The organism is Dactylosporangium maewongense (genome assembly GCF_039531485.1).
In the GTDB taxonomy this organism is placed as follows: Bacteria; Actinomycetota; Actinomycetes; order Mycobacteriales; family Micromonosporaceae; genus Dactylosporangium; species Dactylosporangium maewongense.
Genome location: NZ_BAAAQD010000003.1, coordinates 125,562 through 183,232 on the forward strand (window position 1 = coordinate 125,562; position 57,671 = coordinate 183,232).

Below are 57,671 nucleotides of genomic sequence, written 5' to 3' on the forward strand. Positions count from 1 at the left end.
GCGAACGCCGCGACGGTCCTGAAGGGGCACGGGTGAAGCGAAGCTCCCCCGCTGCGGTCCGATCCCAAGCATGCCCAGCACGCGCCCGCGACCCGAGACACCACACGCGACCAGCGAACGCCGCGACGGTCCTGAAGGGGCACGGGTGAAGCGAAGCTCCCCCGCTGCGGTCCGATCCCAAGCATGCCCAGCACGCGCCCGCGACCCGAGACACCACACGCGACCAGCGAACGCCGCGACGGTCTTGAGGGGGCGAGGGTGGAGCGAAGCTCCCCCGATGGGGAGCACCGGCGCAGCCGGTGCGCGGGGAATCCGGAACCGCCAACGGCGAACGCCCCCTGCGTGAGCAGGGGGCGTTCGGCGGTGGAGGTGCCGGGAATCGAACCCGGGTCCTTCGTTGCTTTGCTAGGGCTTCTCCGAGCGCAGCTCGCTGTGTCTCTACTCGGCCCTACCGATCACGCGAGCGAGTCGGTATGACGGGTCCAGTCGCGATTGATCTCGCCGCACGAGCCCCGCGACAGGACTCGGTTGGCCAGCCTTCTAGCTGATGCCGGTGATCGGGTCGAAGGCGAACCCGGACCGACAGATCTCTACCCTTGCTTAGGCAGCGAGAGCGAGATCGGAGCGCTTGTAATTGGCGCTTATACTTTTCCGACGACTGATTCGCGAGACAACGTCGGCTTCCTCGGCTCGCTTCCCCTAGCGCGGCGCACAAAGTCGAAACCAGTCACCCCCGCGCGGGTGGTGTTGGCTGCCGCTCCCACAAGCGACTGATCTAGAGTAACGCCTTCCGTCCAGCTTTTCATCCCGATACCTGGGTGCACGGACGGCCGTCGATGGTGCAGGTGAGCGGGGCGTTGCGGACGCCGAGGCCTTCGACCTCGAAGCGGAGGGTGGCGGTGCCGCCGGGGCGGACGGTCCGGGTGCTGTCGACCGGGGTGAAGATCGCCTTGAGGCCGGCGCGGGTCATGACGGCGCCGTCGACGTTGCGGACGGTGAGGTCGAGCAGGGGCAGGACGACGGCGACCGTCCAGTCGGTGCTGGCGGCCGGGCCGGGGTTGGTGACGGTGACGGTCACCCGGTAGGACGTCAGCGTGAGGTCCTCGGTGCGGCTGCTCGCGGTGAGCTGCGGACCGGACGCGGCCACCACGCTGGGCGCGGCCGTGGCCGACGGCGGCGCGGTCGCCGCGGCGGAGCTCGCCGCGACCAGGGCGGGGCGCGGGGACCGCTCGGCCGGCGTGCCCGGGAGCGTGGCCTGCACGGGCCCCTCGACGCCGCCGCCGGTGCGCGGCGGCTTGGCCGGGTGCGGCGCGGTGGCCTTGCCGACGAGCAGGGCGATCATCGCGAGCAGCAGCAGGATCGCGGCCGCCGCCGCCACGGCCTGGCTGCGACGGTCGGCGGACCAGTCCCGAGCGGCCGCGACGCGTCGTACGCGCGACATGATGGCGTTTGCGGCAGATGTACCGACGGAGCCCAGCCGACGCACGCCTGCCGCGATGCCTGATGGCCGCGCGGACCGGTGACTGGGTGCGGCGGCGGGCGGCGCGGCGGGCGGGGCGGTGGCCGGGGTGACGGTCGGGGCGACGACGGGCACGGCCGCGACCCCGGTCGCCCGGGCGCCGAGGACCGCGGCGGCGAAGCCCGGCATGGTGGTCGTCGGGCGCGGGCCGGCGGTGGAGCGGGTGTGCGAGCTGAGCCCGGGCGCGGAGCGGCTCGGCGCGTTGGGCTGGCGCGGCAGCCGGTTGAACGGCCCGCCGTCGTTGCGCCGCACGGCCGGCGGAGCGTCGACGGCGGTGACCGGGGCGGACGGCTGGGCGTGCTTCTTCAGGGTCGCCGCGAGCGGTCCCTCGAACAGCTGCTGGTACGTCCTGCGCAGCACCCTGCGCCGCATCGTCCCCTGCGGGCCGAGGAACCCGCTCTGGGTCATCGTGAGCCGGGTGTGTCCGCCGGCCAGCTCGTCGAGGGTCAGCGCGACGACGGTGTGCAGGTTCTCCCCCGACCAGCGCATGACCAGGCGGTGCGCCGTCTCGGTGGTGACGATCTCGCCCTCGATCGGGTCCTCGAGGCCGGCGAGGGCGGTCGCCTGGAACGTGAACGTGCCGTCGTCGCGGACCATGAACCGGGTCGTGGGCAGCCAGTCGGTGACGAGGTGGGCCTCGGTGAGCGCACGCCACACCGCGGACGGTGGGTGCTCGAGGTCGACATCGACCCGAATCTCGGTCACGCACGGACTATATGGCTTGCACGCATTGCTCGCTCGCCTGACGAGCACTACTCAGCCAGGCGAGACGATTTACTCGGTTCTGCCCTTGTTGCGGCTGCCCATGACGCGAGAGATCTCCCGCTCGGCGTCACGTTTCGCCAGCGACTGGCGCTTGTCGTAGGACTTCTTACCCCGGGCGAGGCCGATCTCCACCTTGGCCCAACCGTCGGCGAAGTACACCGAGAGCGGCACCAGCGTGAGGCCGCTCTCGCGGACCTTGTTGCCGATGCGGCCGATCTCCTGCCGCTTCAGCAGCAACTTCCGGACGCGACGGGGAGGGTGGTTCGTCCAGGTGCCCATCGTGTATTCGGGGATGTGCATCGCATGGAGGAACACCTCGCCGTCGGAGATCTGCCCGAACGCGTCGACGAGCGAGCAGCGCCCGGCGCGCAGCGACTTGACCTCGGTGCCGGTGAGCACGACGCCGGCCTCGATCGTCTCGAGGATCTCGTAGTCGTGGCGCGCCTTCCGGTTGGACGCGACGACCTTGCGTCCCTTTTCGCGCGGCATCGACCCCTCCACAAATCTTGATAGGAGTATCAGCGTATCGCGCGCGGCAAGAAGGTTTCGGTCAGCAGAGACAGCCCGGCAGCCAGTTCAGCGGCTGGATGGGGCTGCCGTTGAGGCGGACCTCGAAGTGCAGGTGGTTGCCGGTCGACGCGCCGGTGGTGCCGACCCGGCCGATGAGCTCGCCGCGGTGCACGGTCTGGCCGACGTGGACGAGGATCTGTGACTGGTGGCCGTAGCAGGTTGCCAGCCCCTTGCCCTGGTAGAGGCCGTGGGAGATGCAGGTGTAGTTGCCGTTGCCGCCCGCCCATCCGGCCCTGACCACCTTGCCGTCGGCGGCCGCGACGATCGGCTGGCCGCCGCCGGCGGCGACGTCGATACCGGCGTGCAGCTGGTACACCTTGTAGACCGGGTCGAAGCGCATGCCGTAGTTGCTGGACTTCCAGCCGTGCACGGGCATCAGGAAGAAGGCGCCGGTCTTCGGCGGGATCGCGGTGGTGAGCGGCGCGCCGCCGGTGCCGGTCTTGCCGGTCTTGCCGGCCGCCTTGGCCGCCTTCGCCGCGGCCGCCGCCTCCGCCGCCGCGGCGGCCCGCAGCTCGCCGGCGACGCGGTCGCTGTCGACCTTGAGCTGCTGGTAGCGGGCGAGGACCGCGGTGCGTTCGGAGTTGGCGACGGCCTCGGCCTGCGCGCTCTTGTCGATGAGGGCCCGGACGTCGGCGGCGGCCTGCTCGGCGCCGGCCTGCGCGGTCCTGCTGTCCTGCAGCGCCTGGCGGGTCTGCTCGGCCGCCCGGCGGGCCTTGTCGCGGGCCAGCTCGGCGACGGCGGAGCGCTGCTTGGCCGACATCCTGGCGCGGGTCAGGTCGTCCAGCGCCCGCTGGCTCTCGGCGGCGACACGGTCGAGGTAGGAGATGCGCAGCGCCAGGTCGTTCGGCGAGCCGGACTCGATGATCGAGTTGAACATGGCGAAGCCGCTGCCCTTGTACGTGGCGGCGACGAACACGGACACGTCGGCGCGACCCTGCTCGACCTCGGCCTTGGCGGCGTCGTAGTCGTCGTCGGCCGAGTCGAGTACGGCCTCGGCCGCGTCCCGGTCGCGCTCCGCCTGGCGGGCGGCGGCGTCGGCGGCGATGACCCGGCCCTTGGCATCCTCGAGGGCGTCCTCGGCGCCGGGCAGCGCTGCGGTCGCGGCGGCGTGGTCGGTCGCCGCCTGCTGGGCCCGCTCGGTGGCCGCCTCGAGGGTCGCCTGCGTCTCCTGGATCTGGCGGTCGATGCGGGCCTTGTCGTCGCGGGCGTCTGCGTGCCCGGCCGTGCCGCTGCCCAGCAGCACGACGAAAGCCCCGACGGCGCAGAAGATCCTGATCCGATTCACGTAACCCTCCAGTACCACTTGAGGGTTACCGTACGCAGCGAAAGACCCATAAGTCCGGAATTTTGGCGAAATGCACCTATCGTGGTGCACTTCGGATATACGACGAGGGGTGGGCCGGAAACCGGCCCACCCCTCGTGGAAACAGCCCGCGGGTCAGACCCGCACGTAGAACCGCAGCGTGATCCAGGCGGTGACCGCGCTGACCAGGCCGCCGGCGCCGGCGAGGACCGGCAGCATCACCCAGATGCTGCTCCAGTCGATCGGCAGCAGGACGTTGGCCAGGGCCTTGAGCGACCCGTCGATGAAGAAGAACTTCGCGGCCACCAGGCCGCCGAAGGCCAGCAAGGCGCCGATCAGGCCAGCGAAGACCGCCTCCAGGACGAAGGGCAGCTGGATGAACCAGTTGGACGCGCCGACGAGCTTCATGACCGCGACCTCACGGCGTTTGCTGTAGGCGGCCACCTGGATGGTGTTGGCCACCAGGAGCAACGCCGCGGCGCCCTGGATGATGGCGACGGTCAAGGCGAGTGTCTGCAACGCGCCGAGCAGCTCGAAGACCTTCTTCAGCAGCTCCTGCTGGTCGACGATGTCGCTGACGCCAGGCTGGGAGATGAACTCCTCCTGGAGCTGCTTGACCGTCTTCGGGTCCTTGAGCTTGACGCGGTACGACTCCGGGAGCGAGTCCTCCTTGGTGGCGTTCACCAGGTCGGGCGCGTCACGGAACTGCGTCTTGAAGCGTGCGTACGCCTCCGACTTGCTCTCGTGCGTCACCTGCTTGACGAGCGCGTTGCTCTCCAACGCGCTCTTCAGGCTGGTCCGCTGATCGTCGGTGACGTCGTTCTTCAGGAAGATGGACACCTCTACCCGCTGGTAGAAGAAGTCCTCCATCTTGTTGACCTGGAAGAACAGCAGCAGGCTCGCGCCCAGCATGGTCAGCGACACCGTCATCGTGATGATCATCGCGATGGTCATGGTGACGTTTCGCCAAAGTCCGGTCAGGACCTCGGACAGGATGTACTTCATGCGCATCGGGTGGGGTTCCTTCCCAGCGGACCCGGCAACGTCAAGGGGTGGCTACGACGAGATCTGGCGATCGTCAGCCGTACACACCGCGCGACTGGTCCCGCACGATCCGGCCGCTCTCGATCTCGACGACCCGGCGGCGCATCTGGTTCACGATGTTGGAGTCGTGGGTGACCATGACCACCGTGGTCCCGGTCCGGTTGATCCGGTCGAGCAGACGCATGATCTCGATCGACGTGTCCGGGTCCAGGTTTCCGGTCGGCTCGTCGGCGAGCAGGATCAGCGGCCGGTTGACGAACGCGCGCGCCACGGCGACGCGCTGCTGCTCACCACCGGACAGCTCATGGGGGTAACGGTGCTCCTTGCCGCCGAGACCGACGAGCTCCAGCACCTCGGGGACGACGCGGCGGGCAACGCCCTTCGACTTGCCGATGACCTCGAGCGCGAAGGCGACGTTCTCGTAGGCGGTGCGGTTGGGCAGGAGACGGAAGTCCTGGAACACGCAGCCGATCTGCCGGCGGAACGCCGGGATGCGCCACGAGCGCATCGAGGTCACGTCGCGCTCGTTGACGACGACCTTGCCCTTGTTGGGCGTGACCTCATGCAGCAGCAGCTTGATGATCGTGGACTTGCCTGAGCCGGAAGGTCCGATGAAGAAGACGAACTCGCCCTTCTCGATGTTGACGGAAACATCGTCGAGTGAGGGGCGGGACGCCTTCGGATACGTCTTCGTCACGTGGTCAAGCCGAATCACGGGACGTGAGTCTACGCGGTGTGACATCCACGCCAAGTACGCGAAGTGCGTCGCGTGCCGTTTGCCCTAAATGCGAACCCAAAGAGCTGACCCCAACCGCAGGGAGACACGGGATTCCAGCCGCAAGTGTGACGTACACCTCACTTGCGGCCTTGATCGCCTAATTACCGAAGGTGATCGCCGCACTCCAATGCGATGATCACACCCCCGGGGGTCACCCGAACGGGGGTTACGCCGGATTGAGCTCCCGCTGCTTGCGCCACCGGATGCCCGCGTCGATGAAGGCGTCCAGGTCGCCGTCGAAGACCGCGGTGGGGTTACCGGTCTCGTGCTCCGTCCTGAGGTCCTTCACCATCTGGTACGGGTGCAGCACGTACGAGCGCATCTGGTCGCCCCACGAGCCCTGGACGTCGCCGCGGAGCTCGTTCATCTTCGCGGTCTCCTCGGCCCGCTTCACGGCGAGGAGCTTGGCCTTCAGCACGCCCATGGCGGTCGCCTTGTTCTGGATCTGGGACCGCTCGTTCTGGCACGAGACGACGATGCCGGTCGGCAGGTGGGTGAGGCGCACCGCGGAGTCGGTCGTGTTGACGCCCTGGCCGCCGGGGCCGCTCGAGCGGTACACGTCGACGCGCAGCTCGTCGTCGGGGATCTCCACGTCGTCGGTCTGCTCGACGACCGGCACGACCTCCAGCGCGGCGAACGACGTCTGCCGGCGGCCCTGGTTGTCGAACGGGCTGATCCGCACGAGCCGGTGCGTGCCCGACTCGACCGACAGCGTCCCGTAGGCATACGGGGCCTTCACCGCGAACGTGGCCGACTTGATCCCGGCCTCCTCCGCATACGAGGTGTCGTAGACGTCGGTGTTGTAGCCGTGCCGCTCCGCCCAGCGCAGGTACATGCGCAGGAGCATGTCGGCGAAGTCCGCGGCGTCGACGCCACCGGCGCCGGCGCGGATCGTGACGAGCGCCTCGCGGGCGTCGTACTCACCCGAGAGCAGGGTGCGCACCTCGAGCTCCTCGATCGACTTGGTCAGCGCCGTGATCTCGTCGGCGACCTCGCCGAGCGACCCCGCGTCGTCCTCGGCCTGGGAGAGCTCCAGGAGGACGATGGCGTCGTCGAGCTTGGCCCGCAGCCGCTCCAGCTTGCCGATCTCGCCCTGCACGTAGGACAGGCGGGACGTCACCTTCTGCGCGGCCGCCTGGTCGTCCCACAGGTTGGGCACGGCCGCCGCTTCTTCGAGCTCCGCCTTCTCCTTGCGGAGCCGGTTGAGGTCGAGGACGGCCTCGATGTTGCGCAGGGTGCCATCAAGGTGCTTGAGCGATTCGGCGTGGTCGAGAGCGGTCACCCTCAAAGACTACGCCGGACCGGCGGGCGCTAACGGGCGGGCGCTATTTGGTCGGGGCGCTCTTGAGCCACGTGAGGGCGGCCTTGTGATAGCCGACCGCGAAGTCCAGCGACGCGGCGAAGAACTCGTCGCCGGACTTCTTCGCCTCTTTGGCCATTTCCCGGGCCTCGGTCAGCGCCGCATTGTGGTATTCCAACGCGTGCGCATACACCTGCTGCAGTTGCGCGCCCGTCTGCTGCACGCCGAAGGCGACACGCAATGCGACAGGATTGCGCAGCGCCTCCCGGCCGGCGGGCTCCGACAGCCAGCGGGTGAATGCCCGCTTGCCGGCGGGAGTGATCGCATAAGGCTGGCTCGAACGCGCGCCGGGCTTGCCGAGCCTGACATAACCAGCGGCGGCGAGCGCGGGGAGCTCGCGGTAGACCTGGCTGCGGGTCATCGACCAGTAGGCGCCGAGGCGTCGCTGGGCGGCGGCCATCAGCTGCCCACCGGTCATCGGCCCCTCGTGCAGCAGACCGAGCAGGGCCGCCGCCGTCGCGTTGACTCCAGATTCCGCCATGAACCCTACGCTGTCATCTTTCTCCGGCTCAGTCCAGGATTTCGACAAATCCACTGTCGACTGTCGCGTCGCGACTGTCGAGTTAGGACGGAAACTTCGGCGGCGAAGGAAAGGACGGCATCGTCGGGAACGGCGGCAGCGGATCACCGATGCCCGGCAGGCTCCGCCCCGGCGACGGCACCGCCGTCGGACGCTTCGTGGGCGTTTTCCCGCCACCGCCCCCGTTGTCTTCGCCGCCCGGTGCGGTGGATTCCTCGACCGGCGGCGCGCTGGACGGCTCCGGGGACGTCGCCGCCGAGGGGGCGGGCGAGTCGCTGGGGACGACCGTGGGCGTGGTGCCGTTCACCCGCGTGGGCTGCCGCCCGCCGCCGTCGAACGCGCCGCTCATGAGCACGGCGCCGACGCCGAGCAGGATGAGCAGCAGCACCGCCCCGCCGACGCCCGCGAGGACCCGGCGGTCGGACCGGCGCTCGCCGGCGGGCGGCGCGGCGGCATCGGACGCGTCGTCGGGGGCACGCAGCCAGGTCAGCGCGCCGGAGTCGGAGTCGGCGGCGGCCGGCGGCGCGTCCGCGGCGGATGCCAGGACGTCGGTCGGCGGCTCGGCGGCATCCTCGAGATCCACCGGGTCCATCGGCGAGGGGTGCACCGGCGCGTCGGGCTTGACGAGCGAGGGGCCGGGGATGGGGCCGGTGGGCCGGTCGGGCAGCACGGGCCAGGCCGCGGGCACGACGACGTCGGTGGACCGCTCCCCCTCGGCGGTGGCGGCCGCCTCGGCGGAGGCCTCCCGCTGCTGGGGAACCGCGGGCGTGAGCACCACGGTGAACGCGTCCGGGTTGGGGCCCTCCTCGACCGGCGGCGCGGCGGGCTCATCCCCGCCGGGCGTGTCGCCGCCCCAGAGCGGGACGTCCGTCACCAGCTCGGGTCCGGCATTCCCGGTATCGACCGGTTCGTCGGAATCCTCAGACTGTTCGGTCTCAGCCTGTACCGCGGCATCCTCGGCGACGACGTCGGCAGCGGCCTCCGCGGGCGTGGCGGATTCGGCCGGCACGGCGAGGGCCTGCTGCAGCGCCGCGAGGGCTCCGCCGGGAGCGCTCTGCGCCGGCTTGGCGAGCACCACGGCCTCCGCCTCAGCAGCGGACACGACGACCTCGGTGGGCGGTTCCGCCTCAGGAGCAGACGCAATCACCTCGGTGGGCGGTTCCGCATCGGAAGGGGACGCGACGACCTCGGCCGGGGGTTCCGCGCCGGAAACGGATGCGATGACCTGGGTGGGCGGTTCCACCTCGGAAACGGGCGCGATGACCTCAGTGGGTGGTTCCACGTCGGAAGCGGGCGCGATGACCTCAGTGGGCGGTTCCACGTCGGAAGCGGGCGCGATGACCTCGGTGGGCGGTTCCGCCTCGGGGGCGAGTGCGATGACCTCGGTCTGAGGCTCCGGCTCCGAGGCCGGCGGGGCGGCGTCCGCCGGCGGCTCCTCCGGCGGGGAAGCCGGCGGCTGGGAAGCCGGCACCTCAGCAGCCGGCAGCTGGGACGGCACGGTGGGCAGCTCGGCGACGTCCTGGCGGACCGCCGCGGCGAACGCGCCCGCCCCGCGCGCCTGCGTGGGCAGCTCGGAGAGCGGCAGCCCGTTCGGCTCCGTCGGCAGGTCCTTGATCGGCACGGCCACCATGAGCGCCGCCGAGGCCGCGGCCGGTGAGGTCGGGGCGGTCGGCAGCGGCACCCAGTCGACCCGGCGGACCGGGGCGGACACGGGCGCGGTCTGCTCGGCGGAGCGGGCCCAGAAGGTGACCGCCTCGGCGGGCAGCCGCGGCAGCGGCTCGAAGCCGTCCAGCGCACCCTCGGCGACCCTGAGCCGGCCCATGATCGAGGCGGCCGCCGGACGCATGCGCGGGTCGAGCTCCATGCAGCCCTCGATGATCGGCCACAGCGCGGCCGGCATCCCGGGCGGCGGCACGGGCACGCAGTCCGCGTGGCGGCGCAGGACGTCGTTGGGGGATCCGCCGCGGTACGGGCTCCGGCCGCAGATCAGCTCGAAGAGCACGACCCCGAGCGCGTAGACGTCGGAGGCGGGGCTGGGCAGGCCGCCCGCGACGACCTCGGGCGCCACGTACTCGGGCGTGGCGTGGGTCGGCCCGGCGGGCTGGTCGAGGCGGCGGGCGACGCCGAAGTCGGCGAGGCGCACCGGGCCTCCGTCGAGCGGGACGAGCAGGTTGCCGGGCTTGACGTCGCCGTGGACGATGCCGGCGGCGTGGACGTACGCGAGCGCGTCGGCGACCTGGGCGACGACCTCGGCCGCGGCGGCGGGCGGCAACGGGCCGTCGGCGCGCAGCCGGCGCCGCAGGTCGGGCCCGCCCACGAGCTCCATCGCGATGGCCAGCAGGCCCTTGCCGGTGATCAGGTTGTGGACCCGGATGACGGACGGGTGGTCGAGGCCGGCGAGCAGCTCGGCCTCGCCGAGGAACCCGTCGACGAGCTCGGGCACCTCGGCGGCCTCGGCGCGCATGATCTTGACCGCGACCCATTGGCCGGTCTGCTCGTCGTACGCCCGCCAGACCGCGCCGATGGCGCCGCGGGCGACCTCGGTCTCCAGCCGGTACCGGTCGCCGAGCATGGTCTTCGTCTTCATTGCGGACCCCTCCCCATCACCTAGGACGGTAGGCCCACATCGATGCGGCTGGACGGCCCGGGTGGGCCGGTTGGCACAAAGAAAGGAGTAGACAGACTACATATGCGAGCGCAGCTCCCACAGCGCCGGTGCTACAGGTGCGAGCGCAGCTCCCCAGCGCCGGTGCTACAGGTGCGAGCGCAGCTCCCACAGCTCCGGGTAGAAGCGCAGCTCGACCCGGGAGCGCAGGTAGGCGCCGCCGGCGCTGCCGCCGGTGCCGGCCTTGGTGCCGATCTGCCGCTCGGCCATGAGGACGTGCCGCGCCCGCCACATGCCCCACGCCTGGTCGTGCGCGACCATCGTCTCGGCGAGGTCCCAGAACGGGCCGTGGTGCTCCCGGTCGCGGGAGATCGTGAGCAGCGACGCGATCCGGTCCTCCTTGGTGGCGACGGCGAAGCCCGCCTTCTCCAGGGTGGTGAGGAATGCCTCCCAGAGGCTCGGCTCCTCCAGGCGCCGGTTGAGCCGCGCCTGCTCGGCGTCGGACAGGCCGCGGAAGCGCTGCAGATACGTCGGATCCTTCAACCCGGAGAGGAACTCGATCTCCCGGAACTGCGCCGACTGGAACCCCGAGGCCGGGGACAGCTTGTTGCGGAAGCGCAGGAAGTCCTGCGGGGTCATCGTGTCGATCACGTCCACCTGCCCGACCAGCACCCGCTGGATCGACAGGCAGCGCTCCAGGCGCACCCTCGGCAGATAGGTCTCGCCGGCGAGGAGGCGGTCGCGGGCGTCGGTGAGCTCGTGGAGGATGAGCTTGAACCACAGCTCGTACACCTGGTGGATGGTGATGAAGAGGAGCTCGTCGTGCGCGGCGGGGTCCGACTCGGGGACCTGCGCGTCGAGCAGACCTGTCAGTTGCAGGTAGTCACCGTACGTGAGGCGGCCGCCCTGCTCCCCGAAATGCGCGTCCTGCCAGTTGCCGGCGACGTTGCCGGGCGATGGGTTGGTCACCTCCCAAACCTATAAGGTCACCAGTCGTGACGAGAGTTGCACTGGTCGGCTGGCTGGGTCGGTTGGCGGCGGACGAGCTGGGCGCGGTGCTGCGCCGCCGTCCCGACGCGCTCGGGGCGCCGCCGCCGGAGGACCTGGTGCAGCTGGCCGCGCGGCTGACCGCCCGGACCGGCGTCGACGAGGTGGTGGCGCGGCTGCCACTGCCGGCCGTGCAGGTGCTGGAGGCGCTGGGCGGCGGACCGGATCCGGTGCCGCTGCCGGAGCTGGCGGACCGGCTCGGCGTCGCCGCCGACGACCCGGCGCTCGACGCGACCCTGCAGGTGCTGCTCCAGCGGGCGCTGGTGTGGCCGTCGGAGGACGACACCGCGCTGTTCACCACGGCGCAGCTGCCCGCCCCTTCCGGGCATGACGCGTTCGAGCCGGTGCCGCCGGCGCCGTCGCTGCGGCCCGCCGACCGGACCGAGGTGCGCGACGCGGCGGTACAGGCGGCGACACTGCTGCTGGAGCGGCTTCCGGTGCTCCTCGACGCGGCGGCGGCGCGCCCACTGAGCCGGCAGCGCTCCGGCGAGGTCGCGGTGCGGGAGCGGCGCCGGCTCGCGTTCACGACCGGCCTCGACGAGCCGACGGTGGCGCTGCTGGCGGACCTCGCGGTCGCGGCGCGGCTGCTGGGGCCCGACGGGGTGCGCTTCGTGCCGACGCTCGCCTACGACGAGTGGGCCGACCGGGCGGCCGCGGACCGGCTCGCCAGGCTGCTGACGCAGTGGTGGTCGGGCGAGCCGCTGCGGCAGGTCGTCGTGCGGGCGCTGCACGAGCTGCCCCCGGACACGGCCGTCGCCGACGTGGAGTCGTTGGCGCCGCTCGTACGGTGGACCGCGCCGCTGCAGACGAGGGCCCTGGACGACCTCGGGTCCGTGGTGGCCGGCATCGTCGACGAGGCCACCCTGCTGGGCGTGTGCGCGGCCGGGGCGCTGAGCCCGCTCGGCCGGGCGCTCGCCGACGGGCGGGGCGTCGCGGAGGTCGCGGCGCGGCTGCTGCCCGCGGGGCCGCCGGCGGACACCCTGCACGTGCGCGGGGTCGGCAGCGTGATCGTCAGCGAGGACACCGACCTGCTGGACTCGCTGGTCGCCGACGGCACGCTGGCGGCGCTGAAGCTGCGCCGGGTCGCGCCGACCGTCGCCGGGTCGGCGCTGTCACCCGTGGACACCCTCGCGGCGCTGCGGGCCGCCGGCTACCGTCCGGCCCGCGACGCCGGCCCGGGGCCGGTCCGGCTGCACCGCGCGCGGGTCGACCACGCGCGCCGCCCACCCGCGCGGGCCACCGTGGACCCGGGCGAGCTGGCGGCGCGGTTGCTCGTGCCGACGCAGCGGACGCCCGATCCGTTGGAGCTGATCCGGCAGCGGGCGCCGCAGCTGCGCGCCGACCAGGCCCAGCTCCTCGCGACCGCGGTGGAGGACGGCTCGCCGGTGTGGATCCGCTACGTCGACGCGCAGGGCCGCGCCTCCGAGCGGGTCATCGACAACGCGCACCTGTCCGGCTCCACCATCGACGCGTGGTGCCGGCTGCGCCGCGACGACCGTGCCTTCACCCTGGACAAGATCGTCGCGGTCGCACCAGCGCGGGTCTAGCCCATGTGCGGGTAGCGGTGGTCGGTCGGCGGCACGAACGTCTCCTTGATCGTCCGCGGCGACGTCCAGCGCAGCAGGTTGTGCCACGATCCGGCCTTGTCGTTGGTGCCGGAGGCGCGCCCGCCGCCGAACGGCTGCTGCCCGACGACCGCGCCGGTCGGCTTGTCGTTGACGTAGAAGTTGCCGGCGGCGAAGCGCAGCGCGTGCGTCGCCCGCTCGACGGCCTGCCGGTCGGTGGCGAAGATCGAGCCGGTGAGCGCGTAGGGCGCGACCGACTCGGCCTGCGTGACGACGGCGTCGTAGTCGGCGTCGGGGTAGACGTGCACGCCGAGGATCGGGCCGAAGTACTCGGTCGTGAAGACCTCGTGCGTGGGGTCCGTGGACTCGACGACCGTCGGCCGGACGAAGAAGCCCTCGCTGTCGTCGGTCGTGCCGCCTGCGACGACGGTGCACGACGGCGAGTTCTTGATCCGGTCGAGCGCCTGGGCGTGCCGGTCGAACGCCCGCCGGTCGATGACGGCGCCGCCGAAGTTGCTGAAGTCGGTGACGTCGCCGTAGGTCAGCTCGTCGGCGGTGCCGGTGAGCTGGTCCTTGATCTTCGCCCAGATGCTGGCCGGGACATACGCGCGGGACGCCGCCGAGCACTTCTGGCCCTGGTACTCGAACGCGCCGCGGATCAGCGCCGTCGTCAGCGCGGCCGGGTCGGCGGACGGGTGGGCGATCACGAAGTCCTTGCCGCCGGTCTCGCCGACGATCCGCGGGTAGGAGCGGTACTCCCGCTCGGCGACGGTCCGGTTGAGGGTGCGGAACACGGCGGTCGAGCCGGTGAAGTGGATGCCGGCCAGGTCGCGGTCGGCGAGGGCGACCTCGGACGTGGCGAGCCCGTCGCCGGTCACCAGGTTGATCACGCCGGCGGGCAGGCCGGCGGCCTCGAACAGCCGCATCGTCAGGTGCGCCGCCAGCTGCTGCGTCGGCGACGGCTTCCACACGACGGTGTTGCCCATGAGCGCGGGCGCGGACGGCAGGTTGCCGGCGATCGCGGTGAAGTTGAACGGGGTGATCGCGTAGACGAACCCCTCCAGGGGCCGGTGGTCGAACCTGTTCCACACCCCGGGCGACGACTTCGGCTGCTCGGCGAGGATCTGCTGGGCGAAGTGGACGTTGAACCGCAGGAAGTCGATCAGCTCGCAGGCCGCGTCGATCTCGGCCTGGATCGCGGTCTTGCTCTGCCCGAGCATGGTCGCGGCGTTGAGCGTGTCGCGCCACGGGCCGGCGAGCAGGTCGGCGGCGCGCAGGAACACCGCGGCCCGCTCGCTGAACGGCAGGTCGCGCCAGCCGGCCGCGGCCCGCTTCGCCGCCTCGACGGCGTCGGCGGCGTCGGCGGTCGTCGCGTTGTGGGTGACGCCGAGCACGTGCCGGTGGTTGTGGGGCTGCACGACGTCGATCGGCTCGCCCGACGCCATGCGCTCCTTGCCGTCGATCGTCATCGTCAGCTCGAACCGCTCGCCCGCCAGGTCGGCCAGGCGGCGCTGCAGGCTCTCGCGCTCCGCCGACCCCGGCGCATAGCCGCGGACCGGCTCGTTGGTCGGGTCAGGCACGGCGAACAGGCCATCCATCACGGGACTCCAGATCTCTACTCGGCAACGTCGGCGAGGTTTCCTCTCATCTTCCCACGGTCCCCTGAACCGTCGTTCGGGTCGCTTCCGCGTACGCTGCTAGCTCGTGGCAACAAAGGTCGTCTCGTCTCAGGTGGAACGCCGGCCCTACACGGTGGTCGTCGTCGCGCTCTTGCTGCTCGCGCTGACTCTCTGGTCGACCTACAGCGTCATCGCCAACGCCGCGAGTGAGTTCCTCGTCACCACCCTGGCCGCCCTGGTGCTGCCGAGCATCCTGCTCGCCACGGCCCTCGCCGGTGGCGCGGCCGGGGTGCTGGCCGTCGGCCTGCTGCCGTGGCGCCGGCTGTTCGCGGGCGCCGCCGGCGGTCTGGTCGTGGGGCTGCTCGCGACGGGCGGGATGCTGCTGGCGTACCACCATGGGCCGGCCGTGCCGTACGTCGCGGCGGTCGTGGCCGTGACGGGCGCGCTCGGCGGCGCGGCGGCCGCCTTCCGCTTCCTGGAGGCGGTCACGGCCGGGATCGCCGGCGGCGTGGCGGCCACCGCGCTGGGACTGGTCGTCGCCTACTTCCAGAACGACCTCGTCGACCTCTTCGGCAACCAGGAGACCGTCGGCACGATGGCCGAGGCCGCGTCCCGCCTGCAGCTGACCACGTCGATCCTCAGCGGCGTGCTGGCCGGTGTGGTCGCGTTCATCGCCCTGCGGCGCACCGGTGCCGCCCTGCCCTGGCCCGTGTACCCGGCGGCGGGCGCCACGGCCGGGGTCGTCACCCTGGTCGCGACGCTGCTGGGCTGGCTGGGGCGGCTGCCGCTGACCGCCGTCGTCGAGGACTACAGCGCCTTCGACGCGCAGATCATCTACAGCCGGCTGCCGGAGCAGATCAACCACGGGATGATCGTGCTCTTCGCGGGCGCCTTCACGGCGATGATCCTGGTCGGCCGGACGATCCGGCGCGCCTAGCTCTTCGCTGTCTTCGCTGTTACTGGATGAGCTGGTCCAGCTCGGACGGGTCGTACCACTCCAGCTCGTGGTCCTCGGCGCCGTCGACGGTGAACTGCGCGTCGGGGTCGCCGGCCGCGGCCTCCTCCACCACCTCCGCGGCGGCCGACACCTCCGGCTCGGCGTCGCGGCCGTCGACGTGGATGGCGGCGACCGCCCGCAGCGGCACCTTGCCCGACACCTCGACCTGGCTCGACCCGAGGTCCAGCCCGGCCATCTTCAGCGCCTTCTCCGGCAGGTCCACGCAGAGCACGACCCTGCGCCGCGGCGCCTTGGGGTCGTGGCGCAGCAGCCGCAGCGCGCTCTGCGCCGCCCGGGTGAACGCGACGTACTCCAGCTCCTCCTCGTCGCCTTCCGCGTACCACTCCCGCAGCGCGGGCGTGACGGCGTGCGCCTCGGACGGCGGGGGCAGCTCGCCGCTCTCCCGCAGGACGGCCAGCTGGGCGAGGGTCGCGGGCAGGTACACACGGGTGAGGTCACTCGTCACGCCACCTGTACTACACCCTCATCGCCGTTTTCGGTGCGGAAACGCCCATGTGTCCTTCAGCGCTCGTGGGGGGCCGTCCGGGGCTGTCGGGGCCTAACGGTGGCAAACTGAGGTCATGGAGCCGCGATTCCTGCTCATGGCCGACGTCGCCGAGCAGTTGAACGTGTCGACGTCGCAGGTCTACCACATGGTCCGCAGCGGCGAGCTGCCCGCGATCAAGGTCGGCGGCCGGGGCCAGTGGCGGATCGAGCGCTCCAAGCTGGAGGAATACATCGAGCGCAAGTACGCGGAGACGGCGGAATGGGTGCGTTCGAACCCGCTCACGGACCGCTTCGACGACGCGCTGTAGCCCCTGCCCACCCGCGCAAAGCGACGCTTACCCATTGTCCAGATTTATCATGTCTTTGCGGTCGAGTTGATCTTGCGTTTGCTTACGTTTGCCTTGACCGGGGTTCGGTACAGTCTTAGAAAGGAGGAGGCAAACGTAGGCAAACGCAAGGATCGGGGGAAGTCATGGCGCCCACCACGACGCCCACTCGCCCACGCCGCGCCCGCACGTCGGCGTCCCGCCCCGGCACCGCGGCCACCACCTCGCCGTCCCGCCGCGCAGCCCGCCCGCCCAGCGACGCGCCCACCCCATCGGCCTGCTCCCCCGCCGGCGCGACCGACCGCCCGGCGGCTCTGGCCGGTGGCGCCGCTGATCACTCGGCGGCAGTGGCCGGTGATGCGGCCGTCGTGGCCCGTCCCGCCCCGCCGCTCGACCCGCCGTGCGAGGAGGCCATGGTCCGCCGGCCTTCACAGCCCACCGGCGGCATGGACTTCCTGCCGGGTGACTGGGTGGCGTTCCCCACCAGGGCGGCCCCCGCCTCCGCCCGCCAGGCCCCGGCACCACCCTCGGCCGGGACGCCCGCACTGTCACCGCCGCACCCGTCCGCCCAGCGGTTCGTCGGCATGTGCGTCGAGATCCTCAACGGCTACCGCCCGGCCTCCCACCTGCGCCAGGTCACCCACCCGAAGCACTGCACCGCCATCACCGACCAGCTGATCCGCCGGACCGTCCGCGTCCGCATGACCCCGTCGCACGCCGCCCGCCAGGGCCACCTCGTGCGCGTCAGGCGCATGCTCGTCACCGAACCCCTGCCCGGCATCGCCGAGCTGGTCGCCATCCTCGAGCAGGGCTCCGCCACCTGGGCGATGGCCGTCCGCCTGGAGCGCATGCCCCACCGGACCACGGGCCACCCCACCTGGCTGTGCACCCTGGTCCAGGTCGTCTGAAGCCCCGGTGCCGCCCGCCGAGGGAGGGCGGCAGGCGGCACCGGCCCAAGCCCTGATCCCCCCGGCCACACCGCCCGTCCCGGCACGGGGCAGGACGGGCCCCGACAGGGCAGCGGGAGCCCTCACCCGGTCAACCTCGCGGACCGGTTAAGGCTCCCGCTGCCCGGCACCCCACTCACCACCGAGACCCACCACCGAGGTCCGCACAGACCCCCGGTGCGCCCGCTGGAGGGGCGGCGGGCGCACTGGGACTCCACCCACCCCTCAACCGCAAGCCCCGGGTGCACCAAGCTTGAGCGACGGTAGGCGCCCCGGGGCACTCCACCCACCCGCCCAACTCCAGATCCCCCGGCGCCCGTCTTGAACAGCAGCCGGGCGCACCGGACTCCACCCACCCAGGCCCCGGGCACCTGCCTTGAGCAACGGCGAGCACACCAGGGCTCCCCCCTCAACCCCAAGCTCCCAGCGCGCCATCTTTGAGCAACAGGGGGCGCACCGGACTCTCCGCTCAACCCAATGCCCCGGCGCTCGCGGGAGGGCGGCGGGCGCACTGGGACTCCATCCACCCCTCAACGCAGTCCCTGGGTGCACCCCAACCCGAGCAGCGGCAGGCGCAACGGGGCACTCCACCCGCCCGCCAACTCCAGATCCCCGGCGCCCGCCTTGAACAGTGGCGGAGCGCACCGAACGACCTCGCCCGCAACCCGGCCGCCCGCGGGAGGGGCGCTGAGCGCGCTGGGACTCCACCCACCCTCAATCCCAAGCCCCGGGCGCACCCAACCTGAGCAGCGGCGGGCGCCCCGAGACTTCACCCGCCCGCCAATCCCAGATCCCCGGCGCCCGCCTTGAACAGCGGCGGGGTGCATCGGACTCCGCCCACCCATCTTGAGCAGCAGCGGAGCGCACCAGACGCCACTCATCCGCCCAACCCAAGTCCCCGCCTTGGGCGGCGGCGGGCGCACCGGGACTCCGCTCCCCTGTGCGCTCGTGAGGGGCGGTGGTTCAGGTGCGGACATGCGGACGCCCGCCGAGCTGCGACACGAAGGCAGCAGCGCGGCGGGCGTCCGGTGGGGCTGGCAGGCGGCGCGGTCAGGCGCCGCCGGGGGCGCCGTGGCAGCGCTTGTACTTCTTGCCGGAGCCGCAGGGGCAGGGGGCGTTGCGGGAGGGGCCGTTGCCGGCGACCGCCTGGCCGGGGGAGGGCTTGCGGGCCGCCGACGGCGCGGCCGGGCCCGAGCGGCGCACGCCGGGAGACGGCGACGACGACGGGGCCGGGCGGGTGGTGCCGCTGCCCAGGCCGAGGGCGGGCGCCTCCTCCTGCTGCTCGATGTGCACGCCCGCCTCGCCGTCGATGGTCGGGGCGGAATACTGCAGCGCACGCGGCATGCGGTTGCCGCCGAGGCCCTTGGCGCGGATCTCGACGTGCGGCTCGGGCAGCGGGACGTTGGCGCCGGTCTCGGCGGCCGCGGCCACGTCCAGCACCGGGGCCGGAGCCTCCTCGACCTGGACCTCCAGGTTGAAGAGGAAGCCGACGGCCTCTTCCTTGATGCCTTCCTGCATCTGCTGGAACATGTCGAAGCCTTCGCGCTGGTACTCGACCACGGGGTCGCGCTGCGCGTAGGCCCGCAGGGTGATGCCTTCCTGCAGGTAGTCCATCTCGTAGAGGTGCTCACGCCACTTGCGGTCGATGACGTTGAGCAGGACCTGGCGCTCCAGCTCGCGGACGGCCTCGGCGCCGAGCTCTTCCTCGCGGCGGTCGTAGGCGGCGTGGGCGTCGTCGATGAGCTGGTTCTTGAGGAACTCGGGGTCCAGCGAGCCGCCGGCCTCCTCCTCCAGGTCCTCGATGGTGACGCCGACCGGGTAGAGCTGCTTGAGGTTCGTCCACAGCTGCTCGAGGTCCCAGTCCTCGGCCGTCTCGCCGAGGGAGGTGGCGGAGGTGACGTAGTCGCCGACGACACCGTCGATCATGTTGCGGACCTGCTCGCTGAGGTCCTCGCCGTCCAGGACGCGCTTGCGCTCGGCGTAGATGACCTTGCGCTGCTTGTTGAGGACCTCGTCGTACTTGAGGACGTTCTTGCGGATCTCGGCGTTCTGCGCCTCGATCTGGGTCTGCGCGCTCTTGATCTGGCGGGTGACCATCTTGGACTCGATGGGCACGTCCTCGGGGATGTTGAAGCGGTCCATGACCGCCTCGACGGCGCTGGCCCGGAAGCGGCGCATCAGCTCGTCCTGCAGGGACAGGTAGAAGCGGGACTCGCCGGGGTCGCCCTGACGGCCGGAGCGGCCGCGGAGCTGGTTGTCGATGCGGCGGGACTCGTGCCGCTCGGTGCCCAGGACGTAGAGGCCGCCGGCGTCGGTGACCTCGTCGGACTCGTCCTCGACCATCTTCTCCCAGCGTGGGAGGGCGTCCTCGAAGGCGGCCGAGTACTCGTCCGGGCCCTCCACCTCGTCGAGGCCGCGCTGGCGCAGCTCGGCGGCGGCGAGGTACTCGGCGTTGCCGCCGAGGAGGATGTCGGTGCCACGACCGGCCATGTTGGTGGCGACGGTGACGGCGCCTTTGCGGCCGGCCTGCGCGATGATCTCGGCCTCTTTGGAGTGGAACTTCGCGTTGAGGACGGAGTGCGCGACGCCACGCTTGCGCAGCAGCTGCGACAGCAGCTCGGACTTCTCGACGGAGACGGTGCCGACGAGGATCGGCTGGCCGAGGGCGTGCCGCTCGACGATGTCGTCGACGACGGCGTTGTACTTCGCCTTCTCCGTCTTGTAGATCACGTCGGGGTGGTCGACGCGGACCATGGAGCGGTGGGTCGGGATGGAGATGACGCCGACGCCGTAGACCTTGTTGAACTCGGCGGCCTCGGTCTGGGCGGTGCCCGTCATGCCCGACAGCTTCGAGTACAGGCGGAAGAAGTTCTGCAGGGTGATCGACGCGAGCGTCTGGTTCTCCTGCTTGATCTCGACGCCCTCTTTGGCCTCGATCGCCTGGTGCATGCCCTCGTTGTAGCGGCGGCCGTGCAGGATGCGGCCGGTGAACTCGTCGACGATGAGGACCTCGCCGTCGTTGACGACGTAGTCCTTGTCCTTCTTGTAGAGCTCTTTGGCCTTGATGGCGTTGTTCAGGTAGCCGACCAGCGGGGTGTTGACCGACTCGTAGAGGTTGTCGATGCCGAGCTGGTCCTCGACCTTGCCGACGCCGCGCTCGGTGACGGAGATCGTGCGCTTGGACTCGTCGACCTCGTAGTCGCCGTCGCCGTCCTTGCCGCGCTTCAGGCGGCCGACGACGCGGGCGAACTCCTGATACCACCGGGCGGACTGCTCGGCCGGGCCGGCGATGATCAGCGGGGTGCGGGCCTCGTCGATCAGGATCGAGTCGACCTCGTCGACGATCGCGAAGTTGTGGCCGCGCTGCACGAGCTCGTCACGCGACCACGCCATGTTGTCGCGCAGGTAGTCGAAGCCGAACTCGTTGTTGGTGCCATACGTGATGTCGCAGTCATACGCGGCCCGGTGCGCCGACGACGGCTGGTTGGGCAGCACGGTGCCGACGGTCAGGCCGAGGAACCGGTGCACGCGGCCCATCCACTCGGCGTCGCGCTGGGCGAGGTAGTCGTTGGTCGTGATGACGTGCACGCCCTTGCCCGAGAGCGCGTTGAGATATGCGGGGAGCACGCAGGTGAGGGTCTTGCCCTCACCGGTCTTCATCTCGGCGATGTTGCCGTAGTGCAGGGCGGCGCCGCCCATGACCTGCACGTCGTAGTGTCGCTGACCGAGCACCCGGGAGGCGGCCTCGCGGGCGACCGCGAACGCCTCAGGCAGGATGTCGTCCAGCGTCTGACCGTCGGCGAGCCGCTCCTTGAACTGGTTCGTCATGTCGGCCAGCTCTTCGTCGGAGAGGTCGGTGTACTCCTCCTCCAGCGAGTTGACGGCATCTGCGACAGCCTTCAACCGCCGCACCTGGCGACCTTCGCCGGCGCGGAGGATCTTCTCGAAAATCGACACGGGTCAGCGCTCCCTTAAACGTCTGCGACCCATCGTAGGCGGCTTCTTGCCCGAACTGCCGCCCCCGCCCACCCACTCTACGGACACTGATGGACAAAGCCGTACAAATCGCTTCGATGTACCGAAGAAATATCCGCCGACAGCGGACACATTTGGGGCAGGATCGGCGGTCATGGAGCCGATCGAACTGACCACCGGCGACGGGCTCGTCCTGCGCGCCTGGCATGAGGACGACGCCGAGGACGTCTTCCTCGCCTGCCAGGATCCCCTGATTCAGCGCTGGACCATGGTGCCTGTGCCTTACCTGCGGGAACAGGCCGCCGCCTACGTGCGGGAGATGTCACGGGCCGCGTGGGTCACCGAGACGTCGGCGCCGCTCGGGGTGTTCGACGCCCGCACGGGTGAACTGCTCGCCTCCGCCGGCCTTGTCACCCTCGACCTGCGCAACCGGCAGGGCGAGCTCGGCACCTGGGTGGCGCCCTGGGCGCGCGGGCGGCGGGTCGCCGAGCGGGCCGGCCGGGCCGTCGCGCACTGGGCGTTCGAGGTGCTGGGGCTCACGAAGCTCGTCTGGCGCGCCGAGGTCGGCAACCACGCGTCGAAGCTCACCGCCGAGCGGATCGGCTTCACGTTCGACGGCGTGGTGCGGGCGCTGCTGCCGGCGAAGGAGGGCGGGTTCGTCGACGGCTGGCACGGGGTGATGCTGCCCGGCGAGGTCTGCGACACACCCCCGGCGTGGGTCGCTCCGGGCGGCCCGGGCGCGCTGCGCGCCCACACGTTCTGCACCCCGCCGGTCCGCCTGCCGGCCGGGCCGGGCACGCTGCGGCTGGCCCGCGACGGCGACCTGGACGACCTGGTGATGACGTTCCGCGACCCGGAGACCGTCCAGTGGACGTCGGTCCCCCTGGACTACGGCCCGGAGCATGCCATGGACTTCATCCACCACCGGTACCCGAACGGCTGGCTGCAGGGCACGGGGGTGGGGTTCGTGGTCGCGGACCCCGACGACCGGTTCGCCGGCACCATCGACCTGCGGATCAACCCGATGGACCCGGTCAGCGCGGAGCTGGGCTTCTCCTCCGCGCCGTGGATGCGGGGCAAGGGCTTCATGACCGAGGCGGCGCGCGCGATCTGCGGCTTCGGGTTCGACCGGCTCGGCCTGGGCCGGATCGTCTGGCGCGCGCACGTGGGCAACATCGGATCGAGGAGGGTGGCGGAGAAGGTGGGATTCGTGATCGAGGGCGTCCAGCGGGACAGCTGCGAGCAGCGCGGCACGCGGGTCGACGGCTGGGTGGCGACCCTGCTCAAGCGGGACCTGAAATGACCGTCGCGCTCAGGCCGTTCCGGGACGAGGACGCCGACGCGGTCGCCGAGGCGTGCGGCGACCCCGCCATCGCGCACTACCTGCCGTTCCTGCCCCAGCCGTACACCCGCGACGACGCCCTGGCGTTCTTCCGGCAGAAGCCCGGGGACCCGGCGATCGTCGACGCGGCGACGGACCGGGTGCTCGGCGCGATCGGGTCGACGCCACGCGGCACCGGCACCGTGGAGGTCGGCTACTGGGTCGCGCCGTGGGCCCGCCGGCAGGGGGTGGCGTCAGCGGCGCTGGAGCAGTTCAGCGCCGGGCTGTTCGCGCAGGGGCTGCAGCGGCTGTACCTGGTGACGGCGCTGACCAACGGCGCCAGCCAGCGGGTCGCCGTCGCCGGCGGGTACGTCCGGGAGGGCGTCGCCCGGGCCGCCTCGCAGGCCGCGGACGGCAGCTGGCAGGACATGGTCGTGTGGGCCAGGACCGCCGGCGACCCGCCCGGCCCCAGCGCCCGCGCCCTGCCGGACCTGCCCGGTGGCGTGCTGACCGACGGCGTCGTCGCGCTGCGCCCGATCGGCGAGGAGGACGGGCCCAGCACGTACCAGATGCGCAGCCGCCCGGACGTCAGCGGCAGGTCAGTCGTCGGCACCCCGATGGACCCGGCCGTCGTGACCCGTCAATGCGCCGAGTCGGTGTCGAAGTGGCTGGCCGGCCAGCGGGCGGAGATGACCATCCGGGACGCCGACGGCGGCACCTACCTCGGCGAGATCGCGTTGTTCTACTTCGAGCCGCTCCTGCGCGAGGCGATGATCGGCTACAGCCTCACCCCGGAGGCGCGCGGCAAGGGGTACGCCTCCCGCGCCGCCCGGCTGATCACCGCGTGGGGCTTCGAGATCGGGATGGCGAGGATGACCGCCGGCACCGCCCCGGACAACGTGGCGTCGCAGCGGGTCCTGGAGGCGGCCGGGTATCACCGCGAGGGCCTGCAGCGCAGCCGGCTGCCCGGCCCGGACGGCACCCGGATCGACAACATCCAGTTCGCCAAGCTGCGCCCGGCGGCAACCTAGGCGTCATGTGGCGTTGCCGTGTGCCCGAGACAGTCTGGGCATGCGTCGACGTGCAGTGATCTCCGGCATCTCGGTGGCCGCCGGGGCGGCGGTCCTTCCACAGGCCCTCGTCAGCCCCGCGGCCTCCGCCCACACCACGAAGCCGCGGCCGGCCCGGCCGCTCGTCATCGGGCACCGCGGGGCGAGCGGCCACCGGCCCGAGCACACCCTGGCGGCGTACCGCCTGGCGATCGCGATGGGCGCGGACTTCATCGAGCCCGACCTCGTGCCCACCAAGGACGGCCAGCTCGTCGCCCGCCACGAGAACGAGATCTCGGGGACCACCGACGTGGCGTCGAAGCCGCAGTTCGCGGGCCGGCGGACCACGAAGACCATCGACGGGGTCAGCGTCACCGGCTGGTTCACCGAGGACTTCACCCTCGCCGAGCTCAAGACGCTGCGCGCGGTCGAGCGGCTGCCCGCGGTCCGCCCGCACAACACGATCTACGACGGGCTCTTCGAGATCCCGACCCTGCAGGAGGTCATCGACCTCGCCCGCTCCGCCGGTGTGGGCATCTACCCGGAGACGAAGCACCCCACGTACTTCGCGTCCGTCGGGCTCGCGCTGGAGCCGCTGCTCGCCCGGATCCTCAAGCGCAACGGGCTGGCCGGCCGCAACGCGAACGTCTTCCTGCAGTCCTTCGAGCCGACCAGCATCAAGAAGCTGCGCGGCCTGGTGGACACGCCGTCGGTGGTGCTGCTCGACGCGGTCGGCTCGCCCTTCGACTTCCGCAGCAGCGGCGACCCGCGGACGTGGGCGGACCTCGCCAAGCCGGCCGGCCTGGACTGGCTCAAGACCTTCACCAACGGCGTGGGCGCGACGAAGAACCTGGTCATCGCGCGGGACCCGGCCGGCAACCTGCTGCAGCCGACGGCGCTGATCGGTGACGCCCACGCGCGCGGCCTGAAGGTGCACTCCTGGACGTTCCGCAACGAGAACCAGTTCCTGCCGCTCAACCTGCGCAAGGGCACCGACCCCAACGCGTGGGGCGACGTGATCGGCGAGATCAGGACCTTCCTGGCGGCCGGGCTCGACGGCGTCTTCGCCGACTACCCCGACACCGCGGTCCTGGCCCGCGACCTGTGAGCGGACGGCGGGCCGGTTCACACCGGCCCGCCGTTCGGCGGCAACGGCTCAGGTGCCGAGGCTCATGACCCCGTAGTCGTACGCCTTGCGGCGGTAGACGACGCTGGGCCGGCCCGACTCCTTGTCGTTGAAAAGGTAGAAGTCGTGGCCGAGCAGCTCCATGTGGAACAGCGCGTCGTCCACGGTCATCGGCTCGCCCGGGTGTTCCTTCTCCCGGACGATGTGCCACGGCTGGTCGTCCTGCTCGTCGATCAGGTCGAAGGACCCGGCCTCGACGTCGGCGAGTGTGGCGACGCTCGCGCGCTCAGGTTGTGTGAACGCCAGCGACGCGGTCGCCGCGGCGACGGAGACCGGCGCGTGCCGCCCCCGGTGGACGCGCCGGCGGTCGGCGGCCCGGCTCAGCCTGCTGTCCAGCTTGGCGATGGCGGCGTCCAGCGCACTGTAGAAGTCGGCGGCGCAGGCCTCCGCCCGGATCACCGGCCCTCTGGAGACACACGTGATCTCCACGCGCTGACAGTGATCGGATTGGCGCGGATTGCGCTCGTGAAACAACTCGACGTCGACGCGGATGAGCTTGTGGTCGTATCGCTCGACCTTCTGCAGCTTGTCTGCGACGTGCTGCCGGTAATGGTCGGGCACCTCGACGTTGCGGCCCTTGACGACGATGTCCACTCCTGGCCTCCCCCACGGGTCTAGCTAAAGAAACGGGTTTGGGTTCGGTTGTTGTCCGGACTGCTCGGCCGGATCGCGCCTCCCCAGAGGCTGAGCCTTCGCGGCACGCGACCGAAACGGATGGGGCAGGGTCCTCCCTTCCGAACCGGCGCTTCGCGAACGCCGGCAAGGTCTTCGGTCAGGTCGTCTCTCGACGTTAAACCGAGGACAGCCGCTAGTCACCCCTGGTTCACAAGAACTCTCCGATCAACTTCTGAATCCCTCCTCGCGGATTACCCCGAGTGGCGCACGAAGTAACGTTCCGCTCGAACCGGGACGAAGGGCGTTAGCTACGCGGCACGCTGCGTAGCGGCCAGAACGGCCACGCGGTGGACCCGGACGCCCGCGGCGGCGAGCCGCGCCGTGGATGCGGCGAGGGTCGACCCGGTGGTGATGATGTCGTCGACGAGGATCACGGCACCGCCGGCCGGCCTGCCCCGTCCGCGCACCGCGAAGGCCTGCGCGGCCGCGCGGGCCCGCTCGGCGGCCGACAGCTCGGTGGAGTCCTCCCGCTTCGGCAGCGCCCGCAGGAGCCCTTCCACCCGCACCTCGGCGCCCCGCCGGCGCAGCGTCGCGGCCGCGGCGACCGCGAGCCGGTCGACGTGGTCGCCGAAGCGCCGCCTGGCCGCCGCGCTCGTGGCCGGCACCGGCACCAGCGTCACCGGCCCGGCACCGGCCGGCACGGACGCGGCGACGACCCTGGCGAGCAGCCCGCCGAGCACCGGCGCCAGCTCGTGACGGTTGCGCTCCTTGTACTGGATGAGCATCCGCCGCACGGAGCCGGCATACGCGGCGAGGGCGAAGACCGGCGGCAGCCCCGGCGGCTCGGGCACCGGCCGCGTGCGCCCCGGCCGGACGGCGGCGAGCGCCGCGCGGCACGGCTCGCACAGCGGCCCGGTCGCCGGCTCGTCGCATCCGGCGCAGGTGGCCGGCAGCACGAGGTCCAGCAGGTCGGCGAGCAGCATGACGCCCGTCAGTCCGCGTAGAACGGCGACTTGGCCACCAGCTTCGCCGGTGGGGAGGTCGACGGGCCGGGCGCCGCCCCGGGAAGCACGTCCTGCTTGAGCTCGTCGACGGAGCTGCCGAACACCCCGCGGCCCTGCTGCCCCCCGTCCTGGAACACGACGGACACCGCCTGCTCCGACTGCCTGCTGGTCGGGTCGTTGGTGCGCGCCGACAGCTCGGTGACCAGGACGGCGGGCGGGCTCGGGTTCAGCGGCAAGGGCCGCTCGCCGGTGCCGTCGATGCTGGTCCACACCATCGAGTAGGTGCCGGCCGCCCTGTCGTTGAGCGGGTTCGGCCCGCCGCCGATCGCGAGCGTGGTCTCGGTGATCCAGCCGACGGCCTTGTTGCTGCTGAGCGTGTTGGGGACCGGGTGCCGCTCGCCGAGCGTCAGGTTGCCGTTCTCGAACCGCAGCGCCGCGATCATGGCCTTGCCGCCCACGATCAGGGCGATCCGCCGGCCGTCGGGCGACACCGAGAAGGCCGAGACATTGGTCAGGCTCTCCCCGTTGGGACCGGGCACGACCACGGCCTGCGGCGGCTCGCCGCCGCTCCCCGGCGGCGTGACCGCCCACAGCTTGGCGCCGTCGGTGACCAGGAACCGCTGCGCCGGACGGTTGATCCACACCGGCCGGCTCAGGTTGGCGCCCATCTCGGAGGCGAGGACCTCGACGTACTTGGGCTCGCCCGTGCCGGAGTTGACGAAGAGCTGCTGCTTCGCGCCCACCTTGCGGACCAGCGCCGCCCTCGTGCGCGCCCGGTTGATCGTCGCCGACAAGACCGCCTTGTTCCACTCGCTCGGGCCGAACAGCGACGGGGGGTCGCGGGTGACGGTGAGCTGGCGGACCGACTCGTTGACGACGGCGAACTTCTCCAGGTCGGGCTCGTCCTGCACGGCGGCGTTGTCGTTGAGGTAGCCGTCGGAGACGTTCGTGGTGTCCTTGGCGTTCTCGAAGGAGAGCAGGACGACGGGGTGCCCGGGGAGCGACCACCGGATCTGGCTCGCCAGCCTGCGCAGGTCGTCGGCGCTCTTGCCGGCCGCCTTCGCGCTGAGGTTCACGTCCACGCTCTGGTCGTCCTTGAGCGTCGGGCTGCCCTTCGTCTCGATGTCGGACGGCCTGTCGACGACCGAGCTGAGCCACGACGACGGCCCGTCGACGAGCCACTGCACGACCTCGTTGACCTTCTTCGACGCCGGCAGCACGTTGGGCATGTAGCGCAGGTCGGGCACCAGCTTCGGCGCCTCGACGTCCTTCTCCCAGAAGTAGATGGGCTGGCGGGTGTACGACGACGCCAGCCCTTCGGTGCTCAGCAGCATGAACGGGGGCACCTTGGACAGCAGCAGCTGGCCGCCGACCTGCTCGCCCTCGAAGTCGAAGTTGAGGCCGCGCTCCCAGGTGGGGTCGTTCTGCCCGGCGACGAGCCGGCCCTTGGGGTCGAGCTGGCCGACGCGCTCGAAGTGCGCCTTGACCACGATCCGGCCCTTGTCGTCCGGCGGCGAGGGTGTCAGGGTCGCATCGACCACGACCAGCTGCGCCGGCGGGCGCCAACCGGCCGCGGTCTCCTTGGTCATGAAGGTCTTCATGCGGGTCTGGGTCTCCGACCCCGCGTCAGACGGATCGGCGCTGGTGATGTTGCCGCCGACCGATGTCTTCAGGAAGCTGTTGACCAGTGCGATCAGGCTCGTGATGCCGTCGGGCTTGAGCGGCTCCTCCGCCCGGTCCTGGGCGCGGCTCGGCTCGGCGGCCGGGCCGGCGTACCTCGGCTCGGTGCTGTCGGGCAGCCCGCAGCCGCCGAGCGCCAGCGCGAGCACGGCCAGCCCCGCCGCGAAGCGGCGCATCACGGCGTCTCGCCGATCAGGGCGGCCTCGTCGGCGCGGGCGTCGTCGGGCACCAGTCGCAGCGGCGAGGAGACGAGGCGGTCGCCGGAGCGCACCGGCAGCGTCAGGCGGAACTGGGCGCCCTTGCCGGGCGCGCCCCAGGCCTCCAGCCAGCCGCCGTGCAGCCGGGCGTCCTCCAGGCTGATCGACAGGCCGAGGCCGGTGCCGCCGGTCTGCCGCGCCCGGGACGGGTCGGCCCGCCAGAAGCGGTTGAACACGAGCTTCTCCTCGCCGGTCTTCAGCCCGACCCCGTGGTCGCGCACGGTCACCGCCACCGCCGCCTCGTCGATGGCCAAGGTCACCACGACCGGCTTGCCCTCGCCGTGCTCGATGGCGTTGCCCAGCAGGTTGCGCAGGACGCGCTCGACGCGCCGCGGGTCGACCTCGGCGATCGCGCCATCCTCCGGCGCCTCCACCCGCAACGGTACTTTGCACCGCTCGGCGAGCGCCTCGAGCCGCTCCGCGACCCGGTGCACGATCGGCGCGAGGTCGGTCGGCTCGGCGTCCAGCGCGGCGAACCCGGCGTCGAAGCGGCTGATCTCCAGCAGGTCGGTGAGCAGGTCCTCGAACCGGTCCAGCTCGGCCTGCAGCAGCTCCGCGCTGCGCGCGGCGGCCGGGTCGAAGTCGTCGCGGGAGGCGAAGAGCAGGTCCGCGGCCATCCGCACGGTGGTCAGCGGGGTGCGCAGCTCGTGCGACACGTCGGACGTGAAGCGCCGCTGGAGGCGCGACATCTCCTCCAGCCGCACGATCTGCCGCTGGAGGTTGGCCGCCATCTGGTTGAACGCGGCGGCCAGCCGGGCCAGGTCGTCCTCGCCCTTGACCTGCATGCGCTGGTCGAGCAGGCCGGCGGAGAGCCGCTGGGCGGTGCGGGCCGCGACCCGGACGGGCTTCACCACGAGCCGGGTCATGGTCGCCGCGATCAGGGCGAGCAGCGCCACGAGCGCCACGCCGGTCGCCGTGACCACCAGCGCGACGAACTCGACCAGGTCGTTCTCGGCCTTCAGCGGCAGCAGGTAGTACAGCTCCAGGGGCTGGCCGCCGGTGATGATCAGGGTGCCCACGACCAGGAACCGGGTCGGCCCCTGGCCGACGTCCAGGGTCGCGATCTGCTGGTAGGTGCCCGGGCGGCCGCCGACGACCGCCTCGCGGAGCTTGCGCATCGAGCCCTGCTGCAGCACCGCCGTCGCACCGTTGTCCGGCGCGGCGTGCCCCAGCGCCGTGCCCTGCCGCAGGATGACGACCTCGGCGCCGGGGATGTCCATGGAGCTGGCCAGGTCGATGGCCACGATGCGCATCTTCCCGGGCAGCCCCGGGTCGTCGGCCTGGGTGTAGCCCTCCAGGTCCCCGGCCGCCGCCCGGGCACCGCGCTGGATCTGCTCCTTGGACGTGTCGACCTTGGTGCGCAGCACGCCCTGGCTGATCAGCGACGCGACCGTGTAGCCGAACGCCGACACCAGGATCGCCGAGAGCAGCAGCGTGATGCCGACGACCCGGAACTGCAGCGACCGGCGCCACTGCCGGCGGGCCGCGGCGTAGAAGCGCCGCAGCCGGCGGCTCGCGGCGTGCGGGATCAGCCGTTTCGGCCGGAAGCGGCCGAAACGGCGGACCTGCACGACGATCGGGTCGATACGCACCACGGCAGACCTCAGCCTGTGCCGGCCTTGTAGCCCACGCCGCGCACCGTCAGGATGATCTCCGGCTTCTCCGGGTCGGGCTCGATCTTGGCGCGCAGGCGCTGGACGTGGACGTTGACCAGGCGGGTGTCGGCGGCGTGCCGGTAGCCCCAGACCTGCTCGAGCAGCACCTCGCGGGTGAACACCTGGCGCGGCTTGCGGGCCAGGGCCACCAGCAGGTCGAACTCGAGCGGCGTCAGCTTGACCTCCTCACCGTCGCGCATGACGGTGTGCGCCGGCACGTCGATGGTGATCTGGTTGCCGGGCGGGCCGATGGTCAGCAGCTCGGGGGCGACGTCCTCGCCGCGGCGCAGCCGGGCCCGCATGCGCGCGACCAGCTCCTTGGGCTTGAACGGCTTCATCACGTAGTCGTCGGCGCCCGACTCGAGCCCGAGCACCACGTCGACCGTGTCGCTCTTGGCGGTGAGCATCACGATCGGCACGCCGGACTCGGCGCGGATGGACCGACACACGTCGATGCCGCTCATGCCCGGCAGCATCAGGTCGAGCAGGACGATGTCGGGCCGACTGTCCCGGAACGCGCCGAGTGCACGCTCCCCGTCCGCGACGAAGGACGGGAGGAAGCCTTCGCTGCGCAGGACGATGCCGAGCATCTCGGCAAGGGCGGGGTCGTCGTCGACCACCAGGACGCGGGCTCTCATGCGGTCCAATATTTCACCTCGACGCCCGAAGATGGGAACCCGATGCCCGATCTTGGTCAGTTTCCGGCCATCTGGTCAGGGCGGGCCGCCGGGTTCGCGCCTGCCGACTACGGTGTCCGCGTGGACCAGCACAGCCCGGTGATCCCACTGCGTCCGCTCACCTTCGGTGAGCTGCTCGACGCGGGGGTGCTGCTGCTGCGCGCCAATGCCCGGTTGTTCCTGGTCGCCGCGTTCGTGCTGGCGGTGTGCGAGCAGGCCGTGCTGTTTCCGCTGCGCTCCGTCGCCGGGGCGGACGGCACGACGGACGTCTTCGACGCCGACACCGGGATCTGGTGGCTGGTCTTCTGCTGCGGCCTGACCACGGAGGGCATCGTGCTGGCGCTGCTGGGCGGGCTGACCGGGGCGGCCGCCGGGCCGGCCCTGCTCGGGACCCCCGCGCCGGCCCGCGAGCTGCTGCGCGTGTGGGGGCGGCGGGCGCCGGCGCTGATCGTCCTCGCCATCTCGGTCGGCCTGATCCTGCTGCCGAGCGCGGTCGTGGCGCTGCCGTGGTTCTACTTCTTCGGCGCGATCGGCCTGGCCGCGCCCGCGCTCGTGGTCGACCGGGTCGGGCCCGGGGCGGCGCTGGTGCGCTCCCTGAACCTGGCGCCGGTCGGGCTGCGCGGCGTGGCGATCCGGCTGGGCGGCTACGGCGGATGGGCCGCGATCCGGGTGGCGATCGGCCTGGGCACCGCCGCGCTGCTGGACACCGTGCTGCCGAGCGACGCGCTGGTCTACGAGATCGTGACGGTGGCGGTGTGGGTGCTGGCCAACACCGTCGTGTATGCCGCGCTCGCCAGCGTCGACGCCGTCCTGTACCTGGAGAGCCGGATGCGGGTCGAGGGGCTCGACGTCGCGGTCGGCCGCTCCCGCCGGCTCGGCCGCCCCGTCGACCTGGCCCAGGCCGCCCTCTCCGGTGCGGTGCAGCGATGACCCGCGGCTGGGCCGAGTTCCTCGAGCGGCTGTCCGCGGCGATCGGGCTGCCGCTGCTGGTCTTCCTCCTGCTGCTGCTGTCGGTCGTCGGCGGCGTCCTGTACTACTTCTTCCCGCGCTGGGTCCCGAAGCGCTTCCCGCGCCTGCGCCGGAGGAAGCGGAAGAAGAAGGACGTCGAGGAGCCGGAGACGGCCGCGCCCGAGGAGGTCGAGGCCGAGGTCACCGAGCCGTCGAGCGGCGACACGCTGCCCGACCTGCCGGCCAAGGTGTTCCTGAGCCTCGCCGACCGGCTGGCCGCGGAGGGCCGCTACGCCGAGGCGGTCCGCGAGCGGCTCCGGGCGATCGTGCGGGGGCTCGCCGACAGGCGCGCCGTCGAGGTGCTGCCCGGCATGACCGTGACCGAGGTGGCCCACGCCGCCTCCGCCGTGGTGCCGGCCGCCGAGCCGGCGCTGCGCGGCGCGACCGGGATCTTCTCCGACATCTGGTACGGGCAGATCCCCGCCACCGAGGAGCACGACACCCTGATGCGGCGGTACGCGGCGGAGGTCGACGCATGAAGAAGGCGCGCTCCCGGCGGTGGCTGCGGGTCGTGGTCCCACCCGTCGCCGCCCTGCTGGTCGTGATCACCGGCCTGGTGCTGTACCAGTGGGAGCAGCCCGACGAGGACGACGCCGCCTACCTGTCGCCGGTCAGCACGGCGGCCATCGGCGCGAGCACCCTCGCCGACCGCGTCCGCGCGGCCGGGGTCACGATCGCCCGGGTCGGCAGCACCGCCGACGCGTTCCTGGCCGAGAACCGCGGCGACGTGACGATCCTGCTCACCACCCCGCAGTTCGTGCACCCCGAGTACCTGCGGCGGATGGCGCTGCTGCCGGGCTCGACCCGGGTCGTGCTCGTCGAGCCCAGCAAGCAGACCCTGCTGCGCGCGCAGATGCCGCTCACCACCGGCCGGCGGGCCCTCGCCGGATCGGTGAGCGCGCCGGGGTGCGACTACCGGCCCGCGGCCGACGCCGGCCCGGCGGGGATCCACCGGACCAGCTACGGCCCCGTCGACCCGGCCGCCGAGGAGGAGTTCGCCCGCTGCTACGACGACTCGCTCATCGTGTTCAGCCGGGGCTGGACCACCACGACGATCGCCGGCTCCGCGGACCCGTTCCGCAACGACCGCATCGGCGAGGCCGGCAACGCGAGGCTCGCCACCAGCCTGCTGACCACCAGGCCGCGGCTCGTCTGGGTCGACCTGCACCGGCACGAGTCGCCGCCGGAGCCGGTGCGGGACCCCGCCCCTCCCGTGCCGACGGCGACGCGGACCCCCAGCGCCGAGCCGACCGCCACGCCGACCCGCGACCAGGACCTGCCCAGCTCCGGCCCCAGCCGGTCCAGGGGCGCGCCGCCCAGCCCGGACCCCGGCGCGACGCAGGCCGGCAGCCGCGGCGAACCCGCCAACCCGCTGTGGGAGGCCTTCCCTGCGTGGGTCTACGTGGTCGCCGTGCTGCTCGTCGTCGCGCTCCTGCTGTACGCCCTGGCCAGGGCGCGCCGGATGGGCGGGCCGGTGGTGGAGCCGCTGCCGGTGGTCGTGCGCGCCGGCGAGACGGTCACCGGCCGGGGCAGGCTGTACCAGCGGGCCCGGGCGCGCGACGAATCGCTGCGGACGCTGCGGGCGGCCGCCGTGGCCCGGATGGCGCGGCTGCTGCGGCTGGAGCCCGGCACCGGCCGCGCGACGCTCGTGGCCGCGGTCGCCGCGCATTGCGGCTGGCCCCCCGAGGTCGTCGACGACACGCTGTTCGGCCTGCCGCCCGTGGACGACGAGGCGCTGGTCGCCGCGGCCGTCCGGCTGGAGATGCTCACCGAGGCCGTGACCAACGAACAACCCCACGCAGAAGGAGCACGACGGTGACCGACACCGCTATCCCGCTGGCACAGCCGGCGCCAGAGCCGGCAGTGGGGCCGGTGGGGGACCCGCAGGAGGCCCGCGCCGCCCTCGGCCGGCTGCGCGCCGAGGTCGGCAAGGTCGTCGTCGGCCAGGACGCCGTCGTGTCCGGCATGGTGATCGCCCTGCTCGCCCGCGGGCACGTGCTGCTGGAGGGCGTGCCCGGCGTGGCGAAGACGCTGCTCGTGCGCACCATCGCCGCGGCGCTGGACCTGGACACCAAGCGGGTCCAGTTCACCCCCGACCTGATGCCAGGCGACGTCACCGGCTCGCTGATCTTCGACGCCCGCACCGCCGAGTTCGAGTTCCGGGAAGGGCCGGTCTTCACCAACCTGCTGCTCGCCGACGAGATCAACCGGACGCCGCCGAAGACCCAGGCGTCGCTGCTGGAGGTCATGGAGGAGCGGCAGGTGTCGGTGGAGGGCCGGGCCCGCCCGCTGCCGGACCCGTTCCTGGTCGCCGCGACACAGAACCCGATCGAGTACGAGGGCACCTATCCGCTGCCGGAGGCGCAGCTCGACCGGTTCCTGCTGAAGCTGACCGTGCCGCTGCCGACCCGCGACGAGGAGCTCGGCGTGCTGCGCGCGCACCACCACGGCTTCGACCCGCGCCGGCTGCGCGACGCCGGGGTGACCGCCGTCGCGACCGCGGCCGACCTCGCCGCCGGGCGTGCCGCGGTGCAGCGGGTCGCGGTCGCCGACGGGGTCCTCGCGTATGTGGTCGACCTCTGCCGCGCGACCCGCGTGTCGCCGTCGCTGGAGCTCGGCGCCTCGCCGCGCGGCGCGACGGCGCTGCTCGCCGCGGCGAAGGCGTGGGCGTGGCTGACCGGCCGCGACTACGTCACCCCCGACGACGTGAAGGCCCTCGCCCGGCCGACGCTGCGGCACCGGGTGCGGCTGCGGGCCGAGGCAGAGCTGGAGGGCGTCACCGCCGACGCGGTGCTCGACTCGGTCCTCGCGACCGTGCCGGCCCCTCGATGAGCGCGGTGTCCGCGTGACCGCCTGTCTTCGGTGCGGGAGCGGCTTCGTGACCGCCTGGCTTTGCGTGGGGGTGGATTCGTGACCGCCTGGCTTTGCGTGGGGGTGGATTCGTGATCACGTGGCGGCCGGCCGCGCTCGTCGCCGCCGGCACGCTGCTGCTCGCCCTGGCCGGCATCGCCGCCGGGGACGCGGTCGGCGGCGGCTGGCTGTGGCTCGGCGCCGCGGTCCTGCTCGCCGGCGTCGCCGCCGCGTGCGCCGTGGACTACTTCGCCGCCGTGCCGCCGCGCGCGCTGGACCTGTCCCGGTCCGGGCACCAGTCGCTGTGGCTCGGCGACACCGGCAGCGTCGAGCTGACCATCCGCAACGGCGCCGACCGGCCGTTCGTGGGGCGCGTCCGCGACGCGTGGGTGCCGTCCGCCGGCGCGTTCCCCGCCGAGCAGGAGGTCCGGATCGAGCCGGGGCGGGCCGTGAAGCTGACGACGTCGCTGACCCCGACCCGCCGCGGCGACCGGCCCGCCGTCCGGGTGACCCTGCGCTCCCATGGGCCGTTGCGGCTCATGTACCGCCAGACGACGCGCCGGACCGCGGACGCCATGACCCCGTCGTGGCGGGTCCGGGTCTACCCGGCGTTCACGTCCCGGCGTTTCCTGCCCGAGAAGGTCGCCAGGCTGCGGGTCCTGGACGGGTCGGTGGTGACCCGCGGGCGGGGTCAGGGCACCGAGTTCGACACCCTCCGCGAGTATGTCGTCGGCGACGACGTCCGCTCGATCGACTGGCGCGGCAGCGCCCGCCGCTCCGACGTGGTGGTCCGCACCTGGCGACCCGAGCGCGACCGGCGGCTCGTCTGCGTCCTGGACACCGGCCGGACGTCGGCGACCCGGATCGGCGACGAGCCCCGGCTCGACGCGGCGATGGACGCCGCGCTGCTGCTCGCCTCCGTCGCCGCCCGCGCCGACGACCGGGTCGACCTGCTCGCCGTCGACACCACGGTCCGCGCCTCGGTGACGAACGTCGACAAGAGCACGCTGCTGTGGCGCCTCGTCACCGCGATGGCCCCGCTCCAGCCGGCGCTCGTCGAGACCGACTTCGGCCTGGTCGCCGGCGAGGTGCTGCGGCGCGAACGGAAGCGGGCCCTCGTGGTGCTCTTCACCGCGCTGGAGCCGGGCGCGCTCGGCGACGGCCTGCTGCCGGTCCTGCCGCAGCTGGCCGCGAAGCACCGGGTCGTCGTCGCCGCGGTGCACGACCCGGAGCTGAGCCGCATGGCCCGGGTCCGGCCCGGCGCGACCCCGGCCGACGTCTACGCGGCCGCCGCCGCGCAGCGCACCCTCGCCGAGCGGGAGCGGGTCAGCGCCGCCCTGCGCCGCCACGGCGTGGAGGTGGTCGACGCCCCGGCCGACGTGTTCGCGTCCCGGGTCACCGACCACTACCTCGCCCTGAAGACCAGCGGCCGGCTCTAGGACCTGTTTCATAAGGGATGGCCGGGCTGCGGCGGGCCCAGACGCCGCCTGGAACCACGCCGGTCACACCCGGATACAACACCGGTATCCGGGCGCGCCCGGCGCGGCCCCAGATCGACACCTGGACCTCGCCTCGCCTCGACCCCCCTTATGAAACAGGCCCTAGGCCACCGGAACCGCGGCCTCGCTCAGTTCCTCCGGGAGGTCCGTCGACACGCCACGCAGTTCCGCGGCCCGGCCGAGGATCACGACGTACGCCAGGAACCCCAGCCACACGACGGCGCCGATCGCGTCCTTGACCAGCATCGGCAGCTCGGACGGCGTCAGGAAGCCCTCCAGGACGCCGCTGACCAGCAGCACCACCACGAGCCCGAGCGCGACCAGCATCCCCTCCCGGGCCGCCGCCACCAGCGCCCGGCCGCGGGTCCGCAGCGGCCCGGGCACGATCCACGCCCACCCGATCCGCAGCCCCACCCCGGCGCCGACGAAGACGGCGGTCAGCTCCAGCAGGCCGTGCGGCATGATCAGGCCGAAGAACACGTCACCGCGCCCGTACGTGATCATCACGCCGCCGGTCAGCCCGATGTTCAACGCGTTGTTGAACAGCACGATCAGCACCGGCACGAGCAGCACGCCACCGGCGAGGCACTCCGCGGTCAGCACCGCGTTGTTGGTCCAGACGCGCAGCGTCGAGTTCTGCGCCTGGAACTCGCTGTAGTAGCCGACGAACTCGCTCTGGACCATCTTCGTGATCGTCGCGTCGTCCATGAACAGGTCGGCGACCTCGGGGTTGGCCACCACGTACGCCATGATCCCGAACGTGACCAGACTGAACACCGTCGCCACGGCCGACCACCACGGCCACGCCCGGTAGACCGCCAGCGGGAACGTCTCCGTGAAGAACCGCCCCACGGTCCGCCACGAGAACGCCGGCGCCCCCGTGATCGCGTTGCGGGCCGCCAGCACGAGGCGGGACAGGTGGGCGACGAGCGCCGGGTCGGGCGACCGGCTGCGCACGGCGGACAGGTGCGTCGCCGCCCGCTGGTAGAGCGCGACCAGCTCGTCGGCCTCGGCGGCACTCACCCGCCGCCGGCGCGCCAGCTCGTCCAGCCGCCGCCACTCGGCGGAGTGCTCGGCGACGTATGCGTCCAGATCCACGACGGCAGCGTAGACGGCGCCGGCACTCCCGGTGGTCCGGTCGCTCGGGGGTGCGCGCGGGGACGCACGGTGGTGCGGCCGTGTAGGACACTGTTGCGCATGCACATCGCCACGGCCCCCGAAAGTCCAGGAGACCGCCTGGTCAGCGGCGAGGCCGTGGAGCTGGACGTGCGGGTCGCCCGGATCGGCTCACGGGCCGTAGCGCTCATCATCGACGCCTTCGGCCAGGCCGTCCTGTTCATGCTCCTGTTCGTGGCGGCCTCGTTCCTGCGCCTCGTGACCGACGCCGCCGGCCTCTTCGACGACGGCCTCGGCCAGGCCATCTTCACCATCATCCTGGTCGTCACGGCCCTGGGCTACCCGGCCTTCTTCGAGACCGTCCTGCGCGGCCGCACCCCCGGCAAGGCCGCCATGGGCCTGCGCGTGGTCCGCGACGACGGCGGCCCGGTCCGCTTCCGCCACGCCTTCACCCGGGCGCTGCTCGGTCTGGCCCTGGAGTGGCCCGGCCTTCTCCTGCCGGTGGTCACCTGGGTCGCCAGCCTCGGCACCATGCTCATCGGCCGCAGCGGCAAGCGCCTCGGCGACTGGGCCGCCGGCACGATCGTCATCCACGAGCGCACCCCGGCGAGCTGGGGCTGGGTCCCCGCCATGCCACCGCCGCTGCGCTCATGGGCGACCCGCCTGGACCTCACCGGCCTCGACGACAGCCTGGCCTTGGCCGTCCGCCACTTCCTGGCCCGCAACCGCGAGATCACCGAGCCCTCCCGCACCGCCCTCGGCCGCGCCCTGGCCCGCGAGGTCGCGCTCTGCACGACCCCACCCCCGCCCCGCAACGCCCCGGGCTGGGCGTACCTGGCCGCCGTCATCGCCGAACGCAACCGCCGCGCCACCGCCCAGCTCGTCAAGGCCCGCGCCGCCTCGTCCAGCGTCTGGCCGGACCTCCACGCCGCCGCCGGCCCACACCTGGTCGGCCCGTTCGAGCCGGCCCCACCCCCGACCGCCCTCCGCCCCGCCGTCCCCCGCTGACCCGACCGTCAAGACCGACGGCGCCAAGCAGGCCACCCAGAAGGTCGTCGACCGGGTCAACGCCGGCTACGTCCCGGCATCGGCCAACGCGACGGCCGACAGCGACCCCCACCATCGGCCGCGATCCCCCGCACCACCCACCGCCCCTTCGACCGGCGATGCCCCGCCGGCCGCACTGCCGCAACCCCACTCTGCGAACACCGCCCACCACACCACACCGCCACAGGACTCCCCACTGTGGACGCCGCCTCCGGCCCCGGCTGGAGCCTCGCTGGTGGGCGGGGTCCGGGCCGGGGCCGTGGGGTGGAGCGAGTGCCTAGACCAGCTTGACGGCCTCGGCGTAGTGGCAGGCGCTGCGGTGGCCCTGGCCCCGGTCGGTGAGAGCCGGGACCTCGTCGGTGCAGAGCTTTCGTTCGGTGTCGGTGAGCTCGCTGGCGAACTTCGGGCACCGGGTACGGAAACGGCAGCCGCTCGGCGGGTTGACCGGGCTCGGCACGTCGCCGGTGAGGAGGATGCGCTTGCGGACGCGTTCCTTGCGCGGGTCGGGCAGCGGGATCGCCGAGATCAGCGCCTGGGTGTAGGGGTGCGACGCCCTCGTGAACAGCTCCTCGACCGTCGCCGTCTCCACGATCCGGCCGAGGTACATCACCGCGACACGGTGGGCGATGTGCCTGACCACGGACAGGTCGTGGGAGACGAAGAGGTAGGACAGGCCCAGCTCGCTCTGCAGGTCCTCGAGCAGGTTGATGACGCCCGCCTGGATGGAGACGTCCAGCGCCGACACGGGCTCGTCCAGGACCAGGACCTTCGGGCGCAGCGCCAGTGCCCGGGCGATGCCGATGCGCTGGCGCTGGCCGCCGGAGAACTCGTGCGGGTAGCGGTTGCCGTGCTCGGCGTTGAGGCCGACCGTCGACATCAGCTCGCGGACCTTCGCCGGGCCGCCGTCGGAGAAAAGGCCGTGGATGCGCAGCGGCTCGGCGATGATCTCGAAGACGGTCATGCGCGGGTCGAGCGACGCGAACGGGTCCTGGAACACGATCTGCAGGTCGCGGCGCAACGGGCGCATCTGCGAGCGGGACAGCCCGGTGAGCTCCTTGCCCGCGTAGTGGATCTCGCCGCTGGTGGGGCGGATCAGGTTGAGCAGCAGGCGGGCCGTGGTCGACTTGCCGCAGCCGGACTCGCCGACCAGGCCCAGGGTCTCGGTGCCACCGATCTCGAAGGAGACGTCGCAGACGGCGTGCACCTCGCCGACCCGCCGGCGCAGGATGCCGCGGGAGCGGACCGGGAAGTGCTTGACCAGGTTCTTGGCGGAGATGACCGTGCCGGTGACGGCGGGTTTCGTGGTGTCGATGGTCATGAGGCGTCCTCGGGCGTGTCGGCGGCCAGGTCCGTGTCGGCCACCGCGACCTCTTCGGTGTCGACGTCGACGGAGGTCACCGCGAACACGTCGGTGGCCTGGGTGTCGACGAGTTGGGTGCTGAAGTGGCAGGCCGCGGCGTGCTGGCCGTCGAGGTCGACCGGGAGGAGGTCGGGCTCGACCTCCTCGCAGATGTCCTGGGCCATCGGGCAGCGGGGCCGGAAGGGGCAGCCGGGCGGCAGGTTGAGCAGCGACGGCGGCGTCCCGACGATCGGCGTGAGCCGGGCGTCGCGGCCCTCGTCGACGCGGGGCAGGCTGCCCAGCAGGCCGAGGGCGTAGGGCATCCGCGGGCGGTAGAAGATGTCGTCGACGGTGCCCGACTCGACCAGCTTGCCGGCGTACATGACGCACACCCGGTCGGCGTGACCGGCGATGACGCCGAGGTCGTGGGTGATCAGCACGAGCGCGGCGCCGATCTCCGTGCGGGCCGCCTCGAGGGCCTCCAGGACCTGCGCCTGGACGGTGACGTCGAGTGCGGTGGTCGGCTCGTCGGCGATCATGACCTCGGGGTTGTTCGCCATCGCGATGGCGATGACGACCCGCTGGCGCATGCCGCCCGACATCTCGTGCGGGTAGTTGTTGACCCGCTGCTCCGGGTACGGGATGCCGACGACCTTCAGCAGCTCGACCGCCCGGTCCCAGGCCGACCGCTTGCTGACGTCGTGGTGCACGAGCACGGCCTCGGCGATCTGCTTGCCGATGGTGTAGACCGGGTTGAGCGAGGTCAGCGGGTCCTGGAAGATCATCGCCAGGTTCTTGCCGCGGATCTTGCTCATCTCGCGGTCGTTCTTGCCCAGCAGCTCCTCACCGCGGAAGCGGGCCGAGCCGGTGATCTTCGCGGAGCCGGGCAGCAGGCCCATGAGCGCGAGCGACGTGACCGACTTGCCGGAGCCCGACTCGCCGACGATGCCGAGCGTCTCGCCGCGCCGCAAGGTGTACGACACCCCACGGACCGCCTTGACGAGGCCGTCCTCGGTGGGGAACGAGACGCTGAGGTTGTCGACCTCCAGGACGGTGTCCGTCGCGGTTGGGCGGGTGTTCAGTTCGATGGAGGTCATCGGCGCACCAGTGTCTGTCGGGGGTCGAACGCGTCGCGCAGGCCGTCACCGATGAAGTTGACCGTCAGCGCGATGAGGATGATGAACAGGCCGGGGAAGTAGAACAGCCACGGCTGGTCCTGCACGGAGAGCTTGGCATCGTTGATGAGCAGGCCCAGCGAGGTGTCGGGCCGCTGCACGCCGAAGCCGATGAAGGACAGCGCGGTCTCGGCGAGGATCGTGGTCGCGATCGTGACGGTCGCGGCGACGATGATCGAGCCGAGCGCGTTGGGCAGCAGGTGCCGCACGATGATGCGCAGGTCGCTGGCGCCCATCGCCTTGGCCGCCTCGACGAACTCCTGCTCGCGCAGCGACAGCACGACGCCGCGGACGACCCGGGAGATGCCGGCCCAGGCCAGGAACGACAGCACGAGGGCGAGGCCCCACCAGCTGGCGCCGCCCTGGAGGTTGACCGACAGGGTCACCGCGATCGCGATGCTGGGCAGCGTGAGCACCACGTCGGCGATGCGCATCAGCACGCCGTCGGCCCAGCTGCGGTAGAAGGCCGCGACGGCGCCCCACAGCGCGCCGAAGGTGGTGGCGATCAGCGCGACCAGCAGCGAAATCTTCAGCGACTGCTGGGTGCCGCGCATGCTCTGGCCGAGCAGGTCGTGGCCGGCCTGGTCGGTGCCGAGCGGGTACTCCGCGGACGGCGGCGAGAAGCTCGGGCCGTCGATGTACGCGTAGTCGTACTTCCACACCAGCGGCCCGACGAACGCGAACAGGACGATGAGCAGGAAGAGCACGAGGCTGCCGACGGCGAGCTTGTGGCGCAGGAAGCGGCGGAGCACCAGCTCGGCCTGGGAGCGCTGACGCGTGGTCAGGACGGGGGTCGCCTCGGGGGCCTGGGTGGCCAGTGAGCTACTCATAACGGATCCTCGGGTCCAGCACGGCGTAGAGGAGGTCGGCGACGATGTTGAAGAGGATCACGACGACGCCGGAGACGAGCAGCCAGCCGAGCAGTGAGTTGACGTCCCGCCGGGTGACGGACTCCAGCAGGTAGGTGCCCATGCCGGACCAGTTGAAGACGGTCTCGGTGATCACCGCGCCGCCGAAGATGCCGCCGATGTCGACGGCGGTGATGGTGGCGAGCGGGATCAGGGCGGTGCGCAGGGCGTGGCGGACCATGACCTGCCGGCGGAGCAGCCCCTTGGACCGGGCCAGCCGGACGTAGTCGCTGTTGAGGACCTCCAGCATCGCGCTGCGCTGATATCGGCTCCAGGCCGCGTACGTGATGAGCGTCAGCGAGATGGTGGGCAGGACCATGTGCCCCGCGATATCGGTGATCTTGCCCCACGTGTCGAACGAGTCATGGTTGTAGTCCTGATCGCCCAGCGTGTAGAAGACCTGTGAGCCGGTGCTCTGGTTGTACGCGACGCCGGCCTCCTTGAGCAGCAGCGCGAGCCAGAACGACGGGATCGACAGCGCGAGGAAGCCGCCGAAGGTGAAGCCGTAGTCGACCTTGCTGTACTGCTTGACCGCGCTCAGCACGCCGGAGACGACGGCGAGCAGGACGGCCAGCAGCATGGCGACGAAGACCAGCCGGAGCGTGACCCACAGCCGGTCGCCGAGCTGGTCGCCGATGTTCAGGGTCTTCTCGGTGGACTGGCCGAAGTCGCCGTGCAGGATGAGGTTGCCCAGCCAGTTGAAGTACCGCTCGTGGAGCGGCTTGTCGAGGCCGAGCCGGTGGGCCTCCAGCTGTCTGGTCTCGAGCGGGACCGGTGGGTTCCGCGCTTCCATGTCGTCAATGGGGTTGCCCGACAGTGAGGCGATGACGAACACGAATATCGAGGCGGCGATGAGCACCGGAATTCCGATCAGGAGCCGGCGCACCGCATAGGCGATCATGAGTTTCCTCCGCTTATTGGCAGGTGCGGGAGGACCCCGGACGCACGCGGCGTCCGGGGTCCCCGTCGATCCGGTGCGTCAGGCCGCTTTCTGGCCCCACTCCTGGATGTTGTACGTCGGGCTCCACTGCGTCGCGTTGTCCCGGATGTTGACGTAGTCCGAGTAGGTGAACGTCAGCGTGGGCTTCTGCGCGATCGGGAGGACATAGGCCTCCTTCGACAGGATCTCGTCGCCCTGGTTGATCAGCTCGGCGGCCTTCTTCGGGTCGAGCGAGCGGGCACCCTCGTTGGTCAGCTTGTCGACCTCGGCGTTGGAGTAGCTGCCGTAGTTGCCGCCGTTGCCGGTGACCCAGTTCTGCTCGGCCGCACCCTGGTACAGCGGGCTGCCGACCCAGGCGAAGATGATCATGTCGTAGTCGGCGCTGGAGAGGGTCTTGCCGAGCGTCTCGGTGACCTCGATCTTGATGTCCAGGCCGATGTTCTTCAGGGCCGCCTGGACCAGCTCACCGGTCGTGGCGCGCAGCTGGTTGCCCTTGGTGTGACGGAAGCGCAGCGGCGGCACGGCCTCGCCGGACTTCGTGATGAGCTTGCCGCCCTCGATCTTGTAGCCGGCGTCGGTCAGGATCTTCTTGGCCTTCTCGACGTCACCGGAGCCCTGACCCGTGGGGGACACGACGTCCTTGTAGTTCGGGTCGCCGGGGAAGAAGTTGTGGCTGCCGAGCGGCTTCGCGGCCTTGTCGAACACACCGTAGGTCTTGTCGATGACCGACTTGACGTTGATCGCGGTGAAGATCGCCTGGCGCAGCGCGAGGTCGGACAGGTACTTGTTCTTCAGGTTCAGGTCCAGGTGCTCCCACTGATACCCGTGACCGATGCGGTAGATGACACCGGGCGTCTCGGCCGCGCCGTTCACCAGAGCCGCGTTCGGCTGCGGCGACATGCCGGTGATCTCCTTGTTCTTCAGGGCCGGGATGACGCTGCCCTGGTCGATCACGAACTTGAAGACGACCTTGTCCAGGGACGGCTTGACCTTGCCGTACCACTTGTCGTTCTTCTTGAGCACCAGCGACTGGTCCTTGTTGAACGTGTCGATGACCAGCGGGCCACCGGACCAGGTCGGCACGGTCTCGCTGAACCAGTTGGCGGCGCTGTTGACGCCCTCGGGCTTGTTCAGGTCGAAGCCCTGCTTGGTCGCGAGGTGGGCCGGGTAGAGGCCGTCGGTGGAGTAGAGGCCCTTCCAGTCGGCGTAGGTCTTGCCGTCGTCGAAGGTCACCGTCACGGTCTTGCCGTTGTCGGAGCCGACGATGCTCTTGATCAGGTCATAGCCGGAGGTGCTGGCGGGCGTGCACTCCGAGCAGTGCTCCTTCTTCCCGGAGTTCTGCTTCCAGCCGAAGATGAAGTCGTCGGCGCTGATCGCGGTGCCGTCGTTCCAGACCGCGTCGGCCTTGATCTTGTAGACCACGGTCTGCGGGTTCTGGTTGGTGAGCTCGGCCGAGGTCATGAGGTCGGCGTTGAGGGTGAGCTGGCCGCTCGGGTCGGACTTGTAGACCTGCGGGATGACACCCGACAGCGCCTGCGAGGCGACGAGCGTGTTGCCCTCTTCAGTGGTGATGTTCCAGCTGGTGAAGCTCTGCTCGAGGCCGAAGATGTATTCACCGCCCGGCTTGGTGTTGCCGCTGTTGCAGGTGTTCGGGCTCTTCTCGCAGTCGGCGAAGCCGGCGTTGGACGTCGGCGTCTCCTTATTGGTGTCACTCCCGCCACCGCAGGCGGTCAACGTGAGCAGCGAAGCCGCCGCGACCGCGACGAGGCTGGTGAGCCCCTTCGATCTCGTGCGCATGGTCTCCTCCAGTCAGGAACGACAGCCCTGGCCACGATGAGTCCGCGGTCGCGGGCACGACCGTGGGCCAACCAGGCTGCGTTGTGGTGCCTAAAGGAAACGACGCGGTGGGCAACCTGCATAGAGGATGTAGAGATTCGTAACTGTCCCGTTATGCGGACTGTTGGCCGACCATTTGCCCAACGAAATGGACGTTCTGAAGTGCGGTTGTTACAGATGGTGAAAGTAGATCTTGCTGACTTGCGCCCGAAATATCCGAGAAACATGCCTTCGAATCCGTCGAAACTACGCGAAGAGTGCCCGACCCCAGAAGTCGTCGGCGGCACGGATGCCAGGAGGGCAGGCGAACAAACCACTTGACACATGGCGGATGTACTCGTTGAGCGCGTCCTGCCGGGCGAGCCGGGTCTGCATCGGCACGAACTGCCGGCGCGGATCCCGCTGGTAGGCGATGAAGAACAGGCCTGCGTCGAGGCGGCCGAGCCCGTCCGATCCATCGACGAAGTTGTACCCGCGGCGCAACAGCCGCGCACCCTCGTTGGCGTCGGGGTGCGCGAGCCGCACGTGCGCGTCGGCGGCGATGGCCGGCCCGCCGTCCGCGCCCTTCGCGTCGAACTTCGGCAGGTCGAACTCGGCCTTGCCGCCCAGCGGCGCGCCCTCGCCCTTGTCCCGGCCGATGATCGCCTCCTGCTCGCCGAGCGACGTGCGATCCCACGTCTCGATGAGCATCCGGATCTTGCGGGTGACGACGTAGGACCCGCCGGTCATCCACTCGGCGCCGTCGCCCGGCTGCACCCACAGCTGCTCCTTGAGCAGCTGGGTGTCCTCGGCTTTCAGGTTGGCGGTGCCGTCCTTGAACCCGAACAGGTTGCGCGCGGTGACCTGGCCGCGGGAGGTCGATGAGGTGCGGCCGAAGCCCAGCTGCGTCCAGCGGACGCTGACCACCCCGAAGCCGATGCGGGCGAGGTTGCGCACGGCGTGCACCGCGACCTGCGGGTCGTGCGCGCACGCCTGGATGCAGATGTCGCCGCCGGAGATCTCCGGCTTCAGCGTGTCCTTGGCGAAGCGGGGCAGGTCGGCGAGGGCCGCCGGCCGCTTGTCGGCGATGCCGAAGCGGTCCTTGCCGTCGGCGGTGCGGAACAGCGTCGGCCCGAAGCCGATCGTGATCGTCAGGCCCGACGGCGGCAGGCCGATCGCCTCGCCCGTGTCGTCCGGGGCGGCCTCCGGGGCGCCGGCGACCGCGCCGATGCTGCCGGCGTCGCGGCCCGCGGTCATCCGCGCCGCCGCCATCGTCCACTTCTCCAGCAGCTCGACGAGGTCCGCCTTCTTGTCGGTGATGACGTCGAAGGCGACGAAGTGCAGGCGGTCCTGGGCCGGCGTGACGATGCCGGCCTGGTGCTCGCCGTAGAACGGGATCGCCGCACCCGCGTCGGAGGCCTGGGCCGGGTGGGTGGCGCCGTCGATCAGCGTCACCCCCGCCACGCCCCCTGCCGCGGCGCCCACGACACCCGCACCGGTGAGCCCGAGCATCTTGCGGCGATCCATCGCTCTTCCTTTCGCGTTGGCTGCGTCGGTACGGCCTGCTGCCGCGCTACTTGGCGGCGACCAGCGGGGCGACCTTGCTGATCGGCTCGGCGAGGGCGTTGATCGCGTCGCCGAGCTGCTTGAGCTCGGTCTCGGACAGCTCGTTGTGCAGCTTCCAGCCGTCGCCCTTGCGGTGCTTGTCGAGCTCGGCCTGCGCCGCGGCGAACTTGTCCTCGAGCGTCTTGGCGAGGGCGGCGTCCTTCTCCTCGATCATCGGGCGGAGCGCGGCGATCGCGGCGCGGGAGCCTTCGAGGTTGGCGGCGAAGTCCCACAGGTCCGTGTGCGAGAAGATGTCCTCCTCGCCGGTGATCTTGCCGGTGGCGACCTCGTCGAGCAGCTCCTTGGCACCGTTGGCCAGGTTCAGCGGCGACAGCTGCACGCTGTTGGCCTTCTCCACGATCGTCTTGACGTCGGCGAGCAGCTTGTCGGCGGTCGGGCCGGACTTGCTGACGTCCTTGGTGACCCAGAGGTCCTTCTCGATCTTGTGGAAGCCGGTCCACTCCTGGCCGGCCTCCAGGTCCGCCTCGCGGGCGTCGATGGCCGGGTCGAGGTCGCCGAAGCTCTCCGCGACGGGCTCGATGCGCTCCCAGTACGTGCGGGCGATCGGGAAGAGCGCCTTGGCCTTCTCCATGTCGCCGGCCTTGACCGCGTCGACGAACTCGGTGGTCTTGTCGATCAGCGCGCCGGTCTGGCTCTTCACGTAGCGCTGGTAGTCCTGCGTCGCCTGGGCGAGCTTCGCGTCGTCGGTGAGCGGCTTGGCGTCGCCGGTGGCCTTGAAGCCGCCGCGGATGCCCTTGCCGGCCATGCCGGGCTTGCAGGCCGTCTCATACGTGCCGGCGGGCAGCTCGACGATGAGCTCGCGGCTCAGGCCGGGCGCCACGTTCTCGACCTCGCCCATGATCCGGTCGCCGGCGGCGAAGACGTAGAACTCGGTGACCTTGGCGCCCTTGTTGCTGACCGTGAACGTCACCGGCCCGGACGTGACCTCGGTCTTGGAGACCTTGCACTCGGTGTCGGTCGCGGTGACGGCGATCTTGCCGTTGCCGGCCTCGCCACCGGCCTTGGCGCCGTCCTTGCTGTCGCCGCAACCGGCCAGGCTCAGCGCCGCGGCAGTGCCCGCGCTCACCGCGATCAGGGCTGATTTACGCATGGTTCTCCTACGGAAGTGAGGGTGCGGGCGTTCAGACGGAGGTGGAGACCGGCGCCGACGCCGGCTTCGGGGTCTTCTTCAGCAGCGGCAGCAGGAACAGGAAGAGGACCGGGATGCCATAGGCGAGCCAGGCGACCGTCTCCAGCACCGTCGGCTGCGGCGTGATGTTGAACATGCCGCGGAGCAGCTCGGCGTACCAGGCGTCGGGCGGCAGCGCGCCGGTCACGTCGTACGCGTGCGTGTTGATCCCCGGCAGGACACCGCTCTCCTGCAGGTCGTGTACCCCGTACTTGAAGATCCCGGCGGCGACGAGCACCAGCAGCGCGCCGGTCCAGGTGAAGAAGCGGGTCAGGTTGATGCGGACGGCGCTGACGTACAGCAGCCAGCCGAGCACGACCGAGGTGAGCAGGCCGAGGCTGATGCCGATCAGCGGCTCGGCGGAATCCTGCGTGCCCTGGGCGGCGGCGTAGAACAGGATCGAGGTCTCCAGGCCCTCACGGACCACCGCGAGGAAGGCCATGCCGGCGATCGCCCACGCGCCGACCTGGATCGCCTCCTCGAGCCGCCCGCGCAGCTCGGCGGCCATCCTGCGGGCCATCCGGCGCATCCAGAAGATCATCCAGGTCACGAAGACCACGGCGGCGAACGACGCGCACGCCTCGAACAGCTCCTGCTGCTCGAAGCTCAGGGTCGCCGCGCCCGCCTCGAGAAGGGCGGCGAAGCCGATGGAGAGCAGCGCGGCGGCGGCCACCCCGGCCCACACGAACTTCAGCAGGGGCTTGCGCTCGCTCTTGACCAGGAAGGCGACGAGAATGGAGACCACCAGGGTGATCTCAAGCCCTTCACGCAGGCCGATCAGGTAGATGGCGGTCATTCGGGGCTCCGCAGGTTAGCCGAACCTTACTTAGGTCAGCGTTACCTTACCGGCGGGGCCCGGGTTCTACAAGTTGTAGAAGCGCGAGGGCCCGGCCGTGTGAACGGCCGGGCCCTCGATGCCTTGCTGTGTGGCTCAGTAGCGGTAGTGCTCGGGCTTGTAGGGGCCCTCGACCGGGATACCGAGGTACTCGGCCTGCTTCTTGGACAGCTCGGTGAGCTTGACGCCGAGGGCGTCCAGGTGCAGCCGGGCGACCTTCTCGTCGAGGTGCTTGGGCAGCGTGTAAACGCCGACCGGGTAGTCCTCGAGCTTGGTGAAGAGCTCGATCTGCGCGATGACCTGGTTGGTGAAGCTGTTGGACATCACGAAGCTCGGGTGGCCGGTCGCGTTGCCCAGGTTGAGCAGGCGGCCCTCCGACAGCACGATGATCGAGTGGCCGTCGTCGAACTTCCACTCGTCGACCTGCGGCTTGATGTTGATCCGCTTGACGTCGGAGCGCTTGGTCAGGCCGGCCATGTCGATCTCGTTGTCGAAGTGGCCGATGTTGCCGACGATCGCCTGGTGCTTCATCTGCGCCATGTGGTCGGCGGTCAGCACGTCGAGGCAGCCGGTCGCGGTGATGAAGATGTCGGCGGTGGAGACGACGTCCTCGATGGTGGCGACCTGGTAGCCGTCCATGGCGGCCTGCAGCGCGCAGATCGGGTCGACCTCGGTGACGATGACGCGGGCACCCTGGCCGCGCAGCGACTCCGCGCAGCCCTTGCCGACGTCGCCGTAGCCGAACACGACCGCGACCTTGCCGCCGATCAGCACGTCGGTGGCCCGGTTGATGCCGTCGATGAGCGAGTGGCGGCAGCCGTACTTGTTGTCGAACTTCGACTTGGTGACCGAGTCGTTGACGTTGATCGCCGGGAAGAGCAGCTTGCCCTGCTGGTGCATCTCGTAGAGCCGGTGCACGCCGGTGGTGGTCTCCTCGGTCACGCCCTTGATGCCGGCGGCGACCTTGGACCAGCGGCCCTTGTCCTCGCTCAGCGAGGTGTGCAGCAGCTGGAGGATGACCGCGTACTCCTCCGAGTCGGCGGTGTCGACCGCCGGGACCGCGCCGATGCCCTCGAACTCGGCACCCTTGTGCACGAGCAGCGTGGCGTCACCGCCGTCGTCGAGGATCATGTTGGGCGCCTCGCCGTCCGGCCACAGCAGGACCTGCTCGGTGCACCACCAGTACTCCTCCAGGGTCTCGCCCTTCCAGGCGTAGACCGGGATGCCGGCCGGGTTCTCCGGCGTGCCCTCCGGGCCGACCGCGATCGCGGCGGCGGCGTGGTCCTGCGTCGAGAAGATGTTGCAGCTGGCCCAGCGCACCTGCGCGCCGAGCGCGGCGAGGGTCTCGATCAGCACCGCGGTCTGGATCGTCATGTGCAGCGAACCGGTGATCCGCGCGCCCCGCAGCGGCTGCGACGCGGCGAACTCACGGCGGATCGCCATCAGGCCGGGCATCTCGTGCTCGGCGAGCTGGATCTCCTTGCGCCCGAAGGCCGCGAGGGAGAGGTCGGCAACCTTGAAGTCACCCTCGGCCACGGTCTTCGGGCGGTCGCCCTGGGCGATCCGCGGCGGCAGCGTGCTGGTCATGCAGTCTCCTGGTCTGTGGGCCGGATCTGGATCTGGGCCCGAATGCGAGCCGCGCTGATCGACCAGTCGCGGCCAGGCCCAAAGCGGCGCGACTCTTACGGTACGCGGCATGGCACTAGTGATGACCACCGGCCTTTGGACAGCGCACGGGGCGGTGAGATCACTCTCACCGCCCCGCGCTTCCCCCCGGTTTGGCTCTCCCGCGTGAGGCTCAGACTCAACGTCGAACCCTGCGTAGTCAGAACACTACCCTGTGCAGTCATAATGTCAAGGCAAATACGGACAAGATGCCGCGTTTTGGGTTGCGGCTTCTACGGGGTGGCGGCCTGGAAGACGTCGCCCTCGCCGCTGATCGCCAGCTCCCCCCGGGACGCGGGGGCGAAGGCCGCCTGCCCGGCCTCGAGGGTGACCGGCACCACGCCGTCGTCGACCCGGACGCCACCGCGCACGCACAGCACGATCCGCGGGCCGCCGCCGGGCAGCCGGACCGCCGGGGTCCCGGCGTCCAGGACCGCCCGGTGCAGGGTGAAGTCGTCGACCGGCACCGGCCAGGTCACGAGACCCGGCCCGACCTGCGTGGGACGGGTGACGGGGTCGTCGAGCACCTCGAAGCGCAGCACCCGCAGCAGCTCCTCGACGTCGACGTGCTTCGGGGTCAGGCCGCCCCGCAGCACGTTGTCGGAGGCGGCCATGATCTCCACGCCGACGCCCCGCAGGTAGGCGTGCAGGTTGCCCGCGGGCATCCAGACCGCCTCGCCGGGGTGCAGCCGGACCCGGTTGAGCAGCATCGCGACGATGACGCCGGCGTCCCCCGGGTACTGCTCGGCGAGCTCCACGGCCAGGGCGTAGGCCCCGCCGCGGCCGGCGCACGCCGCCACGACCTCGTCCACCAGCGCCGCGTCGGGCTTGGCCAGCAGGCCGCGCACCGCGTCGTGCAGTGCGGCGGCCTTGTCGTCCTGGCGCAGCGCGCCGACGGTCTCCTCCAGCCCCGCGACGCCGAGCGCGGCCAGGTCGGCCGCGGTGACCGCCGGGTCCCGGAAGCCGCACAGCGCGTCGAACTCGGTGAGCGCGACCAGCATCTCCGGCTTGTGCCACGCGTCCACGTAGGACGGGTGGCCCGCCGCATGCGCCTCCCGGGCCTGGGCGAGCGTCGGGTGCGCCTGCAGCGACAGCGGCTGGGCCGCCGCGAGGATCTTCAGCAGGAACGGCAGCCGGGCCCCGAAGCGCTCGACCCCGGCCGCCCCGAGCAGGCCGGCCGGGTCCGCGGCGATCGCGTCGGTGAGGGTCGTGCCGCTCACCGCGAGGCGGGACGGGCTCGCGGGGTGCGCGCCCATCCACAGCTCCGCCTCCGGCTCTGCCGTCGGCGCGGGGCGCCCCTGCAGCGTGGCGATCGCGGTCTGCGACCCCCACGCGTACTTGCGGATCGGACTGTCGAGCAGCTCCACGGCTAATGCGCCTCCGCGGTGTCCGGCAGGTCCGTCTTCGCGGGTTTGCCTGCCTGGTAGATGTCGGGCTCCAGGTAGATCATCCGGGCGATCGGGACCGCCGCCCGGATCCTGGACTCGGCCGCGTCGATGCCGCGCGCGACCTCGCTCGCGGTCTCGTCGTGCCGCACCGCGATCTTCGCCGCGACCAGCAGCTCGTCGGGGCCCAGGTGGACGGTGCGCATGTGGATCAGCGACTCGACCTCGGGACCGGCGACGATCGCCGCCTTGATCTGCGCGATCTGCTCCGGGGTCGCGGCCTCGCCGACGAGCAGCCCCTTCATCTCGACCGCGAGGATGGCGGCGACCACGATCAGCAGGACGCCGATGGCGGCCGTGCCGATGCCGTCCCAGATGCCGTCACCGGTGATCAGGGTCAGCCCGACGCCGAACAGCGCGAGGACCAGGCCGACGAGGGCGGCGAGGTCCTCGAGCAGGATGACCGGCAGCTCCGGCTGCTTCGCCCGGCGGATGAACTGCCACCAGGTGGCGTCACCCTTGATCTTCTGGGTCTCCTGGATGGCGGTGCGGAAGGACAGGCTCTCCATGACGATCGCGGCGACCAGCACGGCGACCGGGACCCACTGCCACTTGTCGATCGGCTCCGGGTGGCCGATCTTGTGCCAGGCCTCGTACAGCGCGAAGATGCCGCCGACGAAGAACAGCACGACCGCGACGACGAACGCGTAGACATAGCGCTCGCGGCCATAGCCGAACGGGTGCTCGGCGTCGGCCCGCCGCTTGGACTGCCGGCCACCGAAGAGCAGCAGCCCCTGGTTGCCGGAGTCGGCGACGGAGTGGATCGACTCGGCGAGCATCGACGACGAGCCGGTGAGCAGGAACGCCACGAACTTGGTGACAGCGATGCCGAGGTTCGCGAACAGGGCCGCGACAACGGCCTTCGTCCCACCCTCTGTGCTCATTCCGCCGCCTCCGCTACGCTCCGGCGTCGGCCTGAGCCGAACCTGAGCCCCTGATTCGCGGCTCCTCCGCTTCGCTCCGGACCGCTCATGGACTGACCAGCTCCTTCATCTCCGAGACCGCGGGCACGGCCATCGGGTCGAAGCCGTGCGCGAGTCCAAGATAGATCGAAGCGAAGTCGGGCACCGCGACGAGAGACGCAAGTCGCTCCAGGGCCGAGCCGCCCTCGGCGGTGATCAGGCTCACCCGCACGCCACGGCGCTCCGCGAGCTGCTGGACCGCGTCGGCACGCTTCTCCTCGACGGCCGAGGGCTCGCCGTCGGCCTCCTCCTCGTCCGCCGAGAGGCCGCCGTCGCGCAGCAGCACCAGCCGCAGCCGGGTCACCGACTCGTCCTCGTCGGACGGGTCGGCGAAGATGTCGCGGCCCGCCTCGGCCAGCCCGCCGTAGACGCCGTCGAGCAGGCCGACCCTGCCGCGGCCCGCCTCGCCGAGGGCACCGGCGACTGCCGGGTAGCGGGCGTTGGCGGCGAGGGTGTCGCCGAAGCGCCGGGCCGCGACGTTCGCCAGCGGCGAGGAGCCCCACACGATCGGCACGGACCGGGCCAGGTCGAGCGCGAGGCTCTTGCCCGGGTTGACGAACGACTCGAGGGTCATCCGGCACCGGTCGGCGTCGGCGTCGAGCCGGGCGGCGGTCTCCGCGAAGTCCGCCTCGTTGACCTTGACCAGGCCGAGCTGCCGGCCGGCGAGCAGCACCGGCACGGCCAGGCCCCACAGGCTGGCGCGGGCCGGGGCGCGGCGCGGCACCGGGATGAACGGCGCCCGGAACCGGTCGGCGAGCGCGTGCAGCTGCGTGTCGGGAGCGCCGATCGCGACGAGCCGGGCGCCGCGGCGGCCGGCGGCCTCGGCGGCCGCGAGGGCCTCCGGGGAGCGACCCGACGCGGACACGGCGATGACGACGTCGGCGGCGCCGACCCAGCCGGGGATGCCGGCGCTGCGGTGCGCGAGGACCGGCACCGGGCAGCGGGGGCCCGCGACCGTCTCCAGGATGTCGCCGGTGCGGGCGGCGGTGCCGACCCCGGCGACGACGACCGCCCGGGGGCGGCCCTCGTCGGCCAGGGCGCTCAGGTCGGTCTCCGCGGCGAGCGCCGCCGACTCGCGGACCTGGGCGCCGGCCGACGCGGTGGCGCGCAGCATGCCGCCCGGGTCGTTGCGCTCCAGCGCGGCGGCGTCGTCGAGCAGCGACAGGTCGATCTCGCGATGGCCGCGGACGCCCGCGGTGCCCTCCAGCGGGTTCACGCGGCGCCGCCTTCGGTGAGCGGGGACTCGCCGCCGGCGACGGGAGCGCTGTCGCCGGTGACGGGAGCGCTGCCGCCGCCCTCGGGGAGCCGGGCCTCGTCGAGCAGGAGGACGGGGATGCCGTCCCGGATCTCGAAGATCCGGCCGCAGGACGTGCAGGTCAGCGTCTGCGCCTCCGCGTCGAGCGTGAGCTCGGCGTGGTGCTCGTCGGGGCAGCGCAGGATGGACAGCAGGGCGGGGTCGACGGACACGTCTGATCCAACTCCTTCTAGCAGCGTTCGTCAGCGGCGGATGACAGCCAGCATTTCATCGCGCAGGGCTGCCATCCGCTCGGCGGTCGGCGCCTCAACGTTAAGCCGCAGGAGAGGCTCCGTGTTGGACGGGCGCACGCTGACCCAGCTGCCGTCGGGGAAGTCCAGCGTGATCCCGTCGAGGTGGTCGACCGGGACCGGATACGCGGCCTGGATCTCGGCGAGCTTCGCGGCCGGGTCGGCGACCGTGGAGTTGATCTCCCCGGAGTCCGCGTAGCGGACGTAGTCCTTGGTCAGCGCCGACAGCGGGGCGGACTGCCCGCCGAGCATCGCGAGCGTGTGCATCGCGGCGAGCATGCCGGTGTCGGCGCCCCAGAAGTCGCGGAAGTAGTAGTGCGCGGAGTGCTCGCCGCCGAACACGGCGCCGGTCGTGGCCATCTCGGCCTTGATGAACGAGTGCCCGACGCGGGTGCGCACCGGGGTGCCGCCGTGCTCGCGCACGATCTCCGGCACGGCCCGGGAGGTGATGAGATTGTGGATGATCGTGGCGCCGGGGGTTTTCGCCAGCTCGCGCACCGCCACCATCGACGTGATCGTCGAGGGCGAGACGGCCTCGCCGCGCTCGTCGACGACGAAGCAGCGGTCGGCGTCGCCGTCGAAGGCCAGGCCCAGGTCGGCGCCGGTCTCGCGGACCTTCGCCTGCAGGTCCACCAGGTTGGCCGGCTCCAGGGGGTTGGCCTCGTGGTTGGGGAACGAGCCGTCCAGCTCGAAGTACAGCGGGATGATCGTCAGCGGCAGGCCGTCGCCGAGCACCGCCGGCACCGTGTAGCCGCCCATGCCGTTGCCCGCGTCGACGACGACGGTGAGCGGGCGGATGCCGCTCAGGTCGACCAGGCCGCGCAGGTACGCCGCGTAGGCGGTCAGCATGCCGCGCTGCTCGATCCCGCCCTCGCGCCCGCCGGCCGGCGGCTCCCCGCGGCCTTCCAGGATCGCCTGGGCCCGCTCGCGGATCTCGGCGAGGCCCGAGTCCTGCCCGACGGGCTTCGCCCCCTGCTTGCACAGCTTGATGCCGTTGTACTGGGCGGGATTGTGACTCGCCGTGAACATGGCACCGGGGAGGTCGAGCGTGCCGGAGGCGAAGTACAGCAGGTCCGTGGAGCCCAGACCCGACTCGACGACGTCGGCGCCCTCCGCCCGTACACCCGCCGCGAACGCCGACGCGAGCGCCGGACCCGACTCGCGCATGTCGTGCGCCGTCACGACGCGCTCCGCGAACTCTCCCCGGCTGCGCAGCGTCTGGACGAACGCGCGGCCGAGGGCCTCCGCGACCGGCTCGTCGAGCTGGTCGGGCACCGTCCCCCGCACGTCGTAGGCCTTGACGATCCGGCTCAGGTCGATCACAGTCCGTGCTCCTGTCGTGGGCGCTGGTCCTACCGCGAAGCCTAGTGCCGCGAGGTTCCGCACACGTGTCAGTCCGGGGTTGCCGGTGTTAGTTCATGTCGCCGGTGTGGTACAGGGGGATACGTGGCCGAGGAAGGTAACTCCATCAGGGCGATCATCGCCGCGTTCGCCGCCAACCTCGGCATCGCCGTCAGCAAGTTCGTCGCGTTCCTCTTCACAGGGTCCTCGGCGATGCTGGCCGAGGCCGTGCACTCGGTGGCGGACACCACCAACCAGTTGCTGCTGCTCATCGGCGGCCGCCGCGCCAAGCGGGAGGCCTCGCCGCTGCACCCGTTCGGCTACCAGCGCTTCCGCTACTTCTACGGGTTCCTGGTGACGCTCGTCATCTTCCTGGTCGGCGGCGTCTTCGCGCTGTTCGAGGGGTACGAGAAGCTGCACTCCCCCGAGCCGGTCGAGTCGCCGGTGTGGGCGTTCGCCGTGCTCGGCGTGTCGGTCGCGCTGGAGTCGTTCTCGCTGCGGACGGCGGTGCACGAGGCGCAGCCCGAGCGGCGCGGGCTGCCGTGGCTGCGGTTCATCCGGACCACCCGCTCGCCGGAGCTGCCGGTGGTGCTCGCCGAGGACTTCGGCGCGCTGACCGGCCTGTTCTTCGCCGCGGTCGGCATCACCCTCGCCGTCGTCACCGGCGACGGCCGGTGGGACGCGGTCGGGACGATCGCGATCGGCATCCTGCTGGTCATCATCTCGATCACCCTGTCGATGCGGATGCGCAGCCTGCTGATCGGCGAGTCCGCCGACCAGGAGACGCTGCGGCGCATCGAGGCGGCCGTCGAGCCCTTCGTCGATCGGCTGATCCACCTGCGCACCATGCATCTCGGCCCCGACCAGCTGCTGATCGCCGCCAAGGTCGCGTTCAGACCCGACGAGACGGTGGCGCACGCCACGGAGGCGATCAACCGGGCCGAGGCGCGCATCCGCGAGGACCTCGACGACGAGTGCTTCATCTTCCTGGAGCCCGACGTCTGGGACCAGCGCCTGCACGAGACGGAGGCCAAGCCGCCGGGCTCCGCGGCTCCTACAGCTGCAGACCCGTCAGCACCATGACGCGGTCCTCGGTGTAGTCGGTCATGGCGCTGGCGAGGCCCTCGCGCCCGACGCCGCTGGCCTTGGCACCGCCGTAGGGCATCTGGTCGGCGCGGTAGCTGGGGACGTCGCCGACGACGATGCCGCCGACGTCGAGGACCCGGTGGGCCTCGAAGGCGCGGTCGAGACGGCGGGTGAAGACGCCGGCCTGCAGCCCGTACTGCGAGTCGTTGACGGCGGCGAGCCCGGCCTCGTCGGACTCGACCCGCTCCAGCACGAGGACGGGGCCGAAGACCTCCTCGCAGGCGACCTTCGCGTCGCGGGGCACGCCGGTCAGGACCGTCGGGGCGTAGTTGGCGCCGTCGCGGGTGCCGCCGGTGAGCAGCTTCGCGCCCGCCGCGACGGCCTCGCCGACCCAGGACTCCACCCGCTCGGCGGCGGCCTCGCTGATCAGCGGGCCGACGTCGGTGGCGTCCTCCCACGGCGAGCCGGTCACCTGCGCCTCGACCGCCGCGACCAGGCGCTCGGTGAGCGCGTCGAAGTGCCGGTCGTGGACATACACCCGCTGCACCGCGATGCAGCTCTGCCCGGCCTGGTAGTTGGAGAACGTCGCGACGCGGGTCGCGGCCCAGTCGAGGTCGTCCCAGTCCTCGCAGACCAGGACCGCGGCGTTGCCGCCGAGCTCGAGCGTGACGTGCTTGCGGGGCACGGCCTCGCGGATCTGCCAGCCGACCGGGCCGGAGCCGGTGAAGGACACCACCGGCAGGCGCGGGTCGGCGACCAGGGCCGGCGCCCGGTCGTTGGGGATCGGCAGGATCGACCACATGCCCTCGGGCAGGTCGGTCTCGGCGAGGATCTCGCCGAGCAGCAGCGCGCTGAGCGGGGTCGCCGGCGCCGGCTTCAGCACGATCGGCGCGCCGACCGCGATCGCCGGGGCGACCTTGTGCGCGACCAGGTTGAGCGGGAAGTTGAACGGGGCGATGCCGAGCACCGGCCCCTTCGGCACGCGCTTGACCAGGGCGATCCGGCCGGTCGCGGCGGGGTCGGTGTCGAGGCGCTGCACGGCGCCGGAGAAGCGGCGGGCCTCCTCGGCGGCCCAGCGGAACGTGGACACCGCCCGGCCCACCTCGCCCCGGGACCACTTCAGGGGCTTGCCGTTCTCCCCCGTGATCAGCTGGGCGACCTCCTCGGCGCGCTCCTTCAGCCGGGCGCTCACGTGGTCCAGCGCCGCGGCCCGGACGCTCGCCGGGAGGGCGGCGGCCTTCGCACGGACCGCGTCGGCCGCGGCGACGGCCTCCTCGACCTGCGCCGGGGTGGCGTTGGCGGTGCTGCCGACCACCCGGCCGTCGAACGGGTGACGGATCTCGACGGCGTCGTCGCTGGTCGCCGGTCGGCCGGCGATGAAGAACGGGGTCACACTGAAAGCCTACGCCG

Annotated in this window: 46 protein-coding genes, 1 other RNA gene and 2 pseudogenes; 14 read left to right on the plus strand and 35 right to left on the minus strand. The window is 71.5% G+C overall.

The window, feature by feature from the left end; translation table 11 throughout:
* Positions 1 to 361: 361 nt before the first annotated feature.
* From ssrA to ABD332_RS10395, 10 genes are all read right to left on the minus strand, one after another.
* Positions 362 to 735, minus strand: a transfer-messenger RNA (tmRNA) gene (ssrA, locus tag ABD332_RS10350).
* A gap of 67 nt (positions 736 to 802) precedes the next feature.
* On the minus strand, positions 803 to 2,224 hold the full coding sequence (locus ABD332_RS10355; protein WP_344501592.1) for an SRPBCC domain-containing protein: 1,422 nt from the start codon (positions 2,222 to 2,224) through the stop codon (positions 803 to 805).
* Between the two features lie 69 nt (positions 2,225 to 2,293).
* Entirely contained in the window at positions 2,294 to 2,773 is a 480-nt protein-coding gene (gene smpB / locus ABD332_RS10360; protein ID WP_344501593.1) for an SsrA-binding protein SmpB, read from the minus strand.
* Between the two features lie 61 nt (positions 2,774 to 2,834).
* Positions 2,835 to 4,139 (minus strand): peptidoglycan DD-metalloendopeptidase family protein, encoded by a 1,305-nt coding sequence (locus ABD332_RS10365; protein WP_344501594.1) that lies wholly within the window; start codon positions 4,137 to 4,139, stop codon positions 2,835 to 2,837.
* A 153-nt stretch (positions 4,140 to 4,292) separates the two neighbouring features.
* Entirely contained in the window at positions 4,293 to 5,168 is an 876-nt protein-coding gene (gene ftsX, locus ABD332_RS10370) for a permease-like cell division protein FtsX (RefSeq protein ID WP_344501595.1), read from the minus strand.
* A gap of 67 nt (positions 5,169 to 5,235) precedes the next feature.
* Positions 5,236 to 5,916 carry a cell division ATP-binding protein FtsE gene (gene ftsE, locus ABD332_RS10375; RefSeq protein WP_344501596.1) on the minus strand — a complete coding sequence of 227 codons (681 nt, stop codon included), beginning with the start codon at positions 5,914 to 5,916 and terminating at the stop codon, positions 5,236 to 5,238.
* 229 nt (positions 5,917 to 6,145) lie between these two features.
* A complete protein-coding gene (gene prfB / locus ABD332_RS10380; protein WP_344501597.1) occupies positions 6,146 to 7,261 on the minus strand; it encodes a peptide chain release factor 2 in 1,116 nt (371 codons plus the stop codon).
* A gap of 43 nt (positions 7,262 to 7,304) precedes the next feature.
* Positions 7,305 to 7,820 carry a PadR family transcriptional regulator gene (locus ABD332_RS10385; RefSeq protein ID WP_344501904.1) on the minus strand — a complete coding sequence of 172 codons (516 nt, stop codon included), beginning with the start codon at positions 7,818 to 7,820 and terminating at the stop codon, positions 7,305 to 7,307.
* An 82-nt stretch (positions 7,821 to 7,902) separates the two neighbouring features.
* Complete coding sequence (locus ABD332_RS10390; RefSeq protein ID WP_344501598.1) at positions 7,903 to 10,446, minus strand: serine/threonine-protein kinase; 2,544 nt, start codon at positions 10,444 to 10,446, stop codon at positions 7,903 to 7,905.
* Positions 10,447 to 10,611: 165 nt separating this feature from the next.
* A complete protein-coding gene (locus tag ABD332_RS10395) occupies positions 10,612 to 11,433 on the minus strand; it encodes a tryptophan 2,3-dioxygenase (protein WP_344501599.1) in 822 nt (273 codons plus the stop codon).
* 26 nt (positions 11,434 to 11,459) lie between these two features.
* On the opposite strand from ABD332_RS10395, the gene ABD332_RS10400 reads away from it, so the two are divergent.
* Entirely contained in the window at positions 11,460 to 13,058 is a 1,599-nt protein-coding gene (locus tag ABD332_RS10400) for a WYL domain-containing protein (protein ID WP_344501600.1), read from the plus strand.
* On the opposite strand, the gene pruA is transcribed toward ABD332_RS10400, so the two are convergent.
* Positions 13,055 to 14,674 carry an L-glutamate gamma-semialdehyde dehydrogenase gene (pruA, locus tag ABD332_RS10405; protein ID WP_344501601.1) on the minus strand — a complete coding sequence of 540 codons (1,620 nt, stop codon included), beginning with the start codon at positions 14,672 to 14,674 and terminating at the stop codon, positions 13,055 to 13,057. The genes ABD332_RS10400 and pruA overlap by 4 nt on opposite strands.
* A 106-nt stretch (positions 14,675 to 14,780) precedes the next feature.
* Here pruA and ABD332_RS10410 point away from each other — a divergent pair, with 106 nt between their 5' ends.
* Positions 14,781 to 15,632 (plus strand): hypothetical protein, encoded by an 852-nt coding sequence (locus ABD332_RS10410; RefSeq protein WP_344501602.1) that lies wholly within the window; start codon positions 14,781 to 14,783, stop codon positions 15,630 to 15,632.
* Positions 15,633 to 15,651: 19 nt separating this feature from the next.
* On the opposite strand, the gene ABD332_RS10415 is transcribed toward ABD332_RS10410, so the two are convergent.
* Entirely contained in the window at positions 15,652 to 16,158 is a 507-nt protein-coding gene (locus ABD332_RS10415; RefSeq protein WP_344501603.1) for a DUF6912 family protein, read from the minus strand.
* Positions 16,159 to 16,273: 115 nt separating this feature from the next.
* Between ABD332_RS10415 and ABD332_RS10420 the strand changes: the two genes are divergently transcribed.
* Both ABD332_RS10420 and ABD332_RS10425 read left to right on the plus strand, forming a co-directional pair.
* A complete protein-coding gene (locus ABD332_RS10420) occupies positions 16,274 to 16,507 on the plus strand; it encodes a helix-turn-helix domain-containing protein (protein WP_344501604.1) in 234 nt (77 codons plus the stop codon).
* A 164-nt stretch (positions 16,508 to 16,671) separates the two neighbouring features.
* Positions 16,672 to 17,433 (plus strand): Rv3235 family protein, encoded by a 762-nt coding sequence (locus tag ABD332_RS10425; protein ID WP_344501605.1) that lies wholly within the window; start codon positions 16,672 to 16,674, stop codon positions 17,431 to 17,433.
* A gap of 1,089 nt (positions 17,434 to 18,522) precedes the next feature.
* Here ABD332_RS10425 and secA read toward each other — a convergent pair.
* Complete coding sequence (gene secA, locus ABD332_RS10430; protein WP_344501606.1) at positions 18,523 to 21,429, minus strand: preprotein translocase subunit SecA; 2,907 nt, start codon at positions 21,427 to 21,429, stop codon at positions 18,523 to 18,525.
* Positions 21,430 to 21,601: 172 nt separating this feature from the next.
* Here secA and ABD332_RS10435 point away from each other — a divergent pair, with 172 nt between their 5' ends.
* The 3 genes from ABD332_RS10435 to ABD332_RS10445 are packed head-to-tail and all read left to right on the plus strand — an operon-like array spanning position 21,602 to position 24,925.
* On the plus strand, positions 21,602 to 22,750 hold the full coding sequence (locus ABD332_RS10435) for a GNAT family N-acetyltransferase (RefSeq protein ID WP_344501607.1): 1,149 nt from the start codon (positions 21,602 to 21,604) through the stop codon (positions 22,748 to 22,750).
* Positions 22,747 to 23,799, plus strand: coding sequence for a GNAT family N-acetyltransferase (locus ABD332_RS10440; RefSeq protein ID WP_344501608.1), 1,053 nt, complete (start codon positions 22,747 to 22,749; stop codon positions 23,797 to 23,799). Before ABD332_RS10435 ends, ABD332_RS10440 begins: the two co-directional genes overlap by 4 nt.
* 40 nt (positions 23,800 to 23,839) lie before the next feature.
* On the plus strand, positions 23,840 to 24,925 hold the full coding sequence (locus ABD332_RS10445) for a glycerophosphodiester phosphodiesterase (RefSeq protein WP_344501609.1): 1,086 nt from the start codon (positions 23,840 to 23,842) through the stop codon (positions 24,923 to 24,925).
* Positions 24,926 to 24,973: 48 nt separating this feature from the next.
* Here the strand turns inward: ABD332_RS10445 and ABD332_RS60040 are convergent.
* The 6 genes and pseudogenes from ABD332_RS60040 to mtrA all read right to left on the minus strand — a co-directional run.
* Positions 24,974 to 25,171, minus strand: a pseudogene (locus ABD332_RS60040) (sigma 54 modulation/S30EA ribosomal C-terminal domain-containing protein); the annotation flags it as partial.
* Positions 25,172 to 25,242: 71 nt separating this feature from the next.
* Positions 25,243 to 25,597 (minus strand): annotated as a pseudogene (gene hpf / locus ABD332_RS60045) (ribosome hibernation-promoting factor, HPF/YfiA family); the annotation flags it as partial.
* Positions 25,598 to 25,926: 329 nt separating this feature from the next.
* Positions 25,927 to 26,601: a ComF family protein gene (locus ABD332_RS10455; RefSeq protein WP_344501611.1), complete on the minus strand. Its 675-nt coding sequence runs from the start codon at positions 26,599 to 26,601 to the stop codon at positions 25,927 to 25,929.
* Positions 26,602 to 26,609: 8 nt separating this feature from the next.
* Complete coding sequence (locus tag ABD332_RS10460) at positions 26,610 to 28,478, minus strand: LpqB family beta-propeller domain-containing protein (protein WP_354890928.1); 1,869 nt, start codon at positions 28,476 to 28,478, stop codon at positions 26,610 to 26,612.
* Positions 28,478 to 30,151, minus strand: a complete 1,674-nt coding sequence (gene mtrB, locus ABD332_RS10465; protein ID WP_425552170.1) for an MtrAB system histidine kinase MtrB — start codon at positions 30,149 to 30,151, stop codon at positions 28,478 to 28,480. Before mtrB ends, ABD332_RS10460 begins: the two co-directional genes overlap by 1 nt.
* Positions 30,152 to 30,162: 11 nt before the next feature.
* Positions 30,163 to 30,852, minus strand: coding sequence for an MtrAB system response regulator MtrA (gene mtrA, locus ABD332_RS10470; protein ID WP_033364613.1), 690 nt, complete (start codon positions 30,850 to 30,852; stop codon positions 30,163 to 30,165).
* Positions 30,853 to 30,972: 120 nt separating this feature from the next.
* On the opposite strand from mtrA, the gene ABD332_RS10475 reads away from it, so the two are divergent.
* The 5 genes from ABD332_RS10475 to ABD332_RS10495 all read left to right on the plus strand — a co-directional run bounded on the left by ABD332_RS10475 (position 30,973) and on the right by ABD332_RS10495 (position 36,188).
* Entirely contained in the window at positions 30,973 to 31,821 is an 849-nt protein-coding gene (locus tag ABD332_RS10475; protein ID WP_344501613.1) for a hypothetical protein, read from the plus strand.
* Entirely contained in the window at positions 31,818 to 32,378 is a 561-nt protein-coding gene (locus tag ABD332_RS10480) for a DUF4129 domain-containing protein (RefSeq protein ID WP_344501614.1), read from the plus strand. Before ABD332_RS10475 ends, ABD332_RS10480 begins: the two co-directional genes overlap by 4 nt.
* Positions 32,375 to 33,718 (plus strand): DUF4350 domain-containing protein, encoded by a 1,344-nt coding sequence (locus ABD332_RS10485; RefSeq protein WP_344501615.1) that lies wholly within the window; start codon positions 32,375 to 32,377, stop codon positions 33,716 to 33,718. The genes ABD332_RS10480 and ABD332_RS10485 overlap by 4 nt, the downstream gene beginning before the upstream one ends.
* A gap of 53 nt (positions 33,719 to 33,771) precedes the next feature.
* Entirely contained in the window at positions 33,772 to 34,731 is a 960-nt protein-coding gene (locus tag ABD332_RS10490) for an AAA family ATPase (RefSeq protein ID WP_344501906.1), read from the plus strand.
* A gap of 110 nt (positions 34,732 to 34,841) precedes the next feature.
* On the plus strand, positions 34,842 to 36,188 hold the full coding sequence (locus ABD332_RS10495; protein ID WP_344501616.1) for a DUF58 domain-containing protein: 1,347 nt from the start codon (positions 34,842 to 34,844) through the stop codon (positions 36,186 to 36,188).
* Between the two features lie 162 nt (positions 36,189 to 36,350).
* Here ABD332_RS10495 and ABD332_RS10500 read toward each other — a convergent pair whose 3' ends face one another.
* Positions 36,351 to 37,346 (minus strand): stage II sporulation protein M, encoded by a 996-nt coding sequence (locus tag ABD332_RS10500; RefSeq protein ID WP_344501617.1) that lies wholly within the window; start codon positions 37,344 to 37,346, stop codon positions 36,351 to 36,353.
* 99 nt (positions 37,347 to 37,445) lie between these two features.
* Between ABD332_RS10500 and ABD332_RS10505 the strand changes: the two genes are divergently transcribed.
* Positions 37,446 to 38,372: an RDD family protein gene (locus tag ABD332_RS10505; protein ID WP_344501618.1), complete on the plus strand. Its 927-nt coding sequence runs from the start codon at positions 37,446 to 37,448 to the stop codon at positions 38,370 to 38,372.
* Positions 38,373 to 38,688: 316 nt separating this feature from the next.
* Here ABD332_RS10505 and ABD332_RS10510 read toward each other — a convergent pair whose 3' ends face one another.
* From ABD332_RS10510 to ABD332_RS10575, 14 genes are all read right to left on the minus strand, one after another.
* Positions 38,689 to 39,729, minus strand: coding sequence for an ABC transporter ATP-binding protein (locus ABD332_RS10510; RefSeq protein ID WP_344501619.1), 1,041 nt, complete (start codon positions 39,727 to 39,729; stop codon positions 38,689 to 38,691).
* Positions 39,726 to 40,847 (minus strand): ABC transporter ATP-binding protein, encoded by a 1,122-nt coding sequence (locus ABD332_RS10515; protein WP_344501620.1) that lies wholly within the window; start codon positions 40,845 to 40,847, stop codon positions 39,726 to 39,728. The genes ABD332_RS10510 and ABD332_RS10515 overlap by 4 nt, the downstream gene beginning before the upstream one ends.
* Positions 40,844 to 41,755, minus strand: a complete 912-nt coding sequence (locus ABD332_RS10520) for an ABC transporter permease (protein WP_344501621.1) — start codon at positions 41,753 to 41,755, stop codon at positions 40,844 to 40,846. The genes ABD332_RS10515 and ABD332_RS10520 overlap by 4 nt, the downstream gene beginning before the upstream one ends.
* The gene (locus ABD332_RS10525; RefSeq protein ID WP_344501622.1) at positions 41,748 to 42,734 is read right to left on the minus strand and encodes an ABC transporter permease; all 987 of its coding nucleotides are present in this window, start codon (positions 42,732 to 42,734) and stop codon (positions 41,748 to 41,750) included. The genes ABD332_RS10520 and ABD332_RS10525 overlap by 8 nt, the downstream gene beginning before the upstream one ends.
* Positions 42,735 to 42,812: 78 nt before the next feature.
* On the minus strand, positions 42,813 to 44,570 hold the full coding sequence (locus ABD332_RS10530; RefSeq protein ID WP_344501623.1) for an ABC transporter family substrate-binding protein: 1,758 nt from the start codon (positions 44,568 to 44,570) through the stop codon (positions 42,813 to 42,815).
* A gap of 285 nt (positions 44,571 to 44,855) precedes the next feature.
* A complete protein-coding gene (gene efeB / locus ABD332_RS10535) occupies positions 44,856 to 46,115 on the minus strand; it encodes an iron uptake transporter deferrochelatase/peroxidase subunit (RefSeq protein ID WP_344501624.1) in 1,260 nt (419 codons plus the stop codon).
* Between the two features lie 46 nt (positions 46,116 to 46,161).
* On the minus strand, positions 46,162 to 47,304 hold the full coding sequence (gene efeO, locus ABD332_RS10540) for an iron uptake system protein EfeO (RefSeq protein WP_344501625.1): 1,143 nt from the start codon (positions 47,302 to 47,304) through the stop codon (positions 46,162 to 46,164).
* A 31-nt stretch (positions 47,305 to 47,335) separates the two neighbouring features.
* A complete protein-coding gene (gene efeU / locus ABD332_RS10545) occupies positions 47,336 to 48,178 on the minus strand; it encodes an iron uptake transporter permease EfeU (protein ID WP_344501626.1) in 843 nt (280 codons plus the stop codon).
* 135 nt (positions 48,179 to 48,313) lie between these two features.
* Positions 48,314 to 49,804 carry an adenosylhomocysteinase gene (ahcY, locus tag ABD332_RS10550; RefSeq protein ID WP_344501627.1) on the minus strand — a complete coding sequence of 497 codons (1,491 nt, stop codon included), beginning with the start codon at positions 49,802 to 49,804 and terminating at the stop codon, positions 48,314 to 48,316.
* 311 nt (positions 49,805 to 50,115) lie between these two features.
* Positions 50,116 to 51,249 carry a mannose-6-phosphate isomerase, class I gene (gene manA, locus ABD332_RS10555; protein WP_344501628.1) on the minus strand — a complete coding sequence of 378 codons (1,134 nt, stop codon included), beginning with the start codon at positions 51,247 to 51,249 and terminating at the stop codon, positions 50,116 to 50,118.
* Between the two features lie 2 nt (positions 51,250 to 51,251).
* A complete protein-coding gene (locus tag ABD332_RS10560; protein WP_344501629.1) occupies positions 51,252 to 52,211 on the minus strand; it encodes a cation diffusion facilitator family transporter in 960 nt (319 codons plus the stop codon).
* Positions 52,212 to 52,296: 85 nt separating this feature from the next.
* Complete coding sequence (locus ABD332_RS10565) at positions 52,297 to 53,496, minus strand: SIS domain-containing protein (protein WP_344501907.1); 1,200 nt, start codon at positions 53,494 to 53,496, stop codon at positions 52,297 to 52,299.
* Positions 53,497 to 53,501: 5 nt separating this feature from the next.
* Positions 53,502 to 53,756 (minus strand): Trm112 family protein, encoded by a 255-nt coding sequence (locus ABD332_RS60050; RefSeq protein ID WP_425552171.1) that lies wholly within the window; start codon positions 53,754 to 53,756, stop codon positions 53,502 to 53,504.
* Between the two features lie 30 nt (positions 53,757 to 53,786).
* Positions 53,787 to 55,157 carry a phosphomannomutase/phosphoglucomutase gene (locus ABD332_RS10575; protein WP_344501630.1) on the minus strand — a complete coding sequence of 457 codons (1,371 nt, stop codon included), beginning with the start codon at positions 55,155 to 55,157 and terminating at the stop codon, positions 53,787 to 53,789.
* A gap of 123 nt (positions 55,158 to 55,280) precedes the next feature.
* Between ABD332_RS10575 and ABD332_RS10580 the strand changes: the two genes are divergently transcribed.
* Positions 55,281 to 56,258 (plus strand): cation diffusion facilitator family transporter, encoded by a 978-nt coding sequence (locus ABD332_RS10580; protein WP_344501631.1) that lies wholly within the window; start codon positions 55,281 to 55,283, stop codon positions 56,256 to 56,258.
* On the opposite strand, the gene ABD332_RS10585 is transcribed toward ABD332_RS10580, so the two are convergent.
* Positions 56,230 to 57,654 carry an aldehyde dehydrogenase family protein gene (locus tag ABD332_RS10585; protein ID WP_344501632.1) on the minus strand — a complete coding sequence of 475 codons (1,425 nt, stop codon included), beginning with the start codon at positions 57,652 to 57,654 and terminating at the stop codon, positions 56,230 to 56,232. The two genes, ABD332_RS10580 and ABD332_RS10585, sit on opposite strands and share 29 nt — an antisense overlap.
* Positions 57,655 to 57,671 lie beyond the last annotated feature (17 nt).

What these genes read in the sequence shown, in the direction of transcription:
- ABD332_RS10505 (WP_344501618.1), top strand. Translation starts at nt 37,446, where the DNA reads ATGCACATCGCCACGGCCCCCGAAAGTCCAGGAGACCGCCTGGTCAGC.
- mtrA (WP_033364613.1), bottom strand. Translation starts at nt 30,852, where the DNA reads ATGAGAGCCCGCGTCCTGGTGGTCGACGACGACCCCGCCCTTGCCGAG.
- smpB (WP_344501593.1), bottom strand. Translation starts at nt 2,773, where the DNA reads ATGCCGCGCGAAAAGGGACGCAAGGTCGTCGCGTCCAACCGGAAGGCG.
- ABD332_RS10485 (WP_344501615.1), top strand. Translation starts at nt 32,375, where the DNA reads ATGAAGAAGGCGCGCTCCCGGCGGTGGCTGCGGGTCGTGGTCCCACCC.
- ftsX (WP_344501595.1), bottom strand. Translation starts at nt 5,168, where the DNA reads ATGCGCATGAAGTACATCCTGTCCGAGGTCCTGACCGGACTTTGGCGA.
- ABD332_RS10515 (WP_344501620.1), bottom strand. Translation starts at nt 40,847, where the DNA reads ATGACCTCCATCGAACTGAACACCCGCCCAACCGCGACGGACACCGTC.
- ABD332_RS10440 (WP_344501608.1), top strand. Translation starts at nt 22,747, where the DNA reads ATGACCGTCGCGCTCAGGCCGTTCCGGGACGAGGACGCCGACGCGGTC.
- ABD332_RS10530 (WP_344501623.1), bottom strand. Translation starts at nt 44,570, where the DNA reads ATGCGCACGAGATCGAAGGGGCTCACCAGCCTCGTCGCGGTCGCGGCG.
- ABD332_RS10455 (WP_344501611.1), bottom strand. Translation starts at nt 26,601, where the DNA reads ATGCTGCTCGCCGACCTGCTGGACCTCGTGCTGCCGGCCACCTGCGCC.
- ABD332_RS10385 (WP_344501904.1), bottom strand. Translation starts at nt 7,820, where the DNA reads ATGGCGGAATCTGGAGTCAACGCGACGGCGGCGGCCCTGCTCGGTCTG.
- efeB (WP_344501624.1), bottom strand. Translation starts at nt 46,115, where the DNA reads ATGGATCGCCGCAAGATGCTCGGGCTCACCGGTGCGGGTGTCGTGGGC.
- ABD332_RS10435 (WP_344501607.1), top strand. Translation starts at nt 21,602, where the DNA reads ATGGAGCCGATCGAACTGACCACCGGCGACGGGCTCGTCCTGCGCGCC.
- ABD332_RS10510 (WP_344501619.1), bottom strand. Translation starts at nt 39,729, where the DNA reads ATGACCATCGACACCACGAAACCCGCCGTCACCGGCACGGTCATCTCC.
- pruA (WP_344501601.1), bottom strand. Translation starts at nt 14,674, where the DNA reads ATGGATGGCCTGTTCGCCGTGCCTGACCCGACCAACGAGCCGGTCCGC.
- ABD332_RS10420 (WP_344501604.1), top strand. Translation starts at nt 16,274, where the DNA reads ATGGAGCCGCGATTCCTGCTCATGGCCGACGTCGCCGAGCAGTTGAAC.
- efeU (WP_344501626.1), bottom strand. Translation starts at nt 48,178, where the DNA reads ATGACCGCCATCTACCTGATCGGCCTGCGTGAAGGGCTTGAGATCACC.
- ABD332_RS10560 (WP_344501629.1), bottom strand. Translation starts at nt 52,211, where the DNA reads ATGAGCACAGAGGGTGGGACGAAGGCCGTTGTCGCGGCCCTGTTCGCG.
- efeO (WP_344501625.1), bottom strand. Translation starts at nt 47,304, where the DNA reads ATGCGTAAATCAGCCCTGATCGCGGTGAGCGCGGGCACTGCCGCGGCG.
- ABD332_RS10520 (WP_344501621.1), bottom strand. Translation starts at nt 41,755, where the DNA reads ATGAGTAGCTCACTGGCCACCCAGGCCCCCGAGGCGACCCCCGTCCTG.
- ABD332_RS10425 (WP_344501605.1), top strand. Translation starts at nt 16,672, where the DNA reads ATGGCGCCCACCACGACGCCCACTCGCCCACGCCGCGCCCGCACGTCG.
- ABD332_RS10480 (WP_344501614.1), top strand. Translation starts at nt 31,818, where the DNA reads ATGACCCGCGGCTGGGCCGAGTTCCTCGAGCGGCTGTCCGCGGCGATC.
- ahcY (WP_344501627.1), bottom strand. Translation starts at nt 49,804, where the DNA reads ATGACCAGCACGCTGCCGCCGCGGATCGCCCAGGGCGACCGCCCGAAG.
- ABD332_RS10445 (WP_344501609.1), top strand. Translation starts at nt 23,840, where the DNA reads ATGCGTCGACGTGCAGTGATCTCCGGCATCTCGGTGGCCGCCGGGGCG.
- ABD332_RS10390 (WP_344501598.1), bottom strand. Translation starts at nt 10,446, where the DNA reads ATGAAGACGAAGACCATGCTCGGCGACCGGTACCGGCTGGAGACCGAG.
- ABD332_RS10460 (WP_354890928.1), bottom strand. Translation starts at nt 28,478, where the DNA reads ATGCGCCGCTTCGCGGCGGGGCTGGCCGTGCTCGCGCTGGCGCTCGGC.
- ABD332_RS10525 (WP_344501622.1), bottom strand. Translation starts at nt 42,734, where the DNA reads ATGATCGCCTATGCGGTGCGCCGGCTCCTGATCGGAATTCCGGTGCTC.